Source organism: Streptomyces sp. NBC_01198, assembly GCF_036010485.1.
Lineage (GTDB): Bacteria > Actinomycetota > Actinomycetes > Streptomycetales > Streptomycetaceae > Actinacidiphila.
This window is the reverse complement of record NZ_CP108568.1, coordinates 4,208,541-4,265,362: the sequence shown is the minus strand read 5'-3', so window position 1 is coordinate 4,265,362 and position 56,822 is coordinate 4,208,541. Positions and strand designations below refer to the sequence as shown.

Genomic DNA, 56,822 nt, shown 5'->3' with positions numbered 1-56,822 from the left:
TTCTACCGTAAATCGGTTGGGGTCTGACCTGCGGGAGTCGACTCGCGCAACGGCGTCCGCGCCGGTCGCCTCCCCCCTGCCGGAGTCGACCGACCCGGTACCGCTCCCTGTGGCAGTCGAGCCTGTCCCGGCTGGTCCGCGTCGACCGACCGGCCCGGTGCCGAAGTCGGCCCGCGCGCCCCGACCGACCCGTACGCCCGACCAACTGCTCAGCGAGGCACGGCGGGCAACGGCCGACTGGTCGGACGACGCGCTGACCGGCGAGGCGATCCGCAAGGCCGTGCACACCTCGTCCGCCAACGGCCGGCTGCTGCGCGACGCGCTGCGGGCTGAGCGCACCGCCCCGACGCCCCTGCACCTGGTCGCCGATGACCAGCGCGCGGACTCCTCCGCACTGGCCCTGTGAGAGCGGGAGATCACGTCATGACCGACACGGGCCGGTGCCCCGCCGCGCACCCCAGCGACCCCAGCGCCTGCGACGGACCCCTCGCGGTCACGATCGTGGACGCCTTCGGAGCCGGGGCGGACGGCTGCGAGCACCACGCCGCCCGCATGCTCGCCTCACTGAACGGGGCCCGGGTCTACGCACTCCCCAACGCGGCCGAGGGTGCTGCTATCCGCACGTTCAAGGCCGCCGCCGCCCTGCCGCCCTACGCCTGGCATCGGCCCGTCACCCATTGATCGGAAGGGCTCGACTCATGTCCGACATCAGCAAGGCTTCCGCCGACGCGGTCGAAGCCGCCCGGCAGGGCGAGCAGTTCGCGGTGATCCTCGCCGCGATCCAGGCCGCTCAGATCTTCCAGGTGCAGCAGTCCACCACTCCTGCGCCGCCGCCCGTGGTGGTGCAGCAGCAGTCCGGCGCGGGTACGGCGGGCAAGTGGCTGGCCATCGGCATCGGCGGCTCGATGCTCATGGTCACGGTCGCGTTCGCCGCCGTGGCGCTGGCCATCGCGTCGGCGTGCGTCGCGCTGGTGGTGCTGGTGGTCTACGGCATCTACCGCGACATCAGGAAGCGGTGACCCGTGATCCGCACCCACCCCAACGACCCGCCCCTCACGGCCGGCGAAGCCGCCAAAGTCGGCTGGTACATCGCCCGGATGGCCAAACGCGCCATCGCCGGTGAAGACGTCGACCTGAGCGACTTGCAGGCCAAGGTCGATCGCATCATCGACGGCGCCCGCAAGCGCGCCGACCAGGACGGCAAGTAGCTCTGCCCCGGACCGACCGTCATCCGCCAAGACTCCGGACGGTCCGGGCCCGCACCTCATACCAGAGAGCAGGTAACCCCAGCATGACCGAAGTCATCGACCTGGACGCGTACCGGCCCCGGCCGGCGCCCGATCTGACCAAGCACGACGTCCCGCCCGGTGCCGCGCCGCAGGGCGAGGTGCTGGAAGGCGTCGTCATCCCTTCCGCCACCACGTCGACCGCCCCTGTGGCGCCGCTGTGGCGGCGTACCGCACGCACGGTGCGGGTGGTCGCCACCGACCAGCGCACCCGTACCGCCGCCCGTGCGACGGCCCGGCACGGCGCCTACGTGGCCGGCGGCGCGGGCATCCTCGCCAAGCGGGCGTGGGACGGCCGGTCCGCCGCCCGCTACGAGCGGATGATCCGCATCGCCGAAGCCGCGGGGCAGCACGAGACCGCGATGGAGTGGGAAGAGCGGGGCAGGCAGTTCCGCGCCGCCCGCCACCAGCGGCGCATGGACCTGCTCACCGCCCCGCAGCGCATCGCCAAGGGCGCCGTGGTCGGCACCGCCACCACCGCCGGGGGCCTGCTGGCCCTGGGCACCGTGCTGGCGATAGCCGAGCACGAACCGGCGCAGGTCATCGCACCGATCGCGTTCACCATCGACGTGATCCGCACGCTGGTGTGGCTGGCGTCGATCGTGTGGGGCCCGGCGGTCTTCCTCGCCCCGTGGCTGGCCCTGTTCGGCCTGTGGAACGTCGGCCGGCGCGGGCAGGCAGCCCCCAACTGGGCACTGCCGCCCGTGCAGCGCTCGAACGACGGCGCGCCGATCACTCCGTCGATCGTGGTCACCGCCCTGCGTGACCTGGGCATCGCCGCCCTGCGCGGCGCGATCCGGGCCATGGAGGACAACGGCGCCGCGATGCTCGGCCCGATCCGGATCGCCGGATGCGGTGTCGAGGTCGACGTCACCCTGCCCTCCGGCGTCAGCACGGAGGAAGTCCAGGGGCGCCGCCGGAAGTTGGCGGAGAACCTGGGACGGCACGAGCACGAGGTGTTCGTCAGCATCCCGCAGGCCGCGCGCACAGTGCGCCTGTGGATTGCCGACTCCGGTGCGCTGGATGAGCCGATCGGCCCCTCTCCGCTGGCCATCGACGCCGACATGTCCGCCAACTACGCCACCGGTCGCGCCCCGTGGGGACAGGACCTGCGCGGAGATGCAGCCCTGATCAGCCTGTTCCAACGCCACCTGCTCATCACGGGCCTGTCCAACCAGGGCAAGACCGCTTCGCTTCGCGCGCTGCTGCTGTGGCTGGTCCTGGACCCGACCGTGGAGGTCCGCATCGCCGACCTCAAGGGCGTGGGGGACTGGCGGATGTTCCTGGGGCTGGCCACCGTGCTGATCGAGGGTCCGACCGATGACCACGTCATCGACGCGACCGAGATGCTGGAGCACGGCGTTGCCGAGATGGAGCGGCGCCTCATGGCCCCTGCCGGCACCACGTGGGACCCGCTGATCCTGCTGGTGGACGAAGCGCAGGTGGCGTTCATGTGCCCGGCCGTAGGTCCGGACAAGCGGCCCTACGGCGGGGTCAAGGCCACCTCCCGCTACTTCCAGGCCGCACGGAAGATCCACAACCAGGGCCGTGCGGTCGACGTGCTGCTCTGGCAGGGCACGCAGGACCCGACCGACCAGAACCTGCCCAAGCTGGTCCGGGAGGGTGCGCACATCCGCGCCTCGCTGGTGCTGGGCACGGAGTCGCAGGCCAGGATGGCGCTGGGAGACAAGGCCATCGACGGCGGCGCCGCCCCGCACAAGCTCCGTCAGGGCCTGGACAAGGGCACCGTCGTCGTGGCCGGCGACGGGGTGAAGCTCGCGCCCGGTCAGTCCAGCATCACCATCCGCACGCACTTCATCGACGGCGACGCCGCCGCCGAAGTCGCGGAGCGCGCCAAGGCCCGCCGCACCGGGGTGACCACCCGCAGCGCGGTCGACACGGGCGAGCAGGTGGACGCGCTCGCTGACATCGCGACCGTGCTCGCCGATGCCGACCGGATGCGCACGCAGGAGGTGTTGCAGCGCCTCGCCGAACTGCGCCCGACCGAGTACCGGGGCTGGAAGTTCGGGGACCTGCGCGAGGTGCTGGAGCCGTTCGGCGCGGCCCCGCACAAGTCGGACGGCGTGATGGTTGTCGACCGGGCCAAGGTCCGCGCCGCCATCGACCAGCGCGCCGCCGACACCGCCGAAGGTGACGGAGCGTAAAGGGAGGCGTCCAGGGTGGCAGGGAGAACTCCCTCACCGCCTCCCTGACCCCGCCTCTCCGGCCTGATCAGCAACAACCCTCACTCAGGGAGGCAGGGAGCCACCCCGCCGCGACCTGCGGAAACCCCCGGAAACAGGGGTCTCGGGGTGACCCCTGCCTCCCTCCCTGCACACACAGTCACCGTTCCGGCCCTACGGAAGGGGGACCTGGTGACCCTGCCTGTCTACCGCTACCGCCTCGCCCCGCACGGCCTGATGACCCGCCGCCAACTCCGGCAGCACGGACTCAGCGCCGCCCGCGCGGAAGTCGTCGCAGAACTCCGCTGGCGCTCCCGCAAGGCCCGCCACTGCGGCGGATGGCGCACCGCCTACCTCTACGACCCCACCACCGCCCGACCCGTCCGGCCGATGACCCCCGGCCGCTGGCGCTCGCACGCCGCGATGATGCGCGCCCGCCGCACCTGCCCCGCCTGCCGGACCGATCGCGGCTACGTCATCTCCACCTCGCTGGGCTGCTGCTGGCCCTGCGCCGACAAGTAGTCCCGTGGCGGCGGCTCCCGACCAAGGACAATCCGCCGCCACGGTCCTCCATCCATCCCCGAAGGGACAGGAGAACCACCAGCATGACCCATCCCCACCCTTCCGCGCTGCTGTCCGCAGCGCTCGCCGCCGCCGAACGCGGCTGGCCCGTCATCCCGCTGCGCCCCGGCGGGAAGGTCCCCGCCCTGCACGGTGAGCGCCGCTGCCCCGGCACAGGCGACTGCACGGACGGGCACCGCACGTTCGAACAGCGCGCCACCACCGACCCGCAGCGCATCGCGCGCTGCTGGTCGGCAGGCCCGTTCAACGTCGGGATCGCCACCGGGCCCGCCGGGCTTCTCGTGGTCGACCTGGACACGCTCAAGCCGACAGACGAGAAGGGCACGCCTGACGGCGTGAGCAACTTCTTGGCGCTCTGCGAGCGCGCCGGACAGGCCGTCCCCACCACACGCCGCATCCGGACCCCCAGCGGCGGGCAGCACCTGTACTTCACCGCCCCGCCCGGCACGCGGCTGACCAACACCGCGAGCACCCTCGCGAAGAAGGTCGACACCCGCGCTTGGGGCGGACAGGTCGTCGCGCTCGGCAGCCAAACCCCTCAGGGCCCGTATGCGGTCCTGGACGACTCCCCGGTTGCAGACCTACCCGAATGGCTTCAAACCGCCCTGACGGCCCCTCAGAGGCTCACGGCGGCCCCGTTCCGGCTCCCGCCGGTCCGCAACGCCTCCCGGTGCGCCCAAATCGCCCTCGAACGCGAGAGCGCCGCCGTTGCCGCACGGCGCGCTGTCGGAGAGCGCAACAAGGAACTGCTGCGGGCAGTGATCCGGGTGGGCCGGTACGTGGCGCGCGGCGACATCGACCGCACGGCCGTGGAAGAGGCGTTTCAGGCGGGGGGCGAGTCGTCGGGACTCACCGCTGCCGAGTGCCGCGCCACGATCCGCAGCGCTCTGGCCTACTCCCTGCGCACCGTGCGTCCCCGGCAGGAAGCCTCATGACCACCCCCGCCGCCCCGCCGCTGAAACGCCTCACCCCCACCACCGACCAGACCCGCCCCGCCGAACCGGCCAGCGTCCCCGCCGGGAGTAGCGCGCCGAAGGTCGCCGCCGCAGGCGTCCTTTCTGCTGTTCTCCCTGACCCGCACACGGTCACGATCAGCGGCATCCTGCCGGGCTTGCGGGTCAAGTTGACCGGTATCCCGGTCGCGGACTGGCTGTGCAGGTGTGGTCACCACGAACGCGCCCGCGGAAAAGCCGCCGTGATCGAACTGACCAGCCGCGTCAAGGTCGGCACCTGCCCCCACCAGGCCGCCACCACTCCCGCAGCAGAACGGAGGAAGGCAGCATGACCACCGCTGAGAACGGCGCCGAACTGCTCAACGAGGTGGAAGCCTTCCACCGCCGCTTCAACGCCTTCCCCACCGAAGCCGCCTACGTCGCCGTGGCGTTGTGGGACGCGCACGCGCACCTGCTCGACTGCTTCGACTCCACCCCCCGCCTCGCGTTCCTCTCCCCGGAACCGGGATCGGGCAAGACGCGCGGACTGGAGATCTGCGGAACCCTGGTCCCCCACCCCATGGCAGCAGTCAACGCGTCCCCCGCCGCACTGTTCCGCGCCGTGTCGATGGACTCCGGACGCCCGACGATCCTCTTCGACGAGATCGACACGGTATTCGGCCCCAAGGCAGGCGACAACGAGGAACTTCGCGGCCTGATCAACGCCGGTCACCGCCGCATCGGGGTGTCCTACCGGTGCGTGGCCGTGGGAGATCAGCAGACCGTCCAAGCCTTCCCCGTCTACGCCGCCGTTGCCGTCGCGGGACTCGGCTGGCTGCCGGACACGATCCTGCACCGCTCAGTCGTCATCCGCATGCGGCGCCGCGCCCCCAACGAGCACGTGGAATCCTTCCGCTCCCGCATCCATGAGCCGGAAGGGCACGCGCTCCGGGACCGCATCGCGACGTGGGCCGACAGCGTGCGCGACCGGGTGAACGGCGCCTTCCCCGCGATGCCCGATGGCGTCAACGACCGCCCTGCCGACGTGTGGGAGCCCCTACTTGCCGTCGCCGACGCTGCCGGCGGCGCCTGGCCCACCCGGGCACGGGAAGCCTGCGTGGAACTCGTCACCGCAGCAGCGGCCGGCGGCAAAGCGTCGCTGGGAATCCGGCTGCTGACCGACCTGCGCGACAACGTGTTCTGCGGCGCCGACCGCGTACCCACGACGCAGATCATCGCGGCGCTCAACGCCGTGGACGAAGCGCCGTGGGCGGACATGGGTGGCAAGCCTCTGGGCTCCCGGCAGTTGTCCAAGTACCTCGCGGAGTACGTCACTGCCGACAACCAGCCGATCAAGGCGCGCAACATCCGCTACGGCGAAGGCGTCGCCAAGGGCTACTACGCCGCCGACCTCACCGACGCGTGGGCCCGCTACTGCCCCCCTCCCCCCGGAAAGTCCGCTACATCCGCTACACACCTCGAAAAACTGCCCCTGAGCAGCGAAAACGATGTAGCGGATACCGGCCGCTGAACCGCTACAAAGCCGCTACACGCACCGCCAATCCGCTACACGGCCGCCGCCGTGTAGCGGATGCATCCGCTACACCCCCGAAATCCGCTACATCGATCGGGGTCCTGACCTGCGATGTAGCGGATGTAGCGGATGTAGCGGACTTCCAGGGGGAGGGGGGTACCCCTCCCGGGCCGCCGGGCGAAGGAGCCGTAGTGACCACCGCCATTGCCGAGTTCCCCAGCGAGATCCCTGACGACAACCGGACGTTGGTTCTGCTTACCGTCGAAGAGGCAGCCGATCGTCTCCGCATCGGCAGGACTACCTGCTTCAACCTCATCCGCACGGGCGCTCTGGAGTCCGTCACCATCGGCCACCTCCGGCGCGTTCCGGTCGCGGCCCTGCCCGAGTACGTCGCACGCCTGCGTGAGGCGCACCGCACCGTCTGAACCATCTACCCCCGTGGGAGCTGCTACCGAATTCGGTAGCAGCTCCCACGGGGGTTTCCTGTTCCACTACGACAGGGAAGTGACCTGTGGGCGAAAACCCCAAGCGTGCGAAGCGCCCCGATGGCGCTTCATCCATCTACTTCGGCAATGACGGCTACTGGCACGGCCGCGTCACGGTCGGCATCCGGGATGACGGGAAGCCCGACCGACGACACGTGATGAGCAAGGTCAGCGAAGCGGAAATCATCAAGAAGGTCCGCAAGCTGGAGAGCCAACGCGACGCGGGCAAGGTACGCAAGGCAGGTAAGGCGTGGACGCTCGGAGCGTGGCTGCTGCATTGGGTCGAGGAGATCGCCAAACCCTCCGTGCGCGACTCGACCTACAGCGGCTACGAGGTGGACGTTCGCGTCCACCTGGTTCCCGGGCTTGGTGCTCATCGGCTGGAGAAGCTTGAGCCGGAACACCTCGAACGCTTCTACTCGAAGATGCTGGCCAAGGGCAGCAAGCCGGCAACTGTCCACCACGTACACCGCTCGCTCAAGACTGCCTTGAACCACGCCCTGCGCAGAGGGCACGTCACGCGCAACGTGGCCATGTTGGCGGCTGCCCCGAAGGTCGAAGAAGAGGAAATCGAGCCGTACGACCTCGAAGAGGTTCAGCGGTTGCTCGCAGAAGCAGCCAAGCTCCCTAATAGCGCGCGCTGGTCCGTCGCACTCGCGCTTGGCCTGCGGCAGGGAGAAGCGCTTGGGTTGCGCTGGTCGGACGTGGACCTCAGGCACGGCGTGATCCGTGTGCGGATGAACCGGCTCCGGCCGAAGTACCGGCACGGCTGCGGTGGGGACTGTGGCAGCAAAGCGGGCTACTGCAAGCAGCGCGTCCGGAAGAACGAGGACACCGCCAACACGAAGTCCCGGGCAGGGCGGCGCGTCATCGGCCTGCCTGACGAACTGGCCCGGCTCATGGAGTTGCACAAAAACGAGCAGGATCGCGACCGCCGGCGCGCTGGCCAGGAATGGCGCGAGACCGGGTTCGTCTTCACGTCCCCGTTCGGCGAACCGCTGGTGCCGAGCACCGACTACGACGCGTGGAAGGACCTACTTGTCAGCGCCAAGGTCCGTGACGGACGCCTTCACGATGCGCGCCACACCGCCGCCACGGTGCTGCTCATCCTGGGAGTCCCCGAACGGGTGGTGATGCAGATCATGGGGTGGTCATCCAGTGCCATGGCAGCCCGGTACCAGCACGTGACCTCCGGCATCCTCGCGGACGTCGCGAAACGCGTCGGTGGTCTCATCTGGGAGGTGGCGAAGGAGGGGACCGGGGGCGACTCGGAGCCTCCCGGCAGGGCCCGTTGAGACTGTAGATGAGACTACGCACGTCGATGGCCCCCGCTGCGAGCAGCGGGGGCCATCGACGTCGTGCCCGGTGAGGCACTGGCGGAGGATACGAGATTCGAACTCGTGAGGGGTTGCCCCCAACACGCTTTCCAAGCGTGCGCCCTAGGCCACTAGGCGAATCCTCCGCCGCAAACAGTACAGGGCGGGGAGGGGTGGTTGCGAACTCGTTGGGGGGTGGGGGGATCGGGTAGGGTGGGCGGCAGCCCCTCACGTGGCGCTATCTCGCTGAACTCCCCCAGGGCCGGAAGGCAGCAAGGGTAGGTGGGCTCTGGCGGGTGCGTGGGGGGTCTTTGCGTGGGTGGAGGCCGGGTGTCGGTGGGCGCGGTTAGGCTCGGTGGCGTGTCCCTCGCTCTGTACCGCCGCTATCGACCCGAGACCTTCGCCGAGGTCATCGGGCAGGAGCATGTCACCGACCCGTTGCAGCAGGCGCTGCGGAACAACCGGGTCAACCATGCGTACCTGTTCAGCGGGCCGCGCGGGTGCGGGAAGACGACCAGCGCGCGGATCCTGGCCCGCTGCCTGAACTGCGAGCAGGGGCCGACGCCCACGCCGTGCGGGGTGTGCCAGTCGTGCCGGGACCTGGCCAGGAACGGGCCGGGGTCGATCGACGTGATCGAGATCGACGCCGCGTCGCACGGTGGCGTGGACGATGCCCGTGACCTGCGGGAAAAGGCGTTCTTCGGGCCGGCGGGCAGCCGGTACAAGATCTACATCATCGACGAAGCGCACATGGTCACCTCCGCGGGGTTCAACGCCCTGCTCAAGGTGGTCGAGGAACCGCCGGAGCACCTGAAGTTCATCTTCGCCACGACCGAGCCCGAGAAGGTCATCGGCACCATCAGGTCGCGTACGCACCACTATCCCTTCCGGCTGGTGCCTCCCGGCACGCTGCGTGACTACCTCGCCGCGGTGTGCCAGCGCGAGGACATCGCCGTCGAGGACGGGGTCTATCCGCTGGTGGTGCGGGCCGGGGCCGGGTCGGTGCGGGACTCGATGTCGGTGATGGACCAGCTGCTGGCCGGGGCCGGGTCAGACGGGGTGACGTACGCCATGGCCACCGCGCTGCTCGGTTACACGGACGCGGCGCTGCTGGACGACGTGGTGGACGGCTTCGCGGCCGGGGACGGCGGCGCGGTCTTCGGGATGGTGGACCGGGTCATCGAGGGCGGGCACGACCCGCGCCGTTTCGTGGCCGACCTGCTGGAAAGGCTCCGCGACCTGGTCATCCTCGCCGCCGTGCCGGACGCCATGGACAAGGGCCTGATCGACGCGCCCCGCGATGTGGTGGAGCGGATGCAGGCCCAGGCGGCGGTCTTCGGGGCCGCCGAGCTGAGCCGGGCCGCGGACATCGTCAGTACGGGGTTGACGGAGATGCGCGGGGCGACCTCGCCTCGGCTGCAACTGGAGCTGATCTGCGCCCGGGTGCTGCTGCCCGCCGCCTACGACGACGAGCGCTCGCTGCAGGCCCGGCTGGAACGGCTGGAGCGGGGCGGCTTCACCGGCGGAGGCGGCGGAAACGGCGGCGCGGGTGGAGTTGGTGGCAGTGGTGGCGGCGGGACCAGCGGCGCCGGCGGGAACGGCTACGCAGCCGCGGCCCCCGCCGGGCCGGTCGCCGGTGTGCCCGGCGAGGCCCCCGCCGGCGCGGCCGCCGCCCGGGCCGCCGCGGGACGTACCCCGCCGCCCGAGCCCGTACGCCCCGCGCCGGAACCGACGCCGGTGCCGGAAGCCGTACGCGCGCCCGACCCCGTACCGCAGGCGCCCGCCAAGCCGGGGGCCTGGCCGACCGCCGCACCGCAGAGCCCTGCCCAGAGCTCTGCGCAGAGCCCGGCACAAAGCCCGGCCCGGCCGCAGGCCCCCGCACCCGCTCAGGCCCAGGCCCAGGCCCAGGCGGTCCCGGCGCCGGCAGCCGGTGGGGGCGACCCCACCCGGGTACGGCAGATGTGGCCGCAGATCCTCGACGCCGTCAAGAACCGGCGCCGGCTGACCTGGATGCTGCTCTTCAACAACGCCCAGGTCTCCGGCTTCGACGGCGAGACGCTGCAGGTCGGGTTCGACAACCCCGGCGCCCGCAACAGCTTCACCAACAGCGGCAGCGAGGACGTGCTCAAGCAGGCGATCAACGACGCGCTCGGCGTGCAGTGGCGCATCGAGGCCATCGTCGATCCCTCCGGCGGCAGCTCCGGTGGCGGTAACGGCGGCGGTGGCGGCATGGGCGGCGGCTTCGGCGGCGGAGGCGGCTTCGGCGGGGGCGGGTCCTCGCGGCCGCCCGCGTCACCGCAGTCCCCGGCCGCACCCCAGGGCCAGGGGTACGGCGGCGGCGCCGCGAGCCCGGACGCGTACGGCTCCGCGCAGGCCGTGACCCAGGCCATGGCGCCGGCTCCGTCCACCAGGCCGGGCGGCCAGGGCGGTGTGGGCACCGCGACCGCCGCACCGCCGGGGCCGAGGTCCGCGCCGGCTGACGTGGCGCGGCGGGAGCCGCCGAGGTACACCGACGAGACGCCGCCGCCCCCGATCGAGGACGACATCCCGGAGGACGACGACCCGGACCTCGTCGATTCGGCACTCAGCGGTCACGACCTGTTCATCCGCGAGCTGGGCGCGACCGTGATCGAGGAGATCCAGCACGACTGACCTGCGGCGATGCGGGTCGGACCGGTCGCGTACTCCCCGTGGCACAGCCGTCCGCTACTCCGGGTGGAGTCCGCACCGCAGCGATCCTCCGTACGGCGTAGGGCGCACCGCCGTACGAGCACGTAGGCTCGGCGTGTCAGTGAAAACGCGGCGGCCGGAAGAAGGCCGCGGCAGGGACCGGACAGCAGCACACGAAGCAGACGCGAGGCAGGAGCGAACCGTGATTCCCGGTGGTCAGCCGAATATGCAGGCACTGCTCCAGCAGGCGCAGAAGATGCAGCAGGACCTGGCTGCGGCCCAGCAGGAGCTGGCCGAGACCGAGGTCGAGGGCTCGGCGGGCGGCGGTCTTGTGACCGCGACGGTGTCCGGCGCGGGCGAGCTGCGGGCGCTGGTGATCGACCCGAAGGCGGTCGACCCCGAGGACACCGAGACGCTGGCCGACCTGGTGGTCGCCGCCGTCCACAATGCGACCGACGCGGCACAGGAACTGCAGCAGCGCAAGCTCGGCCCGCTCACCCAGGGGCTCGGCGGCGGGCTGCCGGGCCTGTTCTGACTCCCCCCGGATATCCCGACCGATATCCCCCCGACTGATATCCCGGAAGGCGTGCCGGCGTGTATGAAGGCGTGGTGCAGGACCTGATCGACGAACTGGGCAGGCTGCCCGGCGTGGGTCCCAAGAGCGCGCAGCGCATCGCCTTCCACATCCTGCAGGCCGACCCGGCGGACGTCCGCCGCCTCGTGCACGTGCTGGCCGAGGTGAAGGCGAAGGTCCGCTTCTGCAAGGTGTGCGGCAACGTCGCGCAGGACGAGCTGTGCCGGGTGTGCCGCGATCCGCGGCGCGACCCGGCGGTGATCTGCGTGGTCGAGGAGCCCAAGGACGTGGTCGCGATCGAGCGGACCCGCGAGTTCCGCGGGAAATACCACGTGCTGGGCGGGGCGATCAGCCCGATCGACGGTGTCGGCCCCGACGATCTGCGGATCGCGGAACTGCTCCGCAGGCTGGCCGACGGCACCGTCACCGAGCTGATCCTGGCGACGGACCCGAATCTGGAGGGCGAGGCCACGGCGACGTATCTCGCCCGGACGGTGAAACCCATGGGGCTGCGCGTGACGCGCCTGGCCAGCGGCCTGCCGGTGGGTGGCGACTTGGAATACGCGGACGAGGTCACGCTGGGGCGGGCCTTCGAAGGGAGGCGGTTGCTCGATGTCTGACACCGTGATGAACAAGGGCGCGGGAGCCGGCGCGGCACGGCCGCAGGCCGAGCCGCTCGTCCCGCAGGAGCCGGACGAGTTCGCCGTCCAGATCTCCGACCAGATCGAGAGCTTCATCCTCGCGGTCCGCGAGGTGGCCAAGGGCGACGACCCGGACAGCGCGGTGCCGTATCTGCTGCTTGAGGTCTCGCAGTTGCTGCTGGCCGGCGGCCGGCTGGGGGCGCACGAGGACTTCGTGCCCGACGAGCGCTACGAGCCGGACGCGGGCCCGGAGCCCGACGAGGACGACCTGCGGCAGCGGCTGGCGGCGCTGCTCGAACCGATCGACGTCTACTCCGAGGTCTTCGACCCGTACGTGCCGAGGTCGACGCCGGTGGCCTGCCGGATCTCGGACGACATGGCCGACGTGGTGGCCGATCTGGCGCACGGGATGACGCACTTCGCGGCGGGGCGGGTGTCGGAGGCGCTGTGGTGGTGGCAGTTCTCCTACCTGTCCAACTGGGGTTCGACGACGAGCGCGAGCCTGCGCGCCCTGCAGTCGCTGGTCGCGCACGTACGGCTCGACAGCCCCCTTGACGAGCTGGACGGCCTGGACACCGGTGGCGGCGCGGACGACGACGACGCGCTGGCGGAGGAGGCCGGCCGCGTCATGGAGGCCGAGCTGGGGACGCTGGGGCTGCGCCCAGCTCAGTGAACTGAGGTGAACTGAGGTGAGCTGAGGTGGCCGGAGGGGACCTGACGCGGGCGCCGGGGACCATGGGACCCCGGCCCGGTGATCATTCTTCGAGCGGCACATCTCACCATGCAATACGTTCCGGGCGGATCGGACCTGGTCGTTAAACTGGACCGACCGATTCACCCCTGAGCGAGGAGCGCACGTGGGCCTTGTCGTGCAGAAGTACGGCGGCTCCTCCGTCGCCGATGCCGAAGGCATCAAGCGCGTCGCCCGAAGGATCGTGGACACCAAGAAGAACGGCCACCGGGTGGTCGTCGTGGTGTCGGCGATGGGCGACACGACGGACGAGCTCATCGATCTCGCAGAGCAGGTCTCGCCGATTCCGGCGGGTCGCGAGTTCGACATGCTGCTGACCGCCGGAGAGCGGATCTCCATGGCGCTGCTGGCGATGGCGATCAAAAACCTGGGCCACGAGGCGCAGTCGTTCACGGGCAGCCAGGCCGGTGTCATCACCGACTCGGTGCACAACAAAGCGCGGATCATCGATGTGACGCCGGGCCGGATCCGTACCGCGCTCGACGAGGGCAACATCGCGATCGTCGCCGGCTTCCAGGGCGTCTCGCAGGACAAGAAGGACATCACCACGCTGGGGCGTGGCGGCTCGGACACCACGGCCGTCGCGCTGGCGGCGGCACTGGACGCCGAGGTGTGCGAGATCTACACCGACGTCGACGGGGTCTTCACCGCGGACCCGCGGGTGGTGAAGAAGGCCCGCAAGATGGACTGGATCGCCTTCGAGGACATGCTGGAGCTGGCCAGCTCCGGTTCGAAGGTGCTGCTGCACCGCTGCGTGGAATACGCGCGGCGCTACAACATCCCCATCCACGTGCGCTCGTCCTTCTCCGGGCTCCCCGGCACCTGGGTCAGCAACGAACGGCCGCAGGGCCTCGCGCCGCAGGTCGCCCTGCGGCTCGCACCGCACATCGCATCGCAAGGAGACAGGCCAGTGGAGCAGGCGATCATCTCCGGCGTCTCGCACGACACGTCCGAGGCGAAGATCACCGTCGTCGGGGTGCCGGACAAGCCGGGTGAGGCAGCGACGATCTTCCGGGCCATCGCGGACGCCGAGATCAACATCGACATGATCGTGCAGAACGTGTCGGCCGCGGCCACGGCGCTGACCGACATCTCCTTCACGCTGCCCAAGTCCGAGGGGCACAAGGCGATGGAGGCGCTGACCAGGGCGCAGGCGGTGATCGGCTTCGACTCGCTGCGCTATGACGACCAGATCGCCAAGATCTCGCTGGTCGGCGCCGGGATGAAGACCAACCCGGGGGTGACGGCGACGTTCTTCGAAGCGCTGTCCAACGCGGGGGTGAACATCGAGCTGATCTCGACCTCCGAGATCCGGATCTCGGTGGTCACCCGGGCCGACGACGTGAACCCCGCAGTTCAGGCGGTGCATTCGGCGTTCGGCCTCGACAGCGACACCGACGAGGCCGTCGTCTACGGCGGCACCGGGCGCTGATTCCGGGCATATCGGGCCGAACATGGCCCTACCCGGCGGTCACTTGGTCTGGACCACTTGAATCCGGCCACCCGACCGTTGGAGAATTTGCTCCCCCGTGGCTGCAACCGCCGGCCACGGGGGAGCGTCTTTGTGTCAGCGCACTGCCTGGGTGCTGTCCCGGGGGTGCTGCACACCGAACGTGGACCGGGGGCCGTCGGTGAAAATGGGGCGCTGAGGAAGAGCTGGTGCGCATGGGGATATATGACGCTCCGTCGGGCGGTATGCCTTGCGCGTACAACCCTGACGGGGGGATGCGTGTCCAACACGCGTGGCGGAGGCATTGGGTATCGAGACGGCATTCGGGCAACGGGGAACGATCGCACCCGTGCGCCCGGTACGACCGCCGCGTCCACCGCGGACCGGGCAGATCTACGGGGGGCTCCCGGTGATCGCGCCCTGGCCGGTGACACGGGTGGATCCGGCGCCGGCCCCCACCGCTGAACGCGAGGACACAGACCCCGCAATGGCTGTCGGCACCACGGTCGACCACCTCACCGAGACCTACCGCGCCCACTACCGCGCCCTGCTGGGCCTGGCCGCGCTGCTCCTCGACGACACCGCGTCCTGCGAGGACGTCGTCCAGGAGGCCTTCATACGCGTGCACTCCGCACGCAGCCGGGTCCGCGACCCGGAAAAGACCCTCGCCTACCTCCGCCAGACGGTCGTCAACCTCTCCCGTTCCGCGCTGCGCCGGCGCATCCTCGGCCTGAAACTCCTCTCCAAGCCCATGCCCGACATGGCGAGCGCGGAGGAGGGCGCGTACGAGCTGCTGGAACGCGACCAGCTCAAGACCGCGATGCGCTCGCTGCAGCGCAGGCAGCGCGAGGTACTGGTGCTGCGCTACTTCGCCGACATGACCGAGGCGCAGGTCGCCGAGACGCTGGGCATCTCGCTCGGCTCGGTCAAGGCGTACGGCTCGCGGGGCATCGCTGCCCTGCGGGTCGCGATGGAGGACACGGCATGACCACCCCCGACGCCCCGGACAACGCTCACGGCATGGACCCGCACGACTCCCCCGGGCAGCGCCCGGCACCCGATCCGGTGGAGCCGGTGGAGCCGGTGGAGCCGGCCGCCGCGAAGGAGCCGACCGTGCCGGCTGAGACGGCTGAGACGGCTGAGACGGCTGCAGCTGCTGAGCCTGTCGAGCCTGCTGACCCCGGCAATCCGGCTGACCCCGCCGAGGCAGGCACCGCGCCCGGCGACGAGGACGCACCTGGCCTCGACGGCGAACCCGTTCACGAGAGCGCCGAGGAAGCGGCGCTGCGTGACCTCATGCATGGCGCCGTCCGTGACCTGCAGCCCTCCGCCCACGCGCTGGAGCACCTGCGGCGTGCCGTGCCCGCCCGCCGCCAGCACCGGCGGCAGGCGCTGGCCGGCGCCGGGGCCGCGGTGCTGCTCGTCGGTGCCGCCGTGCCCGCGCTGATCCACGCCGCCGACACCGGTGGCAGGGCGACCGCCGCCCCGGCCAACGTGGCCAGCACGCACGCCGCCCACCCGGGCGAGGACGGCCACGTCAACACCTGGGGCGCCACCGGCGACTCCGGGCAGTCGAGCCGCGGGCAGAGCAGTGGCGGGTCGGGCCACCAGCCGCCCAGCGCGGGCGGCGCCGACGGCCCGTCGAACCTGGCCACCACCCCGGACGGAGTGCCGCCGGTGAGCGCTCCCGAGTGCGCGGGCGACCAGCTCGGCCAGGGCAGCAGCAACGCCAACTCGCTGGACGCCGACGGCCGGGCCTACGGCTGGTTCCGGGTCACCAACGTCTCCACCGCCGCCTGCGCCGTCCCGCCCGGCCCCGCCACCGTGCAGGTGTACGCGGTCGGCGCCACCGACATGTCGCGGATCAGCGTGGTCAACCACACCGCGGACGACCCGGCGACCGGGCTGCCCGCCACGGCGAGCGACACTCCCCTCGTACTCGCGCCCGGCGCGGACTACGAGGTGGCCTTCGCCTGGGTGCCCGGCGACGCGGGCCCCGGAGGCTGTCCGCAGCCGACGTCGCCGCCGGCCTCCCCGACACCGACGGACACCCCGACGGACACGCCGGTGCCCGACCCCGGGAGCGCCGGCCCCGAGGAGAACCCGATGGCCCTGCGCCTGACGCAGGGCGTGCCGACCGGGGACCCCGAGGCGGTCGTCATCCGGCACACTCCGGTGGCCGGCGCCCCGGTGGTCGTGGGCCCCACGCTGCAGGGCGCCTGCGCCGGCACCATCTACACGACCGGCCCGATGCCCACCACCCCGTCGGACACACCCGCGTCGTAGCAGGCGGCGCGGGGTCCCGCCGGTGGCGCGGGTCCCGGTGGCGGGGGGCGGGGGCCGGACCCGTACCGTGGGGGTGTGTACCGGTTCCTGCTCACGCCGCGCTGGCTGGTGGTCGGCGTGCTCGTACTGCTCGCCGTGCCCTTCTGCGTCTTCATGGGCAGTTGGCAGCTGAGCCGCTTCCAGGGGCGGGTGGACGCGCACAAGGACGCCAAGCACACCGAGGTGCAGACCGCCGGCCGGGCGCCCGTACCGCTGGCCGCGCTGCTCCCCGACACCAGGGCCCAGGTGCCGTCGGACGCCTCCGGCCGCCCGGTCACCGCGACCGGCCGCTATGACACCGCCCACCAGCTCCTGGTGCCCGACCGCACGCTCGACGGCCACAACGGCTACTACGTCCTCACTCCCCTCCGGGTCGACGGTGGTGCCGCGCTGCCCGTGGTGCGCGGCTGGCTGCCCGGCGACGTGCCGCCCGCCGCCGAGCGGGGCGCGGTGCCGTCCGCCCCGGCCGGCGAGGTCTCGGTGACCGGCGCGCTCCAGTACGCCGAGACCGCGGGCAGCGACGGGGTGCCCGCCGCCCCCGGTGCGCTGCCGACCGGTCAGCTCGGCATCATCAGTGCCGCGACTCTCGTCAACGTCCTCCCTTATCCCGTCTACAGCGGCTGGATCACCGCCACCCACTCCACCGCACCGATGAAGCCGGTGCCGCCGGTGGCGCCCCCGGGCAGCGGTCTGGACCTCAAGGCCTTCCAGAACCTCGGCTACACCGGTGAGTGGTTCGTCTTCGCCGGTTTCGCCGTCTTCATGTACTTCCGGCTGGCCCGCCGCGAGGCCGAGGCACAGGCGGACGCCGCGCTCGGCCTCCTCCCCGCGCCGGGCTCGGGCCCCGACCCGGACCGGGACCCGGACCCGGAGCCGGATTCGGCGCCGGACCCGGTCCCGGGGTCCGCCGGCGGGCCGGCGGGCGGTGCCGAGGAGCCGGCCGGGTCAGCCGCCCACGTGGCGTAGGGCGAAGGCCAGTTCGAGCCGGACCTGCTTGATGCGTTCCTCCACGACCAGGGAGCCGTGGCCCGCGTCATAGCGATACACCTCGTGCGGCTTGTCGAGCGTCCGGAGCCGCTCCACGTAGTTGTCGATCTGGCGTATCGGGCAGCGCGGGTCGTTCATCCCCGCGCTGATGTAGACCGGGGCCGCGACCTTCTCCACATACGTCAGCGGGGACGAGGCGGCGTAGCGCTCCGGCACCTCGGTGGGGGAGCCGCCGAAGAGGGTGCGGTCGAGTGACTTCAGCGCCTCCATCTCGTCCGCATACGCGGTCGGGTAGTCGGCGACCGGGACCGCCGCGATCCCCACCGCCCAGGCGTCGGGCTGGGTGCCCAGGCCGAGCAGGGTCAGATAGCCGCCCCAGGACCCGCCGGTGAGCACCAGCCGCGCCGGGTCGGCCAGCCCCGACGACACCGCCCACTCGCGGACCGCCGCGATGTCCTCCAGCTCGATCAGGCCGACGCGGTGCTTGAGCGCGTCTGTCCACTCGCGGCCGTACCCGGTCGATCCGCGGTAGTTGACCCGCACCACCACGAAGCCGTGGTCCAGCCAGGCCGCGGGGCCGGCCGCGAAGGAGTCCGACTCGTGCCAGGTCGGGCCGCCGTGTATCTCGAAGACGGTCGGCAGCGGTCCTCTGCCCCGGGTCGCACCGGCCGGCGGCCGCTGCACCAGGGCGTGGATCCGGCCGCCGGGGCCGTCCACCCACACGTCCTCCACCGGGACGGACTCGGGCGCCCGCAGGCCCGGGGCCTCCAGCACGACGGCTCCGGTGGTGGAGCGCACCACCGGAGGCCGGGCGGCCGACGACCACAGATACTCCACCGTGCCGTCCGGCCTGGCGGTGGCGCCGCCGACCGAGCCGCGCGGGGTGTCGAGCGCGGTCAGCGTGCCGTCCGCCAGGTCGTAGCGGAACATCTCGCTGCGCGCCCGGAAGTCGTGCACCACCAGCAGCGCGCTGCCGTCCGGATACCACTCGGCCTGCACGTCGCCCGGCAGGTCTATCGCGGGCGCGATCTGCTCTCCGCCTGCGACGTCCCAGATCATCGGCAGCCAGCGGTCCTCCCGCTGGTGGCCGACCAGCAGCCGGGTGTCGCCGGGCACGGGCGCGAAGCCGAGGCTGTCCAGGCCCAGCTCGCGGGTGCCGCCCTCGGTGTCGTCCAGTTCCGCCACCACGGAGCCGTCCGCGACCCGCAGCACCCGCAGGGCGCTGTGCATGGCGTCGCCGTGCTCGGTGTGCTCGATCACCACCAGCGTGCCGTCCTCGGAGAGGTCGCCGACGCCGGCGGACTCCTCGTGGCGGTAGATCTCGTACGGCTCCCCGCCGTCCGGCGGCACGACATGCACGGTCGTGCCCTCGTCGTCTGTGGAGCGGCCGACGACGGCGAGGCCGCCGGCGCCGAGGGCCAGGCCCGCGGGATAGGAGGGGTCGAGCCCGGGAGCGGCCGGTATGTCGTCGCCACCACCGAACGACTGGCGCATCCACACGCCGAACTCGTCGCCATTCGTGTCGGAGAACCACCACACCCATTCGCCGTCCCGGCTGAGGGTGCCGTCCGTCGTGCCGTTCGGACGATCGGTGACCTGGCGGCGCTCGCCCGTCGTCCGATCCCACGCGTACAGCTCGTACGTGCCGGTGACGTCGGAGACGTACAGGCTGTGGTCGGGGGCGTCCTCCGCCCACTCCGGCAGTCCGACCCGGGGTGCGCGATACCTCTTCTCCCAGTCGGGCAGCGCGCCCGGGATGGCCCCGGGCAGGCTTCCGGACGGGGTGGGGGAGGGTGCGGGCACGGCCGGCACGGCGTCGGATTCGGGCGTGGACCCGCTGGCGGATCCGGTCGTTTCGTTCATGCCACCATGATGCTCCGCCGAGCGGTCCTCGGGAGCGGCTGTCGTCACAGCCTGTGGATAACTCTGGGCTATGCGCGATGAGCTGCGGCTATCCCGTCACTTCCGTCACCCCACGCACCACGACGACCGGGCAGGTCGCGTGAAGTGTGACGGTATGACTGACCGAGCCGAGGAGGGGCGCGCGGAAGGTGCCGTGGCCGCGCACGCCCACGACGATCAGGTCGGCGGTCTCGGCGCGGTCGAGGATCGCCTGGGCCGGGTTGCCCGCGACGACCACCTGCTCGACGGCTGCGGCCTTCGCGGGCGGGAGGGCGTCGTCGACCGCCTCCGCCAGCGCGCGGGACGCCGGGCCTTCCAGGTCCAGGTCGTCAGGGAGTTCCGGGACGTCCGCCCAGCCGAAGGCTCCCGGGAGCTCCCACGCCATTACGGCGACAAGCGAGGCGCCGGTCAGCTCCGCCTGGAGGGCGGCCCAGCGCAAGGCCTGCTGGGCGGCGATCGAGCCGTCGACGCCGACCACGATCGTGCCGTCTGTCATCGCGCGCTCCTCACTCGCCGGGGGCCATTCGCCTGGCGGCGGGCTCGGTGGTTTGTGCGGCGCCCTCGCCGCCTGGGGCCCGGCCCCCGGGGGGCGCCGTTTGCCGGGGCGGCGCCGTTTTCTGTGGGCGGCGCCCGCGACGGCGGTTTCGTGGCCTACGGCCGGTCGTAGGGGCCGCCCCCGCCTCGTGGAGCGGATGCCCGCCGAGGGACGAACTAAGCACAACGGGCATTCTTCGCGGAATGTGACCTTGGGGAGGTGGGGGTGGATGGGTGCGGACGCGGCGGTCCGCTCGGGCTGGGCGCGCAGTTCCTCGCGCCCCTCGGGGGGTGCCGCTTGGCCGTGGGCCGCATGTGCCGGTGCGTGGGGGCCGGGCGCGCAGTTCCCCGCGCCCTCAGCGGGGTGCCACCTGGCCGTGGGACGTATCTGCCGCTGCGTGGGCGCCGCGCCCTAGCCGGGTGCCGCCAGGCCGTCGGGCTTATGCGGGTGCGCGCGTGGCCGGGCGGGTGGCGGATGCGTTCAGGAGGGGGGTCAGTTCTGTGGTGACGGTGGTCAGGGGGGTGGTGGACTCGTGGGCGCGGGCCAGGAGGATGGCGCCCTCCAGGGTGGAGATCATCAGGGTGGCCAGGGCGGGGGCGCGGTCCGGGGGGACGTGGAGGGTGGTCAGGGCCGCGGTCAGGGGGGTGGTCCAGGCGGTGAAGGCCGAGGCCGTGGCCTCGCGGGCCGAGGGGGTGGAGGCGGTCGAGTCGACGGTGGCGGCGGCGACCGGGCAGCCGGTGCCGAAGCCGGTGGCCTCGAACTCGTCGATCCACTGCTGGGTCATCGCGGCGAAGAGGGCGCCGGGGGTGGGCTCGGGGAGGGCGGCGAGGTAGCGGGCGACGCGCTTGCCGGCGTAGTGACCGGCCCAGGTGACGGCCTCGTTGACCAGCTGTTCCTTGCCGCCGGGGAAGTAGTGCTGGAGGGACCCGCGGGGCGCCTCGGCGCGGGCGGCGACGTCGCGCATGCCGGTGGCGCCGACGCCGTCGCGGCGGATGAGCTGGGCCGCGGCGAAGACCATCCGTTCCCGCGGGCCGTGGGTGCGGGGTGCAGTCATCGCCGGCCTCCTCATGGTCGGTCCAGCTTATAGACGCCGCTGGGGCCGTCCGTGGAATGCGCCAGGTGCTCCGCCGGCAGGTGGCGGCCCAGGGCGGCGAGCAGCGCGGAGCGGCCGGGCAGCACGGCGGCGCTGACCTGCCGGACGCCGCGGGCACGGGCGCGGGCCAGCAGCAGGTCGACCATGGCGCGGCCGGCGCCCTGACGTTGCCAGGCGTCGGCGACCAGGACGCCCAGTTCCGCGGCGCCTCCGTCCGGGGGCAGGGCGAGGCTGGCGAGGCCGACCGGGCGCGCACTGCTCGCGCCGTACGCGTAGGCGACCACCGCGTCATGGACGTCGGCGCGGCCGGCCAGCACGCCGGCCAGGTACTCCGCGGGGAAGGCGCGGACTTGGCCGAAGAAGCGCAGCCGGAGGGTGGCCTGCGAGCAGGCCGTGACGAGGTCGTGCAGGGCGGGGGCGTCGGCGGGTGTGACGACCGCGGTCTGCCAGCGCCGGACGGTTGCCGCGGGGAGGGGCGGTACGACGGGGTCTATGACAGTGGTCATAGCGGCCAGTATTATGACGGCTGTCATAGATCGCAAGGCCACACACGGCCCCGCGGAAAGGACTCCGGACGGCATGCTCAGAGCGGGCTTCCTCGGTCTCGGCGTCATGGGTCAGCCCATGTCCCTCAACCTGGCGCGGCACCTGGCGGGGCGGGCGCCGCTGACGGTGTGGAACAGGACGCGCGCCAGGGCCGAACCGCTGCGGGCCGCCGGCGCCCGGGTCGCGGAGACGCCCGGCGACGTCCTGCGCGAGAGCGACGTCGTCTTCCTGATGCTGGCCGACGACCCCGCGGTCGACGCCGTGCTGGCGCGTGGCACGGCCGGTTTCGCCGCCCGGGTCGCCGGCCGGACGATCGTGCACATGGGCACGACCTCGCCCGGATTCTCGCGCGCGCTGGAGGCCGACGTCCTGGCAGCGGGCGGCCGTTACGTGGAGGCGCCGGTGTCGGGCTCGCGAGGGCCCGCCGAAGCCGGGGAGCTGGTGGCGATGCTGGCCGGCGGGCGGCAGGCGGTGGACGCGGTGCGGCCGCTGCTGGCGCCGATGTGCCGGGAGGCCTTCGACTGCGGCCAGGTCCCGAGCGCGCTGCTGACGAAGCTGTCGGTGAACCTCTTCCTCATCACCATGGTCACCGGCCTCACCGAGGCCTTCCACTTCGCCGACCGGTACGGGCTGGACCGCGACCGCTTCCTCGCCGTGCTCGACGCGGGGCCGATGGCCAGCGCGGTTTCCCGGGCGAAGGCGCCCAAACTGAGGGACCGTGACTTCGCGGTGCAGGCGGCCGCGCTCGATGTGCTGAAGAACAACCGGCTGATCGCCGAGGCGGCCCGGGAGGCCGCTCTGGCGTCGCCGCTGCTGGACGTCTGCCATGCGCTGTTCGACGAGACGGTGGGGCTCGGCCACGGCGGCGCCGACATGGTCGCGGTACTGCACGCGATCGAGGCCCGTACCGCCGGAGCCAGGCCTTCCGCCAGGGCTTAGGCTGCAACCGCCTTACGGAAAAGATCAGTTGATACGACCAAACGGACAGGCGGAGGACAAGCGAATGGGTGTGGCGATCCGACGGGCCGGGCAGGACGACAGGGCGGCCGTGACCGGCCTGCTGGACCGGGTCTTCCAGGACGACGCGGTCAGCGGCTGGGTGTTTCCCGACCCTGCCGACCGGCGTGCCAGGCATGGCGTGATGATGGGCGCGTTCCTGGACGCCGCGCTGGCCGAGGGCTACGTCGACGTGGCGGTGGACGGCTCCGCGGCGGCGCTGTGGTTCTCGGTGCCGGCCGGCGGCCACCCGGCCGACGACAACGGTCCGGCCGAACTGCGGCAGGTCGTCGACCCGGCCAACGAGCGGGTCGAGACGATAGGCCAGATCCTCGACGCGGCGCATCCCAAGGACCGGGCGCACGAGCATCTGATGCTGATCGCGGTCGACGGCTCCGCCCGCAGCCAGGGGCGCGGCACCGAGCTGATCACCTCGGTGCTTGCCCGCTGCGACCGGGAGGGCCGCGCCGCCTACCTGGAGGCCAGCTCGCTGCGCAGCCGCGCGCTCTACGAACGCCTCGGCTTCGTCTGGTCGGGCAGCACCATCGACCTCCCCGACGGCCCGCAGATGTGGCCGATGTGGCGCGACCCGATGCCGGTCCACGAAGCCTGACGGACGGCCCGGCACGCCGTCATGGACGCGGGCGGCGCGGCACATTGCCGCGCCGCCCGGCTCAGGCCAGCGTCGCGCAGAGGTCCTCGTACGGTCCGGCCAGCACCAGCAGTCGCCTGCTGGTCGTGCCGGCCACCGTGCTGATCTTCACCGACATGTACGTGCTCGCAACGATCCACCGGTTGTGCGGGTGGTCCCCGGTGTGGAAGCCGGCCGACCAGTCGTTCCCGCTGAGGACGAAGGAGTCGGGGTCGGGGTAGGTGACCACGCCGGATCCCGAGATGTCGCGCTCGACGGACTTCCCGGTGGCCAGGTTGGTGACCTTCATGACGAGCGGGCCGCTCTCGATCGCGAAGACCGGGGTGCCTGCGGCATCGGTCCAGGTCCTGGTGGTCAGGTCGCTGACCGGGAAGTCGGCGTGCGCGGCGAAGGCACACACCTCGCCTGCGGGATAGTCGACCGGCTCCTGCGCCGGGTGGGTGACGAGCGGGCCCACCAGGCCCGACACGTCCGCCGGTACGCCCGGCAGGTCGGGGATGCCGCCGGCGGGGACCGCCGCGCCGGCGCCGGCCGGCACCGCCAGCAGCGCGGCGACCGCGCCCGCGACCAGGGCGGCGCTCGCGAGCCGCGGCCGCCGCCGCGCACCGAACCCGACGCAATGTACGACGCCCCGCGCCATGGACCGCGCCCTGCGCTCCGTGTGCCACCACTGACGTGCTGTCATCCCCGCGTCCTCCCGTAGCGTGCGGCGACCGGGTGATCGGTCGTCAGCGAGCGGTGGCGCCCCCGGCCCATCCCCCTGAGGCCCCGGGGCGCCCCGCACGCACCCACCGTGGCGTGTACAAAGGACGACGGCGACACGTTTCGGCCCTGGTCGAAGCGAATGGGGGAGGCCGTGCGCATCCATTTCACGCTGACCGATCTGGCCCGCACCCGGATAGCGGGCCGCCCGAGCCCGCTGGCGGTGACCACCTTCAGCGCCTTCCGGCTGGTCCAGCGGGCCGGCACCCCCGGCCTCGACGGCTGGCGGCGGCGGGTACGGGCAGGCCTTGCCGCGCCCGCGCCGGGCGCCGGGGCAGGCCTGCCGCCGGCACGGGAGGCGTACTTCGCGCAGATCGCCCCCCTGGACCCCGCACACCCCGTCCCGCGCTTCCTGCGCCCGCACATCGGCCTGCCGACGCTGGACGAGGAGCTGGAGCGGCTGCTGAGCATCCCGCGGCAGGCGCTGCGTGCCGACCTGGAGTACGTCGGCAGGCACCGCCCGCTGCCCCGCTGGACCCGCGACCTGGCCGACGGCGACCAGGACACCGCGGAACGGCTGGCCGCGGGCGTACGCGACTACCACCGGGTGGCCGTGGCGCCGTACTGGCGCACGCTGGCCTCGCTGCTCGCCGCCGACCGGGCGGAGCGCACCCGGCAGTTGGGGGACGGCGGCATCGAGCAGGTGCTGCGCAGCCTCGGCCCCCGGATGCGCTGGCGGCCGCCGGTGCTCGATGTGCAGACCAGGGCGGAGATCGAGTACGACTACCACCTCGGCGGGCGCGGCCTGCTGCTGGCGCCGGGCGCGTTCAGCTCGTACGTGCCCTGCGACCCGGACGACGAGCAGCCGACGCTCTACTACGAGGTGGTAGCGGACGCCGGCCGCCACTCGCTGCTGGGTACGCTGGGCGGCCCGCACGACGGCCTGGCCGCGCTGCTCGGGCACAGCAGGGCGGCGGTGCTCGAAGTGATCGCCGACGGTGTGACGACCGGCCAGCTGGCCCGCAGGGTCGGCCTGTCGCAGGCCTCGGCCAGCGAGCACGCCACCGTGCTGCGGCGGGCCGGGCTGGTCGTCACCCGGCGCAGCGGCCGGTCGAGCCACCACACCCTCACCGCGCTGGGCTCCGAACTCCTGCTGCACGCGGCCGCCGCGGCCGCCCCCGCACCCTGACGTCGGCACCGGCTCCGCCGAGCCGGACGCGCGGACGCGCGGACGCGCGGACGCGCAGGAGTACAGGGCGCGGAAAGCCGCGTACATTGCCGCGCTTCAGGCCGTACGCCCGAAGGCCACGCCCTGTACGCCGGATGCCGCGCCCATTCGGCTGACCCGGTGCGCTTCGTACGTGTCTCGGGTTCGAAGAGGTGGGTGATCGTCAGATCGTAGGTCCGCGCCCGCGCCCCGTCCGGCCCTACCGTCACACCGTCGTACGGACGGCAGCCCGGCGTGGACGTCACCGATCGCCGCCTCCCCCCACCGGAGTCCGACATGCGCTTGTTCGCGCGCGGCCTGTCAGCCGCGGCACTGGTCCTCGCACCGCTGGCCGCGGCCGGCACCCCTGCCGTGGCCGCCATCCCCGTCCCCACGCCCGCCGCTACGCTCGCCCCGCTGCGTATGCACGACGACGCCGTCGCGGGGCAGTACATCGTGACCGTGCAGAAGGGACTCGACCCGTCGGCGATGGCGCAGAAGACCGGCCTCAAGCCGTTCTTCACCTACAACAACGCGCTGCGCGGCTTCGCCATCACGATGAACGCCACCCAGCTCGACGCGGTCCGCAGGATGCCGGGCGTCGAGGCGGTCGAGGAGAACGCCCCGGTCACCGCCTACGACCTGGCGGGCACCACCGGCACCACCGCGCCCGCGATCGACCACGGCGGCATCAGGGCCGCGGCCAGCACCTGGGGCCTGGACCGCATCGACCAGCGCGATCTGCCGCTCGACCAGCAGTTCAGCACCACCGGCAAGGGCGCGGGCGCGACCGCCTACATCATGGACACCGGGATCGACTTCGGCCACAGCGAGTTCGGCGGCCGGGCCGTCCCCGGCTTCGACGCGATCGGCGACGGCCGCGACGGGCAGGACTGCCAGGGCCACGGCACCCATGTCGCGGGTACGGTCGGCGGCGCCACCTACGGCGTCGCCCGGAAGGCGAACCTGGTCAGCGTCCGGGTGCTCGACTGCACCGGCAAGGGCAGCTGGGCCGGCATCATCGCGGGCTTCGACTGGGTGGCGCAGAACGCCGAGCAGCCCGCCGTGCTGAACGCCTCGCTCGGCGGCGGCTACTCCCCCGCCGTCAACGACGCCGCCACCGCGCTGGCCGCCGCGGGCGTCCTGCCGGTGGTCGCCGCCGGCAACAGCTCCGAGGACGCGTGCGACGTCTCCCCCGCCAGCGCCGCCGGCGTCTTCACCGTCGGGGCGAGCGACGCGGCCGACCGGCAGACCGGCTTCAGCAACTACGGCAAGTGCCTGGCCCTCTACGCGCCCGGCAAGGACGTGGTCTCCGCCAAGCTCGGCGGTGGCAGCGTCGCGCTGGACGGCACCTCGATGGCCAGCCCGCACGCCGCCGGGGTCGCACTGCTCTACAAGGCGGCGAACCCGGCCGCCGACGCCCAGGCCGTCAGCACCTGGGTCGCGGGGCAGGCCACGCAGAACGTGCTGACCGTCAGCGCCGGCTCGCCCAACCGCCTGCTCTACACCGGCGGTCTGTGACCGGACCCCATCACCCCCGCACCACCCCCGAGCCGCCTCGTCCGCACGAGGCGGCTCGCGGCCGTTCCCGGCCTGGGACAGGCTGGGACCCGGCCTACAAAAGACCGTGGCGCATCGCGGAGGTCACGGCGGCGGTGCGGTCGGTGACGGCGAGTTTGGCGAAGGTGCGCAACAGGTGGGTCTTCACGGTGGATTCGCCGATGAAGAGCCGGCGGCCGATCTCCGCGTTGGTGCAGCCGTCGGCGACCAGGCGGAGGACGGCGGTCTCCCGTTCCGACAGGTGGGGGCGTTCCGGGCGGACGCGCAGGCGGTCGACGAGGCGGGCGGCGACCGTGGGGGCCAGGACGGTCTCGCCGCGGGCGGCGGCCCGCACCGCGTCGGCGAGCTCGACGCGGGCGAGGTCCTTGAGGAGGTAGCCGGCCGCGCCCGCCTCGACGGCGCGGAGGATGTCGCTGTCGGTCTCGTAGGTGGTCAGCACGATGACCCGGCACGGCAGCCCGGCCGCGGTCATGCGGACGATGGACTCGACGCCGCCGCCGTCCGGCATGCGCAGGTCCATCAGGACGATGTCCGGCCGCAGCGCCGCCGCCAGCGCTTCGGCCTGCGGGCCGCTCGATGCCTCGCCGACGACCTCCAGGCCGGGTTCCGCGTCGAGCATCGCGCGCAGGCCCTCGCGGACGACGGGGTGGTCGTCGGCGAGCAGGACGCGGATCACGGGGTGCTCCTCGGGCCGGCCGCGAGCGGCAGGGTGACAGTGACCGAGGTGCCGCGGCCCGGTGCGCTGTCGACGGCGGCGGTGCCGCCCATCTCGGCGGCGCGGGCGCGCAGCCCGGGCAGCCCGTAGCCGGTGCCCGGCGGCCCGGCGGGGTCGAAGCCGCAGCCGGTGTCGCGTACGGCGATCCGCAGGGTGTCCTCGGCGTAGTGCAGGTCGAGGGCGACGGGGACCGCGGGGCCGGCGTGGCGGCGGGCGTTTGCCAGGGCCTCCTGGCAGCTGCGCAGGGCGACGACGTCGACGGCCGCGGGCAGGGCGCGTACGGCTCCGGTGATGCCGACGGTGGCGGGCGCGCCGGTCTGCTCGGCGTGCCGGGCGGCGAGGCGGCGCAGGGCGTCGGGCAGCGAGCCGCCGTCCAGGCCCGCGGGGGCGTTGCCCGCGACGAGGGCGCGCGCCTCGGCCAGATTCTCCCGGGCGGTGCCCGCCATCAGGGCGAGGTGGCGGCGGACCAGCGCCGGGTCGTCGTCGAGTTCGGTCTCGACGGCCTGCACCAGCATCAGGATGCTGGTGAAGCCCTGGGCGAGGGTGTCGTGGATCTCCCGGGAGAAGCGCTCGCGTTCGGCCAGGGCGCCACGTTCCGCGGACAGCCGGGCGACCTCGCCCCGGCTGGCGTCCAACTCGGCAAGGAGGTCTGCGCGTTCGGTGCTCTGCTCCATGACGCCGATGATCCAGCTGCCGACCACCGCGGAGAAGGCGAGGGTGACGACGGCGAAGACGGAGTTGTAGTAGAGGTCGTGGGCGTCGGGCCGCCAGACCAGCGCCCAGGCGGCGACCGGTGTGATGTTGATGACCGCGACGGCGGCAAGCGCGCCGGGTATCCGCAGCAGCATGAAGCACTGCGGTACGAGGGCGAAGGTGGCCAGCCGGGTCTCGCCGACCAGGGCCGCGGGCGGCAGGAACAGCAGGACCAGGCCGGCCAGATACCGCACGGCCGGCGGGGTGCCGGTGGTGGTGGCCTGCGCGACAAGCAGCGGGCGGCCGGCCCACACGTACCACGGCACCAGCAGGCAGAACAGGCAGGCGGCGACGACGCGCAGGCCGAGCCCTGGGCTCTCCGCGGCGAGCGCGAAGAGCACGGTGCCGGCCCACACCACCGCGAAGTAGGCGTCCCACGGCAGGAACGAGCGCTCCCAGACGTGCCCGCCGCGGGGACCCGCGGCGGGTTCGGGCGTTTTGAGCTCTCCGGTGGGCACGATCAGCCGTCGTTCCGGTTCTTCCAGCGGAAGGTGAGCAGGCACAGCAGCAGTCCTCCGACGCACCAGGCGCCCAGTATCAGGGCGATCCGTCCGAACTCCCAGCTCCCCGCCGGTTCCAGTGCGGCGGCCGCGTCCGGCAGGAACACCCCGCGCAGGCCCTGGCACATCCACTTCAGCGGGAAGAACGAGCCGATGGTCAGCATCCAGTTGGGCACGGTGTCGATGAGGATGTACACCCCGGAGATGAACTGGAGCACCAGGAAGGGGAGGACGACCACCGAGGTGGCGCTCTTGCCGGACTTCGGCACGCTGCTGATCGCGATGCCGAGCAGCGCGCAGCCGGTGATGCCGAGCACGAAGATCCAGCCGAGGGTGAGCCAGCCGGTCGCGTCGGACGGCAGGTCGACGTCGTAGACGGTGGCGCCGAAGACCAGCAGGGCGGCCGTCTCCAGCAGTCCGGTGACCAGCACCAGCCAGATCTTGCCGAGGAAGTACGCGGCCGGCGGCATCGGGGTGCCGCGCAGCCTGCGCAGCACCTTGTCGTCGCGCTCGATGGCGATGGAGATGCCCAGCGACTGGAAGCTGGTGGACATGATGCCGGCCGCGATCATCGATGCCACGTAGTACTGGGAGGCGGTGGAGCCGGTGTTCGCCATGTCGTCGTGGAAGATCGAGGCGAAGAGGAAGAGGAAGACGATGGGGAAGGCGAAGGTGAAGACCACCTGCTCGCGCAGCCGGAAGAACAGCCTGATCTCCATCGCCCCGCGCAGCAGGCCGAGTTGCCAGGCCCCGGGCAGGCGGGCAGGGCGCTCGTCCCGCACGGCGGTGGCCGCTGTCGCGGCGGTGGTGCCGGCCATCACTTGTCCTCCGATCCGATGAGCCCCAGGTAGACGTCCTCCAACGTGGGGCGGGTGATCCGCAGTTCGGGGACCTCGCCGTCGAAGTGGCGGGCCAGGCCGGCGACCGTGCGGGTCGGGGCGTCGGTCTCCTCGCTGCGGGCGGTGCCGTCCGGCTCCGCCCAGTGCACGGTCGCCCTGGCCTGCGACCGCCCGGCCAGCGAGCCGGGTTCGCCCTCCGCGACGACCCTGCCGGCCGCGATCACCGCGAGCCGGTCGGTCAGCGCCTCGGCCTCGTCCAGATAGTGGGTGGTGAGGATGATCGTGGTGCCCTCGTCGGCGAGGGTACGGATCAGCGACCAGAACTGCCGTCTGGCGGCCGGGTCGAAGCCGGTGGTCGGCTCGTCGAGCAGCAGCAGTTCCGGGCCGCCGATGACGCCGAGCGCCACGTCGAGCCGCCTGCGCTGGCCGCCGGACAGGGACTTGGTGCGGCTGTCCGCCTTCTCGGCCAGGCCCACCAGGTCGACGACCTCGGCCGGGTCGCGGGGCCGCGGGTAGTAGCGGGCGAAATGGCGTACGGTCTCGGCGACGGTCAGCTCGGCCGCCGCCGACTCGTCCTGCCACACGATCCCGACCCGCGCCTGCCAGTGGCGGTCCGCGGTGCCCGGGTCCTGCCCGAGCACCGTGACCTCGCCGCTGTCGCGGCGCCGGTGGCCCTGCAGGATCTCCACGGTCGTGCTCTTGCCGGCCCCGTTCGGCCCCAGGATCCCGAACACCTCGCCGCGCCGGATGGCGAGATCCACCCCGTTGACCGCGTCGACCTCGCCGTACCGCTTGCGAAGCCCGCGTACCTTCACCACGTCGTCCGTCATGAAACCCACGATCCCGTCCCGCAGCGCCGCCGCATACGGCCGTACGGCCACACTCCCGTCCACCGATCGGTGGACGGCCGTACGGTCATCGGTCGTCACCGTGCGTGACGTACGCTCGCGTGGCGGGGGCGGCGGCCCGGGGTCAGGATGGAGGCAACCGGAGGGCGGTGAGCCCATGCGTGAACCCAGCGAGGGCCTTGTGGCGGCCGGACCGCAGCGCAGTCCCGCGGAGCGGGCCGCGGACGGCAAGCAGGCACGGCGGCGCGTGCCGCGGTCGGCCCACGCCCGATTCAGCCCGGGCAGGAAGCGCTTCGACCCCGTCGACCTGCTGGAGAAGCAGTCCGCCGACCGGGTGCAGGAACTGGTGCCGATCCGCTACGCCCGCATGCTGGAATCCCCCTTCCGCTTCTACCGGGGCGCCGCCGGGATCATGGCCGCCGACCTCGGCACGGCGCCGCACACCGGGCTCACCACCCAGCTGTGCGGGGACGCGCATCTGCTGAACTTCCGGCTGCTCGCCTCACCCGAGCGCCATCTGGTCTTCGACATCAACGACTTCGACGAGACACTGCCAGGGCCCTTCGAATGGGACCTCAAACGGCTCGCGACCAGCCTGGAGATCGCCGCCCGCGCCCGCGGCTTCGACGCCGAGCGGCGCGGCACGATCGTCCGCGGGGCGGTCGAGGCATACCGCGAGCGGATGCAGCTCTTCGCCGGCATGGGCACCCTCGACATCTGGTACGCACAGGACGACACCGAGCAGATCACCGCGCTGCTGCCCAAGGAGCGGCCCGGCGCGGAGGTGCGCAAGCGCACCGGCAAGGCACTCGCCAAAGCCCGTACCCGGACAACCGCGCAGGCCTTCGACAAGCTCACCGGTCTGGTCGACGGGCAGCGCAGGATCGCCGCGGACCCGCCGCTGATCACCCCGCTGCGGGATCTGCTGCCGGACTCCCAGCGCGTCGAACTCGAAGAGCGGCTGCGCGAGTTGATCCGCCGCTACAGCGAGAGCCTGCCGGCCGAGCGGCGGCTGCTGCTCAGCCGCTTCCGGGTGGTCGACATGGCACGCAAGGTCGTCGGCGTCGGCAGCGTCGGCACCCGGTGCTGGGTCATCCTCGCCATCGGGCGCGACGACGAGGACCCGCTGCTGCTCCAGGCCAAGGAGGCGGGGCCCTCGGTCCTGACCCCCTACGCGGGCGCCGCCGTCCACCGCAACCAGGGTCAACGTGTCGTCGCCGGGCAGCGGTTGATGCAGTCCTCCGGTGACATCCTGCTCGGCTGGGAGCGCGTGACCGGCATGGACGGGCGGCAACGCGACTTCTACATCCGGCAGTTGCGCGACTGGAAGGGCATCGCCCAGCCCGACACGATGTCCCCCACGATGCTGCGGCTGTTCGCCCGCGTCTGCGGCGCCTCGCTGGCCCGCGCGCACGCCCGCTCCGGCGACCCGATCGCGCTCGCCGCCTACGCAGGTTCCGGTGAGGTGCTCGACCGCGCCCTCGCGGAGTTCGCCGAGGCCTATGCGGACCGCAACGAGGCCGACCACCAGGCGCTCGTCACCGCGGCGGCCGACGGCCGCGTACCGGTCGCCCCGGCTCCGGCGTGAAACCCCCGGAGCGCCGCAGGCACTAGTAGACGTCCCGCACGTAGCGCTTCTGCGCGGCAAGGTGCTTGACGTAGGCGGTCGCGGCCTCCGGGGAGAGGCCGCCGTGGCGGGCGGCGATGGCGTGGAGGGCCTGGTCGACGTCCTTCGCCATGCGGGACGCGTCGCCGCAGACGTAGAAGTGCGCGCCGTCCTGGAGCCAGGACCACAGGAGCGGGCCGTGCTCGCGCATACGGTCCTGGACGTAGGCCTTGGCCCGCTGGTCGCGGGAGAAGGCGGTGTCGAGGCGGGTGAGGGTGCCCTCGGCGAGGCGGGCGGCCAGGTCGTCCTCGTAGTAGAAGTCGGTGGCCCGGCGCTGGCCGCCGAAGAAGAGCCAGTTGGGGCCGTGGTGGCCGCGGGCGCGGCGGTCGTCGAGGAAGCCGATGAAAGGGGCGACGCCGGTACCGGGGCCGACCATGATCATGGGGGTGGCCGGGTCGGCGGGCGGCCGGAAGCCCGGCGAGCGGCGGACGTGCACGGGCACCGTCGTACCGGGCCGCGCGTCGGCGAGGAAGGGCGTGCAGACGCCGCCGCGCGGCCGGCCGCCGGGGTTGTCGTAGCGGACGACGGAGACGGTCAGCGCGATGTGCTGCGGGTCGGTGAGCGGGCTTGACGATATGGAGTACAGCCGCGGCTGGAGCTTCCTGAGCACCCCGGCCCATTCGCCGGCGCGGGCCTTGACGCCGTAGGCGGCGACGACGTCCACCGCCTGCCTGCCCCATGACCACTTGGCGAGTTCGTCCTTGTTGTCGGGCCGCAGGAGCTTCCTGAGCACCCGGTCGTGGGTGCGGTCGGCGACGAAGCGCAGCAGGTCGGGGGTGATCCTGGTGATGTCCAGGTGCCGGTGCAGCGCTTCGCCCAGCGCGACCTCCCCGACGCCGGGGACGCCGACGGCGGTGTGCGGGTCGAGGCCGGCGACGGCGAGCCATTCGTCCACCAGGCCAGGGGGGTTGGCCGGCAGTATGCCGAGCGCGTCGCCCGCCTCGTACGGCAGCGGGACGGGGCTGTCGCGGGTGTCCAGGGTGACGCGGCGGACCTCCCTGATGGCTCCGGGCCTGCCGAGCAGCCGGTTGCCGGTGAGCCGGGCGGTACCGCCGGGCGCCCGCCGTACGGGGGTTGGGGGCACGGGGGTCGAGGTAGGTGCGGCGTCCTCGGCCGGGGGAGTCGCCAGGGCGCCGAGCACCCGGTCGAGCCAGGCCAGGGCGGACGTCTCGTAGTCCGGTTCGCAGTCCGCACGCGGCGCGAGCCGTACGGCGCCGAGTTCGGCGAGGCGCGCGTCGAGCCGGCGGCCGTGGCCGCAGAAGTCCGCGTAGGAGGAGTCACCGAGGGCCAGGACGGCGTAACGGCGGCCGTCCAGCCGCGGGGAGCCGGGCGCGGCGAGCGCGTCCCAGAAGGCGGCACCGTTGTCGGGTGCCTCGCCGTCGCCGAAGGAGCTGGTGACCAGCAGCAGGTCGGCGGCGGCCGGGAGCGCGGCCGGTGAGGCGTCGGCCATGCCGAGCAGGGTGGCCCGGTGGCCGCCGCCGGTGAGGCGGCGCGCCGCGGCGGCGGCGAAGTCCTCGGCGTTCCCGGTCTGGGAGGCCCACAGCACCACCACCTCCCGCCCCTCCTGCGGGACCTCGGCACGCGCTACGGGCTGCGGTCCGGCGGGCAGCCGCGAATACATGCCCGCCAGAGCCCCGTTGACCCACAGCGCGTGCTCGGGCGTGAAGGGCGCCTCGGGCGGCAGGACCGGTACTCCGGTGACGCCGGAGCCGAGGCCGGCCAGGAAGCCGACCAGATAGCGGCGTTCGTCCTCCGCGAGCACCGGCGGTGCCAGGTCCGCCACGCCGAAGACGTCGATCCGGGCGTCGACCGGGATGTCCACTGGGCCGTCGTGCGCGGGGACTACGGGTGGGGCGTCGGGTCCCGGGACTTCGGGCGGGGCGTCACGTGCGGGGGCTTCGGGGGGCTCTGCCACCCGGGCGGCAACCCTCGTCAGCGACACCGCGCACACCTTGAACTCCGGCTGGAAGGAGATCGGGTCGATGGCGTCGCTGGTGACGGCGTTGAGGCTGAGGTATTCGCCGAAGAGGTCGTTCCAGTGGAAGGGCGCGAAGCAGCACCCTGGCAGCACCCGGTCGGTCAGCACCGCGGGCAGCACCGCCCGGCCGCGCCGCGAGGCGACCTCCACCGGGTCGCCCTCGGCGATCCCCAACTCCTGCGCGTCGCGCGGATGCAGCTCCACGAAAGGGCCCGGGTTGAGCTTGTTGAGCCTGGCGACCTTGCCGGTCTTGGTCAGGGTGTGCCATTGGTGCTGCACGCGGCCGGTGTTGAGCACGAACGGGAAGTCGTCGTCGGGCATCTCGGCGGGCGGCACGTGCGGTCTCGGGTGGAAGACGGCCCGCCCGCTCGGGGTCGGGAAGCGCAGCCCGTCGCCGTCGACGTAGCGGATCGGGTTGCGGTCAGGACCGTCCGCGGTGGGCGCCGGCCACTGCACCGGCGTCTCGCGCAGCCGCTCGTACGTCACGCCCCGCAGGTCGTAGCCGGTGACCGGATTCCAGGCACGGCGGATCTCGTCGAAGACCTCCTCGGGGCCCGCGTAGTCGAAGGCCTGCCCGTAGCCCATCGCGCGCGCCACCTCGGCGATGATCCGCCAGTCGGGCAGCGCCTCGCCCGGCGGGTCCACGGCCTGCCGGGCGAGGGTGAGGTTGCGCTCGCTGTTGATCAGGACGCCCTCGGACTCCGTCCACATCGCGCCGGGAAGCACGATGTCGGCATAGGCGTTGGTCTCGGTGTCGGCGAAGACGTCCTGGGTGACGACGAATTCGGCCGCCTCCAGGCCCTCGATGACGGTGCGGCGGTTCGCCACCGAGGCAACCGGGTTGGTGCACATGATCCAGCAGGCCTTGATTTCGCCGTCGGCCATCCGCCGGAACATCTCCACGGTGCCGCGCCCGCTGCCGTCCGCCCGTACGGCGCCGGGCGGCAGCCCCCACAACTCCTCGGCGAACGCGCGGTCTTCCGCCACCAGCACCGAGCGCTGGCCGGGCAGGCCCGGGCCCATGTACCCCATCTCCCGGCCGCCCATCGCGTTCGGCTGGCCGGTCAGCGAGAACGGGCCGCTGCCCGGGCGGCAGATCGCACCGGTCGCCAGGTGCAGATTGATCAAGGCGTTGGTGTTCCAGGTGCCGTGCGTCGACTGGTTGAGGCCCATCGTCCAGCAGCTCGTCCACTCGGCCGCCGCGCCGATCAGCTCCGCGGCCCGCCGCAGGTCCGCCTCCGCTATGCCGGTGATGGCCGCGACCGCCGCCGGCGGGTAGTCGGCGAGGAAGTCCGGCATCGCCTCCCAGCCCTCGGTCCAGCGGTCGATGAAGTCCTGGTCGGTGCGGCCGTTCGCGTGCAGCAGGTGCAACAGGCCGTTGAGCAGGGCCAGATCCGTGCCGGGGCGGATCTGCAGGAACAGATCCGCCTTCGCGGCGGTCGCGTTCCGCCGCGGGTCCACCACGATCAGCCGGGCGCCCGCCTTGACCCGCTCCATCATCCGCAGGAACAGGATGGGGTGGCAGTCGGCCATGTTCGCGCCGATGACCAGGAAGACGTCGGCGCGGTCCAGGTCCTGATACGACCCGGGCGGGCCGTCCGCGCCCAGCGACAGCTTGTAGCCGCTGCCGGCGCTGGCCATGCACAGGCGGGAGTTGGACTCGATCTGGTTGGTGCGGATGAAGCCCTTGGCGAGCTTGTTCGCCAGATACTGCGCCTCCAGGCTCAGTTGGCCCGAGACGTAGAGCGACAGCGCGTCGGGGCCGTGCTCGTCGAGGATCGCGCGCAGGCGGCGGCCGGTCTCGGCGATCGCCTCCGCGGCGGGCGCGGGTACCGGCTCCGTGCCGCGCTCCTCCCGGACCAGGGCCCGCTCCAGCCGGCCGGGCGCAGACAGCATCTCCGCGGTCGTCGCGCCCTTGGTGCACAGGCGGCCGCGGTTGGCCGGGTGGGCCTTGTCGCCGACCGCCTTCAGCACGGTGCGGCGGCCGTCAGGGCCCGCGCCGATGTCGAGCAGGAGGCCGCAGCCGACGCCGCAGTACGAGCAGACGGTCCGCACGGTCGTCGTCCCCACTCGCGGGCCTCCTCCCGCGGCCCTCGCGGCCGCGCCGCGCCCCAGGCTATGAGCCGGCGATTACGCCGGGGTCACTCCGCGGGCCGCACGCGGTTACGGCGCCTGCACATGCGCTGGCGCTTGGCTGTGAGTCGGCCCATCCCCGGGGCGGGGGTTGCGCTTGCCACTTGCAGTGGGTTGCTCGGCTGCGGCTCCGTGGGGGCTGGGCGCGCAGTTCCCCGCGCCCCTGAGGTGCTTGCCACTTGCTGTGAGCTGCTTGGCCGCGGCGCCGTTGTGGCCGATCGCGGCCCTCAGGGGGTGGCGGCCGTCGTGGGGGCGAAGGACGGGGCGTTGGTGGTTGCCCAGGTGGTGAAGGGGCGGGGGGTGGGGGTCAGGGGTGGGGTGGTCGGGAGGGGGGAAGGGTGGGTGCGCCAGGAGGTGAGGAGGGCGTCGGCGTACGCGGACGGGATGGCGGACGCCGACTTCCACTCGGCGGGGCTCACCGTCTCGACGCGTACCGCGCGGCCCCGGGCGGCGCCGATGATCTCCGCCTGCTCGCGGAAGGTGAGCGACTGCGGGCCGGTCAGGGTGTACGCCGGCGCCGCGTACTGCTCGGGGGAGGTCAGCACCGCGGCCGCCACCTCCGCGAGGTCCAGCTCGTGCAGCGGCACCGTGTACGCGTCGGGGTAGGGCAGCCGGACGGAGTCCGTCGCCGCGATGGACCGCGCCCATTGCAGGGCGTTGCCCGCGAAGTCCCCCGGCCGCAGGAAGGTCGCCGGGACGGGGCCCGCGCGCAGGGCCGCCTCGACGGCGGCATGGCCGCGGGCCAGCACGTCGTCCGCCGCTCCGGGTTCCAGCACGGCGGAGGAGGAGAGCAGCACGATGTGCCGCACGCCCGCCGCCGCGGCGGCCTCGGCGAAGGCGGTCGCGGAGCCGGGGGAGCGGGCGGCGTAGAGGAAGACCGAGCTCACCCCCGCCAGCGCGGGGCCGAAGGTGCCGGGGTCGTCCAGCACGCAGCGCACGGCCGGTACGCCGCCGGGAGGGTCGAGCGCACCGGGGTCGCTGGATCCGGCCCGCAGCGGGCGGCCCTGCGCGTGCAGCAGGTCGATGAGCGTGCGGGCGACGCGTCCGCGGCTGCCGGTGACGAGGATGGTCATGGTTTCTCCCGTGGCGTGATCGTGGAAGGCGGGCACAAGGGCACGGACTCCGTAGACTGGAAGCGCCGCACAGATATTGTGCGCCACAATCTTTGTGTCACGCAAATGAATAGGAGGCGGTCACATGCCGGACCGCGAGGAGCTGCTCGACCAGGTCGTCATCGAGGCCCGGCGCCACTACGCGGCCTGGACGCTCTTCAACCAGAAGATGGCCGACCGCCTCGGCCTGCACCCCACCGACGTGCAGTGCCTCAACCTGCTCGACCTGGAGCCCGATCCGCTGACCACCGGCCAGGTCGCGGCGCTGACCGGGCTGACCCCGGGCTCCGCGACCCGGCTGGTCGACCGGCTGGTCGCGGCGGGACTGGTCGAGCGGCGCGCCGACCCGGACGACCGGCGCAGGTCACTGGTGGCGCTGACGCCGGGTGCGCTGGAGGGCCTGGGCGACGCGTGGGAGGGGCCGGGGGACGCCTACGACGCGATGCTCGGCAGGTTCAGCGACGCCGACCTCGCCGTGATCCACCGCTATTTCCGCGCCGCCGCGGAGGTCGGCAACGACCAGGCCACCGAGGTCGGCCGTTCCTGAGGCGCCCCCGGCGCGGGCGGCCTCACCGCGGCAGTACGACCAGGTCGCTCGCCCGCAGGTCGCTGACCAGCTGCGGCGGGGAGGCCGACACCGAGCCGGCCGAGTACGGCGGCCGGGGGTCGTACTCGACGACCAGCTGGATCGCCTCGGCCACCGCGTCGCCCGCGAGCCGCCCCGCCAGGTGCAGTGCCAGGTCGATGCCCGCCGACACCCCGGCGGCGGTGGCGTACTTGCCGTCGAAGACCACCCGGTCGGTGCTGGGCACGGCGCCGAAGGACGGCAGGTGCTCCAGCGCGATCCAGTGCGAGGCGGCACGCCGCCCGGTCAGCAGTCCCGCGGCGGCCAGCAGCAGCGAGCCCGAGCAGACCGAGGTCGTCCAGGTCGTGCCGGCGTCGACCGCCCGCAGCCAGTCCAGGATCACCGGGTCGCCCAGCGCCTGCCCGGTGCCGGGGCCGCCGGGGACGACCAGCAGGTCGGGCGAGGTGACGTCGGCGAGCGGCAGGTCCGCGGTCATCGCCAGGCTGGCCATGTCGTTGCGCACCGGGCCCGCCTCGACCGCGGTGAGGACCACCTCGGCGCCGGGGACACGGGACAGGATCTCGTACGGCCCGGCCACGTCGAGCGCGGTGAAACCCTCGTAGAGCAGCACGGCTATCTGCATCGTCAACTCCTGACAGCGTGGAAACGCCGGCGGTATTCCGCCGGCGCGACCGCCAACGTACGGACGAAGGCGCGGCGCATCGCCTCGGATGTGCCGTAGCCGGCGGCGCGGGCGACCTCGGCGACCCCGGAGCCGGTGTCCTCGAGGAGCCGGCGGGCCGCTTCGAGCCTGGTCCTGTCGACGTACTGCCCGGGGGTGACGCCGACCTCGGCGCGGAAGGCGCGGGCGAACTGCCGCGGGGACAGGGCGGCGCGGCCGGCGAGCGCGTCCACCGACAGGTCGGCGTCCGGGTGCTCGGTGATCCAGCGCTGGACCTCGCGCAGGGGGTGCCGCTGGGCGACCTGCGCGGCCAGCTGCGTGCTGAACTGCGCCTGGCTGCCCGGCCTGCGCAGGAAGACCACCAGGCCGCGGGCCACCGCGAGGGCCACGTCACGGCCCAGGTCCTCCTCGACCAGCGCGAGCGCCAGGTCGATGCCGGCGGTGACACCGGCGGAGGTGGCGTACCGGCCGTCCCGTACGAAGATCGGCTCGGGGTCGACGGTGATGGCCGGGAAGCGGCGGGCGAGCGTGCCGCAGTACGCCCAGTGCGTGGTGGCCCGCCGGCCGGCCAGCAGTCCCGCCTCGGCCAGCAGGAAGGCTCCGGTGCAGACCGACACGACCCGCCCGGCACCCGGGGCGAGTGCCGCGATCCGTGCGACGACCTCGGGGTCGGCCGGATACGTCCCGTGGCCGCCGGGCACCAGCAGCACGTCCGGCGGCGCCGCGGCCCGCAGGTCCTCGTCCGGCAGCATCCGCAACCCGGAGGAGGTGCGTACCGCTCCGCCGCCGAGGGTCGCGGTCCGCACCCGGTACGCGTCCGGGGCGGACCGTGCCGCGCTCACCTCGGCGGCGGCCGCGAAGACTTCGAGCGGCCCGGTCACGTCGAGGCTCTGCACGCCCTCGAAGAGCACGATGAGCACGTCACGGCTGGTCGTCACGCCGCTCAGCCTGGCAGCGGGGCAGGAAGGCGGCAATGACGGGTTCCCCACCTTTCCTGCCATCCGGCGCAAGCACCCGAGGGCCCGCGGAACGACGGAAGGGCCGCCGGCGCGAGATCGCCGGCGGCCCGGGGGTGGAGCAGGTGGTGCGGGGTGGTGCGGGTCGAGCTGGCGGACGTCAGCCGTTGTTGGCGCCGTTGCCGGACAGGACCGGGATGTTGCTGAGGATGTGCGACAGCGGCTCGTCGCCCTTGGCCTGGGTCGAGTTCTCGGCGCACTGCTGGTTCTGCGGCGACGACAGGACGTTGACGTCCTGAACGGCGACCGGGATCAGGCCGACCAGCGAGCCGACGTTCGCCTTGACCGGCAGGCCGACGCAGGGCTTGTTCAGGGTGCCCTGGACCAGGCCGATCTGCGGGCTCTCGGTACCGCTGGTCACGGTGTTGCCGTAGTTCTGCTCGGCGCCGTTGCCGTTCACCGTGGTGGTGCCCGAGTCGTCACCGAGAGCCATGGCCGGGGAGGCGGTGGCGCCGACGGCGACGACCGAGGCGGCGATGGCGGCTCCGGCCAGGATCTTCTTGATCATTGTGTGTCCCTTTGCGGTGCGAGATAGCACGGTTCTGGAAGGAAGGTCTGAGCGATCTGATCAACCGCTCACGGAGGGTTTGGTTCCGGCGATTCACTCCGATGGTGGAGTCGACCCGCCGGGGACGTGACGGATCGTCAGCCGCCGAGACCGCCGAGCACGCCCGCCAGCGGCAGGCTGCCCAGCGGGAGCCCGCCGAGCAGCGAGGCGCCCGGCACGGCGCCGGCAAGACCGGACTGGGCGACACCCTGGGTGGCCGTGCTCGCCTGACCCGCGAGGGCGTCGGCCGAGGTGTCGCCCCGGAGGTGTTCGGTCGCCTTGGAGAGGGTGTTCAGCGTGGAGTCGACCTGCGCGCTGTCGGCGGCCTTCTGCAGCGGCTGCTCGTTGAGCGCCTGCTCGACGCCACCGTTGATGCTGGTGGGCATCGTGCTCATGTTGTCGGAGCTCACGGTGTCGGCGAACGCGGGCGCCGCCACGCCGACCGCCATCATGGAACCGGCCACGACCGCTGCAACCTTCGAGTACTTCACTTGCCACCCTTTCGGTAGCGCCGGATGTCTGTCGGCATGGACAACGACTACGGAGTGCAACGGAAACTGTGTGCGGACCCGGCGCCTGACAATCACCCGATAGAGCGGGAACTTGACTTTCCACTCCTGCGGGGAGGCCACCTGGATACGCACGGGATACCCCCCTGTGAAAACTTGGGAAATCGCTCAGGAATACGTGCGCCGAATACGCGCGGTCCTGGTGGAGCGCCGGTAGAGCATCGCGCCGCTCAGCAGCAGCGCGGCCCCCGCGCCGGTCGCCGTGCCCACCGCCGCGCGCGACGCGCCGCTCTCCGCCAGGTGCACCTCGGGGGTGTTGACCGGGGGTGCGGGCGTACGGACCTGGGGCGCGGGCGGCTTGGCGTGCCGCGGCCCCGGTACGACGGGGGTGGCCGGCGCCTCGCCGTTCGCACAGGAATTACCGCTCACCGCATTGAGCAGCGCGCCCACGTCGACGGAGTTCCCGCACACGTTCACCGGCGCCTGGATGGGGATATTCACCGTGTTTCCCGACAGCACACCGGGGGAGCCCTGCGCGCTGCTCTCCGCGGTGGCTCCGTGTGCCTGTCCTTCGCTCGCCGCGTCGGCCTGCTGCGAATGGTCGTCGGCCGAATGGCGCGATTCATTCGAGCCGCCCTGGGCGTCGGAGTCCGCGCTTGCGTAGCCGCCCGTCACGGCGAGGATGCTGCTCGCGGCAGCAACGGTGAGCAGACTCCGGCTCAGAATCTGTCGTCGCATCGACTTGTTTCTCCGCTCGTGCAAGGTCGTGCCAGGGGTGGTGCAGATGACGGACCGCCCCGGAGTGCGAGCGCACCCGGTCCGGGGCGGTACCTGATCAGAACGTCGTGCCCGACCGGTTCGCGTCGGTCGTCGTCAGTCGGCGTTGACGCAGGCGTTGCCGAACGCCGGGTTGAGCAGCGCGATGATGTCGACGGTGTTGCCGCACAGGTTGACCGGGACGTGGACCGGCACCTGGATGAGGTTGCCGGACAGCACGCCCGGGGAGTGCGCGGCGATGCCGGTCGCGTCAGAGCTGGCGAACGCCGGGCTGGCGACGCCCATCGCGAGGACGGTTCCTGCGGCGAATGCCGCTGCCTTGGTGAGCTTCTTCACGGTTCTACTCCTTTTCCGGCGGCGGCGGCTTGCACCGACACGGATTTCGTGTCGGCGGAACCCGCTTTTCACGGACTCCTGCACACCGCGCCGACAGGTCAACGACGATTGATGCCGGTAGGTGACTCCCCGCACTTCTTCGGTGGCATCATCCACTCGAATGGAGGGCGGGAATTCTGCCTTCCTGCACGGGGAACGGCTCCGGCCGCCGGCTTTCCACCGGCGGCCGGAGCCGCGAAAAGGGGGCCTGGCAGACCTGCGGGTCCGCGTGCTCAGTTGTTGGCCGCGCCGTTGCCCGACAGCACCGGGATGTTGTCCAGGATGTGCGACAGCGGCTCGTCGCCCTTGGCCTGGGTCGAGTTCTCGGTGCACTGCTGGTTCTGCGGCGACGACAGGACGTTGACGTCCTGGACGGCGATCGGGACCAGGCCGACGAGCGAGCCCAGGTTGGCCTTCGCGGGCAGCGCGATGCAGGGCTTGTTGAGCGAGCCCTGGATCAGCGCGAACGACGGGCTCATGTAGCCGCTGGTGTAGGTGTTGCCGTAGTTCTGCTCGGAACCGTTGCCGTTGGCGGTCGTGGTCCCGGTGTCGTTGCCGATGGCCATGGCCTGCGGGGCGACAGACGCCGAGACGCCCGCGACGGAGACGGCCACGGCAGCCGTGGCGAGGAACTTCTTGATCACGGTGGGTCCTTTGTGAACTGGAGTGAGTGTGCCCCCGGAAGACGGGTCGCGCTGTCCAACATCCGGGCGGGCGTTTAGTAATGACGTTTCACCCGAATGGATAGCGGTGGCCGAGCCGTTCGCCTGCACCAGGCGGAGGGGTGAGCGCGCAGCAGGGGATTGACGCGACGTCAACCTGCTGCGGTGGGATTGTCGTAAGAGGTCGCAACGGCGCCCCTGTTCGCGCGGCTTACGTGATTTTCGACGCGCCGTCTGCGACGGTGCATTCCTGTTTCCCGGGGATTACCCGACCGGTTCGGTACTCGTTGAGACCGGGCAGCCGCCCACGGGACCGAGTGGCGGGGTTTGACGGGCTCGTAGAGGGAGAACGGCGCGCGATGCCGCAACAGCAGGACGGAATCGCCGGACTGACGGTGCTGCACTTGGCTCAGCCCGTCGAGGGCGGAGTGGCCCGCGTCGTGGCCGACCTGGTCCGCGCGCAGGTACGGGCGGGCGCGCGGGTGGTCGTCGGCTGCCCGACCCCGGGCGCCGTGGACCGCGCCGGCGCGCCGGAACCGGTGGTGCCCGGGCCCGACACGCTGCCGCAGGCCGCGGCGCGCGCCGGCGCCCGGATCGTGCACTGGCCGGCCCGCCGCTCGCCGGGCCCCGCGCTCCCCGCCGAGACCGCGGCGGCCGCCCGGCTGGTCCGCGAGGTGCGCCCCGACCTGCTGCACCTGCACAGCGCCAAGGCGGGCCTGGCGGGGCGGCTGGCCGTGCGCGGCCGCGTGCCGACCGTCTTCCAGCCGCACGCCTGGTCCTTCGACGCGGTCGGCGGCGCCACCGCGACCGCCGCACGCGCCTGGGAGCGGCACGCGGCGCGCTGGGCGGACCGGGTGCTGTGCGTCAGCGACGCCGAGTGGCGGGCCGGGCGGCAGGCAGGAGTACGCGCCCGCTGGGCGGTCGTGCGCAACGGCGTCGACCTCGCCCGCTTCACCCCCACCCCAGACCGCGACGCCGTCAGGGCCGCACTGCCCGCGCTGTCCGACGTCGGGCCGCGCACGCCGCTGGTGGTGTGCGTCGGGCGGCTGTGCCCGCAGAAGGGCCAGGACGTGCTGCTGCGGGCCTGGCCCGCGGTCGCCGCGGCACTCCCCGCCGCCCGCCTGGTGCTGGTCGGCGACGGGCCCGACCACCGGCGGCTGCTGCTCGCCGCGCCGCCCGGCGTCCTGCTCGCGGGCGCCGCCCGTGACACCGTGCCGTGGTATCAGGCCGCCGACGTCGTCGTGCTGCCCTCCCGGTGGGAGGGCATGGCGCTGGCGCCGCTGGAGGCCATGGCCTGCGGGCGCCCGGTGGTGACCACCGACGTCAGCGGCTCGCGAGAGGGCCTGCCCGAAGAGGACGCCCCGGGGTGCGTGGTCCCGGTCGGGGACACCACCGCCCTGGCCGCGGCCCTGCTGGCGCTGCTCAGCGACCGGCCGCTGCGTACGGCCGCGTCCTTGCGCGCCCTCACCAGGGCCCGCGAGCGGCATGACGTGGCGAGAGCCGCGGCGGACGTCGCCGCGGTGTACTGCGACGTGCTGGCACTCCCCCACCCCGCCCGCGCCCGGCGGCTCCCCCGATGACCCCCGAGCCCGCCCCCCGGACCTGCGACCAGGCACGCCCCGACCCCGAACGGGTGATGCCGCCGCGGGCGTACGAGCCCGGCCGCCCGGACGGCCACCGGACCTGCGACCAGCCGCGCCCCGACCCCGAACGGCCCGGCGGCCCGCGGATGTACGAGCCCGCACACGGCGGCGGTACGACCACGGTCGAGGCGGACGTCGCACCCGACGGCGGCCGGCGCGCGTACGAGCCCGGCCGCAGCCCGCGGACGTACGAGCCCGGCGGCGGCCCCGCCCGCCCGGGCACCGACGGCCACGGCACCCGCACGGCCGACCGGCAGCCCGCCGCGACCCGCACCGCCGGCCGGCCGGCGCCCGCCCGTGGCTCCGGGCGGTCCGAAGCCGCCAGGACCCCCCGCGCCGGGCAGCCGCGGCATCGGGCGGTGCGGGAGCGGGTCGGGGGAGTGCTGGCCGCCGCGGACTGCGCGGGGGCGGTCGCGGGCGTCGCCGCCGTCGTTCCGCACGGCCTGCCGGCCGGATGCGTCGTCGCCGGTTGCCTGCTGTTCACGCAGCACCGGGCCGGGCTCTACCGGCCCGGCTTCGCGCCCGGGGCCTTTGCCGAACTGCCGGGCCTCGCCTGGCGCACGGTCCTTGCCTGGGGCATGCTCGCGGTCGTGGCGGGAGCCGGCGCGCCCGGCTGGACGGCGCTGCCGGCGGCCGTCGCGGTGACCGTGGCCGTCGCGGGCGGCCTGCGGGCCGCCGTCTACGGCACGCGCCGCCGGCTGGCCCGCAGGCGCCCGTCCTCGACGCTGGTCGTCGGCACCGACGCGGCCTCCGCGACCCGGATCGCCGCGGTCCTGCACGCCCGTCCCGAGTACGGGATGCGCCCGGTGGGCCTGGCGGCGCCGGTCCCCGTACGCCCCGCGCCGCCGGAGCCGCCCGCCCGCCGCGACCCGCAGGCGCACGTACCGGCGTCGCACGTACCGCCGCCGGTGCTGCCCGTGCTGCCGTCGCCCGGCGACGTCTCCCGTGCGGTGATCCAGAACGCGGTGCGGGACGCCGTCGTCGCCGGCCCCACGACCATGGACGCCAGGACGACCGCGACCGTACGGCTGCTGGCCGCACAGGGCTGCCGGCTGTGGCAGGTCGACGGCGACAGGCGCGGCAAGGACGGCGGGGCCGGCCACCTGTGGGGCCACGCGTGCCGCAGGCTCGACCCGTACCCGCCGACCGCGGGCCGGATCGCCCGCGCCGGCAAGCGCCTGCTGGACGCGGCCGTGGCCGCCGCCGCGCTGCTCTGCCTGGCACCGGTGCTCGCCGCGTGCGCGCTGGCCATGCGGCTGGCTGACGGGCCCGGCGTGATCTTCCGGCAGGAGCGGATCGGGCTGCACGGGCGGCCGTTCACGCTGCTGAAGTTCCGCACGCTGCGGCCCGCCGACGAGCACGAGTCGGCGACGCTGTGGAGCGTCGCCCACGACGACCGGATGAGCCGCGCGGGCCACCTGATGCGGCGCAGCTCGCTGGACGAGCTGCCGCAGCTGTGGAACGTGCTGCGGGGCGACATGAGCCTGGTCGGGCCCCGGCCGGAACGCCCGTATTTCGTCTCGCAGTTCAGCCAGACCCTGCCCGGCTACGCCGACCGGCACCGGATGCCCGCCGGCATCACCGGACTCGCCCAGGTGCACGGTCTGCGCGGCGACACCTCGATCGCCGACCGGGCGCGCTTCGACAACCACTACATCGACAGCTGGACGCTGTGGCAGGACGTGTCGATCCTGCTGCGGACCGCCGCCACGCTGTTCCGCTGCGGCGGGAGCTGACCAGCCCATGGCCCTTGCGACGGCGGCGCTCCCGCCGCTCTCCCCCCGGCTGCGCGAGCTGCGGCAGCACGCCCCGCTGCTGCCCGCGCTGGCGACGGTGCTGCTGCTGGCCGCGCCGGTCAGCACCGGTGACGTCAGCGCCTCGGGCAAGGTAACGCCGGCCGACGCCGCCTCCGCGGTGCTCGTCGCGACCGCCGCCGTCCGGCTGCTGCGTGCCCGTTCCCGCCCGCTGACCCCGGCCGCGGCCGCCGTGCTGGGCGCGCCCGTGCTGGGTTTCGCCGCGGCCGCCGTCACCTCGCTCGACCCGGGCGCGGGGCTCGCCGGATTCCTGCGCTATGTGCAGGTGTTCGTGGCGGTGCCCGCCGCTGTCGTCCTGCTGCTGCGCGACCGGCACGACTTCGCCGTCGTCGCCGCCGCGATCGTGCTGCTCGCCCTCGTCCAGGGCGCCGTCGGCACGTGGCAGTACGCCACCGGCAGTGGCGCGTCGTACATGGGCGAGGACATCCGCGCGGTCGGCACCTTCGGCCCCTCCGATGTGATGGGCATGGCGACGGTCGTCGCGTACGGGCTGGTGATCGCCGTCGGCTACGCCCTCGTACCGCCGCAGCGCGGCGCCCCGCCCTGGCTGCGGCCCGCGGCACTGTGCTGCGCCGCGCTGCTCGTCGTCCCGCTCGCGGTGTCCTTCAGCCGCGGTACGTGGATCGCCACCGGCCTCGCCTGCGCGGCGATGGTCCTGCTCGCCGGCCGGCGCCAGGCGCTGCGGATCTTCGGCGTGCTGGCCGCGAGCGCCGTCGTCCTGGTCGGGGGCCTCGGTGTCGGCTCGCACATGATCGGCGAGCGCGCCGCCAGCATCACCCAGGTCACCGACGCCCCCGACCCCTCGGTCACCGACCGGTACACCCTGTGGTCGGCCGCCCTCGGCATGTGGCGCGAACACCCCGTCACCGGCGTCGGCCTCAAGCGCTTCCCCGCCGAGCGCGACGGGCACGCCGCCCTCGCGCTGTCCTCGGCGAGCGACACGGCGGGCGCCGGTCAGGCGTTCACCCGCGAACCGCTGCTCTCGCCGCACAACATGTACCTGCTCGCGCTGAGCGAGCAGGGCCTGCTCGGCTGCACCCTGCTGGTGGGCGGCTGGGCCGCCTTCCTCGCCCTGGGACTGCGGCGGCTGCGGGCCGCCCGCGCCCGTACCGGCCTCGGGCCGGGAATGGCCGCGGTCGGGCTGCTCGCCTGGCAGTGCGTGGACTTCCTCTACGCCGACATCGGCGGCCCCTCGACCGTGCTGACCGCGCTGCTGCTGGGCCTCGCCGCGTGGTGGGCGCTGCACGCGGAGGACGGCGGCGCGCGATGACCGAGCTCGTACGCCTGCCGCCGCGGCTGCGCCCGGACCCGCCCCATGCGGCGCCGCCGCGCGGTTTCGTGGCGCGGGCCGCCGCGCTGACCGCGGGGCTGAGTGTCGCCGGGTCCGTACTCGGCCTGCTGCGGGACCAGGTCATCGCGCGGCTGTTCGGCGCGGGCGCGGGCAGCGACGCCTTCCTCGTCGCCTGGACGGTGCCGGAACTCGCCGCGACCGTCCTCATCGAGGACGCGATGGCACTGCTGCTCGTCCCGGCCTTCAGCGCGGCCCTCGCCAGAGGCGGCACGAACGCCCTGGTCCGCGGCACCCTGCCGCGCCTCGCCGCACTGCTCGCCGCGGCCACCGCGGCCCTGTGCGCCGCCGCGCCGCTGGTCGTCCATCTCCTCGCCCCCGGGCTGGCCGACCCCCGCCTGGCCGTCAGCTGCACCCGGCTGACCGCCGCCACCGTCCTCACCTTCGGCCTCACCGGCTACCTCAGCGCCGCCCTGCGCGCCCACCACCGCTTCCTCCCGCCGGCCGCCGTCTACGTCGCCTACAACGTCGGCATCGTCAGCACCCTGCTGGCCCTGCACGGCCGTTGGGGCGTCCAGTCGGCGGCGGCCGGGGTGGCGGTGGGGGGCGCGCTCATGGTGCTGGTCCAACTGCCGTCCTTCGTACGGGCTTTGCGGCCGGGGGCGGCGGGGGACGGGGTTCAGGCCGCGCCGCTCGCGGACCCGGCGCCGCCCGGCGCACCGCGTCCGTTCCCCGTCCAGCGCCGAGCGCGGGTCCCGATCGGGCTGGCCCTCGTCGTCCCCGTCGTGCTGTTCGCCGTCGCGCGGCAGGCGCAGGTGCTGGTCGAGCGGTTCTTCGCGGCCGGGCTGCCCGCCGGGGCGATCTCGCACCTCAACTACGCTCAGAAGGTGGCGCAGTTGCCGATGGCGCTGTCGATCATGGTCTGCACCGTCACCTTCCCGGTCGTCGCGCGCGCCCTCGCCGCGGGCGACCGCGAACGCGCCAGGCAGCGGGTCGAGCGCGACCTCACCCTGGCCTGCGTCGTCGTCCTGCTCGGCACCGCGTACGTCATCGCCTGCGCGCCGCAGATCATCCAGACGCTCTTCCAGCGCGGCGCCTTCGACCAGGCCGACACCGCCGCGACCGCCGCCGTCATGCGGGTCTACGCGCTCGGGCTGCTCGGGCAGAGCCTGGTCGGCGCGCTCATCCGGCCGTACTTCTCCGCGGGCCGGCCGACCTGGTACCCCGTCGCCGCGATGGCCGCCGGCCTGGGCCTGACCGCCGTCGCCGACACCGCCGCCGTCAGCGCGTGGGGCGCGTACGGCATCGCGGCCGGCAACGCCGCCGGGATCAGCCTGACCGCCGTCCTCCTGCTGCGGGGGCTGGCCGCCCGCGCCGTCCCCGTCCGGGTGGCCGCCCTCGTCGCCGCCGTCTGCCCCTACGTCCTCGCCGCCGCCGCGGCCACCGGTGCCGGGTGGTGCACCACCCGGCTGCTGCCCGGCCCCGCGGTCCTCGTCGCGGCCGCCTGCTGCCTCACCGTCCCGCTCGCCTTCGCCGCCGCAGCAGCCGCGGCCGGCGCACCCGTACGGAGCCTGCCTCATGCCGTCTGAAGCCGCGCCACCCGTCCCCTGGGTGCTCATGTACCACTCCGTCGCGGACTGCGGTGACGACCCCTACCTCGTCACCGTCAGCCCGCAGCGGCTCGCAGAACAACTCATCTGGCTGCGGCGGAACGGCCTCACCGGCGTCGGCGTCGGCGAACTCCTCCGGGCCCGTTCGGAAGGCCGCGGGCGGCGGCTCGTCGGGCTCACCTTCGACGACGGTTACGCCGACTTCCTCACCACCGCCGTGCCGCTGTTGCTCGAACACGGCCACCGCGCCACCGTCTTCGTCCTGCCCGGGCGCCTCGGCGGCACCAACGCGTGGGACGCGGACGGGCCGCGCAAGCCCCTGCTCACCGCCGAGCAGATCCGTGCGGTCGGCTCCGCCGGGATGGAGGTGGGGTCGCACGGGCTGGTCCACACCGACCTCACCTCCGCCGACGAAGGGCGGCTCGCCGCCGAGGCCGCCGGGAGCCGGGCGCTGCTCGCCGAGCTCACCGGGCGGCCGCCCGAGGGCTTCTGCTACCCCTACGGCGCGGTGGACTCCCGGGCCGTCCGGGCGGTGCGCTCCGCGGGTTACGCCTACGCCTGCGGGGTCGCGCCCGGGGCGCTCGCCGGGACCTTCGCGCTGCCCCGCACCTACGTCGGCGACCGCGACTCGTCCGCGCGGTTGCGCGTGAAGCGCCTTCTGCACGCCTTTCCCGCGGGGCGCGTGCCGCTTGAGCGGCTGCGGGCCCTCCATGCCTAGCCGCTGCCGCGGCGGGCAGATGGGCACCCCACCCGCCCCCACTCGGCTCCTCGCGCCGTTCCCGGCGCCCCTGGCCACGGTGGCCGGCGGTCCTCCCGCCGGCGGGGGGAGGTGCGGTTTTTGGCGGCCCGGCGGTGCGTCGTGGCTGGTCGCGCCGTTCCCCGCGCCCCTGATGGCGCCGCTGCCCGTGGGCACACCGCGGTCCGCCGTGGGCGGACACCCCATCGGTCCGATGCGATCCGACGGTCCGCCGTGGCTGGTCGCGCAGTTCCCCGCGCCCCCGACGTCACCGCTGCCCGTGGGCACACCGCGGTCCGCCGTGGGCGAACACCCCATCGGTCCGATGTCGCACAGCGGTGCGTCGTGGCTGATCGCGCAGTTCCTCGCGCCCCCGTTGTGGCGTCCGACCATGGGCACGCTGCCGTGCGTTCTGGCGGGGCGCCCGGTCGGTGCGTTGTCATGCGGCGGTGCGTCGTGGCCGGTCGCGCCGTTCCCCGCGCCCCCGTTGCGGCGTCCGACCATGGGCACGCTGCCGTGCGTTCTGGCGGGGCGCCCGGTCGGTGCGTTGTCATGCGGCGGTGCGTCGTGGCCGGTCGCGCCGTTCCCCGCGGCCCTGATGTGGCCGCAGGCCGTGGGCACGGTGCGGTGCACCGTGGGTGGGCGGACTGTCCTTTGGGCCTCTGCGGTGCCGGCGGACGGCCGGGGGCGCGGGGGACTGCGTCGGCAGCCAGCGTGCAGCGGCAGGTGCGAACTCGCGGGCACCAACCCAGGGGCGCGGGGAACTGCGCCACAAGCCGCCACGCACCGCTGCGGCGCAACGGACCGCAACCGCCACCAGGGGCGAGACAAGCCGCCGCGCACCGGCAGGTGCGGGAGCACGTGGGTGGGGGGTGAGGAGGGGTGAAGGTCGTGCATGTCATCACTGGGCTCGGGATCGGCGGGGCCGAGCAGCAGTTGCGGCTCTTGTTGCGGCATCTGCCACGGGACGCGGCGCAGTGTCATGTCGTGACGCTCACGAATCCGGGGGTCGTCGCGGACGGGATCCGGGCGGACGGCACAGAGGTCACCCACTTGGGCATGGCGGGGAATCGGGACCTGAGCGCGGTGCCGCGGCTGGTGCGGCTCATCAGGTCGGGGGGGTTCGACCTGGTGCACACCCACCTCTACCGCGCCTGCGTGTACGGCAGGGTCGCCGCCCGCCTGGCGGGGGTGCGGGCGGTGGTGGCGACCGAGCACTCGCTCGGGGACTCGCAGATCGAGGGCCGGCCGCTGAGCGCGGGCACGCGGGCGCTGTACCGCGCGACGGAGCGCATGGGCTCGGGCACCGCCGCGGTGTCGGCGACGGTCGCGCACCGCCTCCGTGCCTGGGGCGTCGCGGACGACCGCATCCGGGTGGTGCCGAACGGCATCGACCCGGCGCGCTTCCGCCACGACGCCGCCGTACGCGCGGCGGTACGCGGGCGGCTGGGCCTGCCGCCCGCGGGCTACGTCGTGAGCGGCGTCGGCCGCCTCGTTCGGGCCAAGCGGTTCGACCTGCTGGTGCGCGCGGCCGCCGCGAACCCCGGTACGTATCTGCTGCTCGCCGGCACGGGCCCGGAGCGCGGCGACCTGCTGCGGCTCGCCGCCGGCCTCGGCGCGGCGGACCGCGTCATGGTGGTGAGCGCCCTGGACGGCGGGCCGGACGTGCCCGAGGTGCTGGCCGCGGCGGACCTGTTCGTGTCGCCGTGCCCCGAGGAGGCCTTCGGGCTGGCCGTGGTGGAGGCGCTGGCGGCCGGGCTGCCCGTGCTCTACGCCGCCTGCCCGGCGATCGAGGACCTGCCGCCGTACGACGCGCCCGGCGCGAGCCGGATCGGCGCGGGGCCGGAGGAACTGGCCGCGGCGATCAGCCGGCAGCGCCGCGCGGGCCCGGTGCGGCTGCCGGTGCCGCGGGCCGTCGAGCAGTACCACATCGCCCACACCGCGGACCGCGTCCTGGCCCTGTACGCCTCGGCTCTCGCGTCCGCCAGGAAGAAATGAGCACGCGCATGAAGGCACCCCGCTGGGTCCCGCTCCCGCTGGGCCTCGGCATCGGCCTGGCCGCCGGCCTCGGCTACGGGCTGGCCGCGGCGCCGCAATATGCCGCGACCAGCTACGTGATGGTCGTACCCGACCACGCCGACTCGCCGACGGCACTGGGCTTCGCGCAGGCGTACGGCCGGGTGGTGACCGGCTCCGCGGTGCTCGCGGGGGCCCAGGCGGCCGCCGGGACCCCGGCCGACAGCCTGCGCGGGCACGTACAGGCGCAGACCTCGCCGGACGCGCCGATGATCTCGGTGACGGGTACGGCGGCGAGCGGGCCTGCCGCGGCCCGTTACGCCAACGCCGTGGCCCGGTCCCTCACCGCGACCGGCAACCGCAACGCGCCGAGCACCGGGGTGCGCCTGCTGGTCTTCTCGCCCGCCTCCGCCCCCGCCTCCCCCGCCTCGCCGTCGGCGGCCCTGTCCGCCGCGGTGGGCGCGAGCGCGGGCGGGCTGCTGGGCGCGCTGGCGCTGCTGGTACGTCCGGCGTCCCGGCGCGAGGACGCCGACGGCGCGGCGGCCGTACCCGCACCGGCCCACGCCCCCGCCGCCCGGGAGAGCGTGTGACGCCCCCCGCCGGTCTGGCCGTCACCATCTGCCGCGACCCGCGCGAATTCGCCGCGCTCGCCGACGAGTGGACGGCCCTGCACCGGCGCTGCCCGCAGGCGACGCCCTTCCAGAGCCACGCCTGGCTGCACTCCTGGTGGCTGTCCTACGCCACCCGCCGCGACCGCCTCCGGGTGGTCCTGGTCCGCTGCCAGGGCGAATTGGTCGGTGCGGCGCCGTTGCTGCGCACCTTCCGTCCGCTGCCGGTGCTGCTGCCGCTCGGCGGCGGGATCACCGACTACGCCGACGTCCTGGTCGCCGCCGACACCCTGCCCGCGGGCGAGGTGACCGCCGCCCTCGCCGCGGGCCTGCGGCGGGCCGCCAGGGGAGCGGTGGTCGACCTGCGCGAGGTACGGGCCGGCGGCGCGGCCCACGCGCTGTACGAGGCCTGGCGCGGCCCGAAGCGGCGGGCGGCCGACTCGGTGTGCCTGGAACTGCCCGGCCTGCCGATGGACGGCCTGATCGCCCGGGTCGGCAGCTCGCGCGGGCAGCGCATCAGGTCCGACCTGCGCAAGCTGGACGCGGCCGGGGTGCTGGAGCGGGACGTCCCCGCGCACGAGGTGGGCGACGCGGTCGCCACCATGCTGCGGCTGCACCATATGCAGTGGCAGGGCCGCGGGGTGACCCCGGAACACGTGCGGCCGCGCTTCGCCCAGCACCTGACGCGCGCGGCGGCCGCGATGGTGGCGGCGGGCGACGCGGTGGTCACCGAGTTCAGCGTCGGCGGCGCGGTGGTCGCGGCGAACCTGACCGTCCTGTCGCCCGCCCTGGCCGGCGGCTACCTCTACGGCGCCCACCCGGACCTGCGCGGCACGAAGGTCGACGTCACGACGCTGCTGATGCGGCACGGCGTACGCCACGCGGCGGGCGGCGGGCGGCCGGTGCTGACACTGCTGCGCGGCGCGGAGCCGCACAAATTCCACTGGAAGCCCGAGCATCTGCCCAACCACCGGCTGCTGCTGGCCAACCGCCCGCTCGGGCCGCTGCTCTACGCCCGCCACGCGCTGAACGTCGCCGCCGTCCGCGCCCGCCGCACCGCCGCGGCCCGGCTGCCCGCCCTGCGGGCCTGGCGCGCCCGCCTGAACGACCTGCGGGCGCGCCGGGCGTGACCTGCCGCCGGCTGCGTCACGCCGTCTTCTTGGGCACCCCCGGTGTGGCCGGCGGCTTCGTCGCCTTGGGCGCCGCCTTGGGCGTGAGGTGGAAGCACATCTGACCGCTCTCGTACTGCTTCTTCATGTCGTCGCTCAGTTCGAGCGGCAGGCACGCCTCGACAGTGGCCAGCGGCTTCGGTACGGGCGCTGCCCCGGGCGGCGCCACGGGCGGGGCGGACGGGGCCGGAGGGTGCGGCACGGTCGTCGGCGCGGAACCGACCGGGCTGGGCGTCACGGAAGGCGTCGGGGTCACGGTGGGCGTCGGCGTGACCGAGGGTGTCGGCGTCACGGCGGGTGCCAGCGTCACCGAAGGGCTCGGCGTCACGGCGGGTGCCAGCGTCACCGAAGGCGTCACCGTAAGTGTCGGCGTCGCGATGGGCGTCGGCTTTGCCGACTCCGTCGGCTCGGGCAGCGGTTCGGGCTGCGTATTGCGGGCGTAGAGCATCGCGCGGAAGACCCTCGACGACATCGGATTGTCCGTGCACTGCCACACGCCGTGCGGGCAGTAGTCGGTGATGGTCTGGTAGAGCGCGTTGTGGTCGCTCATCCAGCGCAGCATCAGGGCGACGTAGTCCGGGTCGTCGCCGTTCCTGAACAGGCCCCACTCCGGGTAGGAGACCTCCTTGCCGTGCCGGTCCGCGAAGTCGACCTGCGCCTGGAGCCCGTACGGTTCGGTGACCTGCTCGTAGAAGGGCTCGCCCGGCGGCTGGTCGTAGGAGTCCATGCCGATGACGTCGACCGTGTCGTCGCCGGGATAGCACTCGGTCCACGGGATGTCGTCGGTGCCGCGGCTGGGCGCGAAGTCGAAGCGGAACTTCTGGCCGGGCACCGACCGCATCGCGGTGACGACGCGGTTCCAGTACGTCTTCCAGTCCGCCGGGTCGGGGGCGCAGCGGTGCGAGTAGGTGGTGCCGTTCATCTCCCAGCCGAGCACGATCACGGTGTCGGGCACGCCCAGCTCCACCAGGTGCTGCGCCAGCCGGGTGAAGTGCTCGTCGAAGGCGCCGCTCGCGCCCTGCTGGATCAGCGAGCGGACCTGGCTGTCGCCGAGGTGGTCCTCGTTGCGCGCCTGCATCGGCACGTTGAGCACGAACAGCCGGCTCGGGTCCGCCCGCCGCCAGTCCGCCCAGGGCTGCAGCAGGTCCTGGTCGCCCTCGATGCCCTGCCAGCTGTCACCGGGCAGGTAGGTGTGGCCGACGCGCATCGGGGTGCCGCCGAGCCAGTCCTCCAGCTCGGCGATGTGCTCGACGCCCTCGGAGCCCGAGTCGGTGAAGGCGCCCATGTACGGGACGGTCAGGGTGCCGGGGTGGGCCGAGGCGGCGCCGAACGGGCTGCGGGCGCCGGTGAAGGCGGAGCCGAGGGCGGTGGTCGTCAGGCCGGTCATCAGCAGAGCGGCCGTGGCGACTCCGACACCCGTCCCCGCCATCCAGTGGCGTCGGTTGGCCATGGTCACTCCTTGCTCGTCAGGCGCGGGCGCCGGGACACGCACACGCGCTGGCACGGGTGGGGGTGAGGCGTGCCTCCTCACGGCCAGTCATAACGTATGAGAAATGAATGCGCGCTTCGGCGTGGGCCATACGTGCCGTCAGATGCCGTGCGTGCGAAGGCCTACGGCTCGGCGCCGTTTTCCGACGTATCGTCAATATCGCCGCGCCATACCGGCAGGAAGCCGATGTGGGCATCACTCGGGCGGATGAATTTCCGGTCAGCGCGTACCGATAATCCGCAGTTGCTCACCCCTACGGCTGCATGATTGCCCGGCACCTGCCGGTCAGAATCGGACGAGAGGAGTCGGCCATGGGCGAATCCGATGCCGCGGGGAAAAGTCACGGGAGATCTCGACGCTCCTCCGTGACCCGCAGACGGGTGATCGGATCGGGCGTGACGGCGGTGGCCGCGGTGTCGGGGACCGCGGCGGCGCTGCGGCCCATGATGACGGCACGTCAGACGGATACGGACGCCGCGCCCGGCGGCCCCGGGACCGCGGCCGCCACCGCGCCGGGCACCGGGGCCGGCGGAGCGCCGCAGGCGCCGCTCGCGCCGGGGGCCGTGCCCGCGCTCTTCGACGAGGTCTACCGGGGTCGTCGCATCCAGGGTTTCCCCGACCCCGGCGAGGACGGCGTCGCCATCAAGGTCGACGGGATGCCGTTGCAGGTCATGCGGCGGGTGGACGGCAGCTGGATCAGCGCGGCCAACCACTACCAGCCCTTCACGACGCCGCTGGCCACCGCCAGGGGAGCGGTCGACGTCATCGGGCGTGCCGAGTTGTCCATGACCACCGAGCACCACCACTGATCGGGGCGTCACCGGTGTACACCCGCATGAACCAGAGGAATCTGACCAGCAGCCAGCGCACCCGCTTCGTCGAGGCGGTCGTCGAGCTCAAGCGCGCGGGCAGGTACGACAAGTACGTGCGGCTGCACGCCGAGTACTTCGCCGCGGACGGGGAGAGCGGGCTGCGGATGGCGCACATGGCGCCGACGTTCTTCCCGTGGCACCGGCAGTTCCTGCTGGTCTTCGAGCGCGAGCTGCAGACGATCGACCCAGGGGTCACCATCCCGTACTGGGACTGGACGACCGACAACAAGGCGTCGTCCGCGCTATGGGCGTCGGACTTCATGGGCGGCAACGGGCGGCGCAGCGACGGGCAGGTGATGACCGGGCCGTTCGCGTACGAGGCGGGCGGCTGGCCGATCAACTACGGCGTCACCAGCGAGAAGTACCTGACCCGCAACATCGGGCGCCCCGACCGCCCCATCACGCTGCCCACCAAGGCCGAGCTGAACGGCGCGCTTGCGATCGCCACGTACGACGTGTCGCCGTGGAACTCCGCGCCCAGCACGCAGGGCTTCCGCAACAAGATCGAGGGCTGGACGGTCAGCGAGACCAAGGGCGGCTACCTGCACAACCGGGTCCACCAGTGGGTCGGCGGCCACATGATCGGCGCCGCCTCACCGAACGACCCGGTCTTCTGGCTGCACCACGCCTTCATCGACCTGATCTGGGTGCGCTGGCAGCGCCGCCACCCCGCCTCGGCCTACCTGCCGTCCAGGCCACTGGCCGCCAAGGACCCCGAACACGGCCGGGTGGTCAGCGCGCAGGAGCCGATGCCGCCGTTCAACGTGAAGCCGGCGGCGATGAAGGATCATCGCCGGTTCTACTCCTACGAAGAGGAATGACGAGCGAGGTCCCGTAGCGGTCGGCCGAGGCACGAGGTCGCCCGCGAAGGGAGCGAGGAGGAAGACCGACCAGCAGAGGAAGAGGAATGACGAGCGAGGTCCCGTAGCGGTCGGCCGAGGCACGAGGTCGCCCGCGAAGGGAGCGAGGAGGAAGACCGACCAGCAGAGGA

Annotated in this window: 54 protein-coding genes, 1 tRNA gene and 1 other RNA gene (1 of these 56 only partly in view); 36 read left to right on the top strand and 20 right to left on the bottom strand. The window is 73.2% G+C overall.

The annotated features are described in order from the left end of the window. The 11 genes from OG702_RS19185 to OG702_RS19135 form a co-directional block, all read left to right on the top strand. Positions 1-406: the end of a DUF2637 domain-containing protein gene (locus tag OG702_RS19185; RefSeq protein WP_327290118.1), read on the top strand. Its footprint begins 458 nt before the window's first position; only the last 406 of its 864 coding nucleotides appear in the window; its start codon lies off the left edge, out of view; it ends in the stop codon at positions 404-406. 17 nt (positions 407-423) lie between these two features. Beyond that, positions 424-681: a hypothetical protein gene (locus OG702_RS19180; RefSeq protein WP_327290117.1), complete on the top strand. Its 258-nt coding sequence runs from the start codon at positions 424-426 to the stop codon at positions 679-681. A gap of 17 nt (positions 682-698) precedes the next feature. Then, entirely contained in the window at positions 699-1,019 is a 321-nt protein-coding gene (locus tag OG702_RS19175) for a hypothetical protein (RefSeq protein ID WP_327290116.1), read from the top strand. A 3-nt stretch (positions 1,020-1,022) separates the two neighbouring features. Then, positions 1,023-1,208: a DUF6257 family protein gene (locus tag OG702_RS19170; RefSeq protein WP_327290115.1), complete on the top strand. Its 186-nt coding sequence runs from the start codon at positions 1,023-1,025 to the stop codon at positions 1,206-1,208. A gap of 83 nt (positions 1,209-1,291) precedes the next feature. Then, on the top strand, positions 1,292-3,451 hold the full coding sequence (locus OG702_RS19165) for an ATP-binding protein (RefSeq protein ID WP_327290114.1): 2,160 nt from the start codon (positions 1,292-1,294) through the stop codon (positions 3,449-3,451). A 210-nt stretch (positions 3,452-3,661) separates the two neighbouring features. Further along, positions 3,662-3,991, top strand: coding sequence for an RRQRL motif-containing zinc-binding protein (locus tag OG702_RS19160; protein WP_327290113.1), 330 nt, complete (start codon positions 3,662-3,664; stop codon positions 3,989-3,991). An 83-nt stretch (positions 3,992-4,074) separates the two neighbouring features. Further along, positions 4,075-4,986, top strand: coding sequence for a bifunctional DNA primase/polymerase (locus OG702_RS19155; protein WP_327290112.1), 912 nt, complete (start codon positions 4,075-4,077; stop codon positions 4,984-4,986). Next, positions 4,983-5,336, top strand: a complete 354-nt coding sequence (locus OG702_RS19150) for a hypothetical protein (protein WP_327290111.1) — start codon at positions 4,983-4,985, stop codon at positions 5,334-5,336. The genes OG702_RS19155 and OG702_RS19150 overlap by 4 nt, the downstream gene beginning before the upstream one ends. Then, positions 5,333-6,514: a DUF3631 domain-containing protein gene (locus tag OG702_RS19145; protein ID WP_327290110.1), complete on the top strand. Its 1,182-nt coding sequence runs from the start codon at positions 5,333-5,335 to the stop codon at positions 6,512-6,514. Before OG702_RS19150 ends, OG702_RS19145 begins: the two co-directional genes overlap by 4 nt. Before the next feature lie 194 nt (positions 6,515-6,708). Next, complete coding sequence (locus OG702_RS19140) at positions 6,709-6,942, top strand: helix-turn-helix domain-containing protein (RefSeq protein ID WP_327290109.1); 234 nt, start codon at positions 6,709-6,711, stop codon at positions 6,940-6,942. Between the two features lie 86 nt (positions 6,943-7,028). Continuing rightward, on the top strand, positions 7,029-8,297 hold the full coding sequence (locus OG702_RS19135; RefSeq protein WP_327290108.1) for a tyrosine-type recombinase/integrase: 1,269 nt from the start codon (positions 7,029-7,031) through the stop codon (positions 8,295-8,297). Between the two features lie 79 nt (positions 8,298-8,376). On the opposite strand, the gene OG702_RS19130 is transcribed toward OG702_RS19135, so the two are convergent. After that, positions 8,377-8,464, bottom strand: a tRNA-Ser gene (locus tag OG702_RS19130). 73 nt (positions 8,465-8,537) lie between these two features. Between OG702_RS19130 and ffs the strand changes: the two genes are divergently transcribed. The 9 genes from ffs to OG702_RS19085 all read left to right on the top strand — a co-directional run bounded on the left by ffs (position 8,538) and on the right by OG702_RS19085 (position 17,695). After that, an RNA gene (ffs, locus tag OG702_RS19125) (signal recognition particle sRNA small type) lies at positions 8,538-8,634 on the top strand. Positions 8,635-8,678: 44 nt separating this feature from the next. After that, on the top strand, positions 8,679-10,970 hold the full coding sequence (locus OG702_RS19120; RefSeq protein ID WP_327290107.1) for a DNA polymerase III subunit gamma and tau: 2,292 nt from the start codon (positions 8,679-8,681) through the stop codon (positions 10,968-10,970). A gap of 220 nt (positions 10,971-11,190) precedes the next feature. Further along, entirely contained in the window at positions 11,191-11,523 is a 333-nt protein-coding gene (locus OG702_RS19115; RefSeq protein WP_327290106.1) for a YbaB/EbfC family nucleoid-associated protein, read from the top strand. A gap of 59 nt (positions 11,524-11,582) precedes the next feature. Beyond that, positions 11,583-12,182 carry a recombination mediator RecR gene (gene recR, locus OG702_RS19110; protein WP_327290105.1) on the top strand — a complete coding sequence of 200 codons (600 nt, stop codon included), beginning with the start codon at positions 11,583-11,585 and terminating at the stop codon, positions 12,180-12,182. 7 nt (positions 12,183-12,189) lie between these two features. Continuing rightward, positions 12,190-12,876 (top strand): DUF5063 domain-containing protein, encoded by a 687-nt coding sequence (locus OG702_RS19105; RefSeq protein WP_327293288.1) that lies wholly within the window; start codon positions 12,190-12,192, stop codon positions 12,874-12,876. A 184-nt stretch (positions 12,877-13,060) separates the two neighbouring features. After that, a complete protein-coding gene (locus tag OG702_RS19100; protein WP_327290104.1) occupies positions 13,061-14,386 on the top strand; it encodes an aspartate kinase in 1,326 nt (441 codons plus the stop codon). A 310-nt stretch (positions 14,387-14,696) separates the two neighbouring features. Next, a complete protein-coding gene (locus OG702_RS19095; protein ID WP_442814470.1) occupies positions 14,697-15,392 on the top strand; it encodes a SigE family RNA polymerase sigma factor in 696 nt (231 codons plus the stop codon). Continuing rightward, positions 15,389-16,690, top strand: coding sequence for a hypothetical protein (locus tag OG702_RS19090; protein ID WP_327290103.1), 1,302 nt, complete (start codon positions 15,389-15,391; stop codon positions 16,688-16,690). Before OG702_RS19095 ends, OG702_RS19090 begins: the two co-directional genes overlap by 4 nt. A 75-nt stretch (positions 16,691-16,765) precedes the next feature. Further along, complete coding sequence (locus OG702_RS19085; protein ID WP_327290102.1) at positions 16,766-17,695, top strand: SURF1 family protein; 930 nt, start codon at positions 16,766-16,768, stop codon at positions 17,693-17,695. On the opposite strand, the gene OG702_RS19080 is transcribed toward OG702_RS19085, so the two are convergent. From OG702_RS19080 to OG702_RS19065, 4 genes are all read right to left on the bottom strand, one after another. After that, positions 17,675-19,579 carry a S9 family peptidase gene (locus tag OG702_RS19080; RefSeq protein ID WP_327290101.1) on the bottom strand — a complete coding sequence of 635 codons (1,905 nt, stop codon included), beginning with the start codon at positions 19,577-19,579 and terminating at the stop codon, positions 17,675-17,677. The two genes, OG702_RS19085 and OG702_RS19080, sit on opposite strands and share 21 nt — an antisense overlap. Before the next feature lie 88 nt (positions 19,580-19,667). After that, positions 19,668-20,114 (bottom strand): universal stress protein, encoded by a 447-nt coding sequence (locus OG702_RS19075; RefSeq protein ID WP_327290100.1) that lies wholly within the window; start codon positions 20,112-20,114, stop codon positions 19,668-19,670. A 478-nt stretch (positions 20,115-20,592) separates the two neighbouring features. Next, entirely contained in the window at positions 20,593-21,207 is a 615-nt protein-coding gene (locus OG702_RS19070; RefSeq protein ID WP_327290099.1) for a TetR/AcrR family transcriptional regulator, read from the bottom strand. Between the two features lie 11 nt (positions 21,208-21,218). Next, a complete protein-coding gene (locus OG702_RS19065; protein ID WP_327290098.1) occupies positions 21,219-21,752 on the bottom strand; it encodes a GNAT family N-acetyltransferase in 534 nt (177 codons plus the stop codon). Positions 21,753-21,825: 73 nt separating this feature from the next. Between OG702_RS19065 and OG702_RS19060 the strand changes: the two genes are divergently transcribed. Together OG702_RS19060 and OG702_RS19055 are read left to right on the top strand one after the other, a co-directional pair. After that, positions 21,826-22,731 carry an NAD(P)-dependent oxidoreductase gene (locus tag OG702_RS19060; RefSeq protein ID WP_327290097.1) on the top strand — a complete coding sequence of 302 codons (906 nt, stop codon included), beginning with the start codon at positions 21,826-21,828 and terminating at the stop codon, positions 22,729-22,731. A gap of 64 nt (positions 22,732-22,795) precedes the next feature. After that, positions 22,796-23,401: a GNAT family N-acetyltransferase gene (locus OG702_RS19055; protein ID WP_327290096.1), complete on the top strand. Its 606-nt coding sequence runs from the start codon at positions 22,796-22,798 to the stop codon at positions 23,399-23,401. Between the two features lie 61 nt (positions 23,402-23,462). Here the strand turns inward: OG702_RS19055 and OG702_RS19050 are convergent, their stop codons facing one another. Next, entirely contained in the window at positions 23,463-24,125 is a 663-nt protein-coding gene (locus OG702_RS19050; protein ID WP_327290095.1) for a hypothetical protein, read from the bottom strand. Positions 24,126-24,296: 171 nt separating this feature from the next. Here OG702_RS19050 and OG702_RS19045 point away from each other — a divergent pair, with 171 nt between their 5' ends. After that, positions 24,297-25,331, top strand: a complete 1,035-nt coding sequence (locus tag OG702_RS19045) for an ArsR/SmtB family transcription factor (RefSeq protein WP_327290094.1) — start codon at positions 24,297-24,299, stop codon at positions 25,329-25,331. A gap of 315 nt (positions 25,332-25,646) precedes the next feature. After that, positions 25,647-26,870: a S8 family peptidase gene (locus tag OG702_RS19040; RefSeq protein WP_327290093.1), complete on the top strand. Its 1,224-nt coding sequence runs from the start codon at positions 25,647-25,649 to the stop codon at positions 26,868-26,870. Positions 26,871-26,964: 94 nt separating this feature from the next. On the opposite strand, the gene OG702_RS19035 is transcribed toward OG702_RS19040, so the two are convergent. Genes OG702_RS19035 through OG702_RS19020 form a run of 4 tightly spaced genes read right to left on the bottom strand, consistent with a single transcriptional unit; the run spans position 26,965 to position 30,546 of the window. Continuing rightward, entirely contained in the window at positions 26,965-27,585 is a 621-nt protein-coding gene (locus tag OG702_RS19035) for a response regulator transcription factor (RefSeq protein WP_327290092.1), read from the bottom strand. Continuing rightward, the gene (locus tag OG702_RS19030) at positions 27,582-28,880 is read right to left on the bottom strand and encodes a sensor histidine kinase (RefSeq protein ID WP_327290091.1); all 1,299 of its coding nucleotides are present in this window, start codon (positions 28,878-28,880) and stop codon (positions 27,582-27,584) included. The genes OG702_RS19035 and OG702_RS19030 overlap by 4 nt, the downstream gene beginning before the upstream one ends. Beyond that, positions 28,838-29,695, bottom strand: coding sequence for an ABC transporter permease (locus tag OG702_RS19025; RefSeq protein ID WP_327290090.1), 858 nt, complete (start codon positions 29,693-29,695; stop codon positions 28,838-28,840). Before OG702_RS19025 ends, OG702_RS19030 begins: the two co-directional genes overlap by 43 nt. Further along, a complete protein-coding gene (locus tag OG702_RS19020; RefSeq protein ID WP_327293286.1) occupies positions 29,695-30,546 on the bottom strand; it encodes an ABC transporter ATP-binding protein in 852 nt (283 codons plus the stop codon). The genes OG702_RS19025 and OG702_RS19020 overlap by 1 nt, the downstream gene beginning before the upstream one ends. 175 nt (positions 30,547-30,721) lie before the next feature. Here OG702_RS19020 and OG702_RS19015 point away from each other — a divergent pair, with 175 nt between their 5' ends. After that, a complete protein-coding gene (locus OG702_RS19015; protein ID WP_327290089.1) occupies positions 30,722-32,152 on the top strand; it encodes a DUF2252 domain-containing protein in 1,431 nt (476 codons plus the stop codon). A 22-nt stretch (positions 32,153-32,174) separates the two neighbouring features. Here OG702_RS19015 and OG702_RS19010 read toward each other — a convergent pair whose 3' ends face one another. Continuing rightward, the gene (locus tag OG702_RS19010) at positions 32,175-36,278 is read right to left on the bottom strand and encodes a bifunctional nitrate reductase/sulfite reductase flavoprotein subunit alpha (protein ID WP_327290088.1); all 4,104 of its coding nucleotides are present in this window, start codon (positions 36,276-36,278) and stop codon (positions 32,175-32,177) included. Positions 36,279-36,568: 290 nt separating this feature from the next. After that, entirely contained in the window at positions 36,569-37,414 is an 846-nt protein-coding gene (locus OG702_RS19005) for an SDR family oxidoreductase (protein WP_327290087.1), read from the bottom strand. 124 nt (positions 37,415-37,538) lie between these two features. On the opposite strand from OG702_RS19005, the gene OG702_RS19000 reads away from it, so the two are divergent. Next, positions 37,539-38,000, top strand: a complete 462-nt coding sequence (locus tag OG702_RS19000; protein WP_327290086.1) for a MarR family winged helix-turn-helix transcriptional regulator — start codon at positions 37,539-37,541, stop codon at positions 37,998-38,000. A gap of 22 nt (positions 38,001-38,022) precedes the next feature. Here OG702_RS19000 and OG702_RS18995 read toward each other — a convergent pair whose 3' ends face one another. The 7 genes from OG702_RS18995 to OG702_RS18965 all read right to left on the bottom strand — a co-directional run bounded on the left by OG702_RS18995 (position 38,023) and on the right by OG702_RS18965 (position 42,568). Next, a complete protein-coding gene (locus OG702_RS18995) occupies positions 38,023-38,661 on the bottom strand; it encodes a DJ-1/PfpI family protein (protein ID WP_327290085.1) in 639 nt (212 codons plus the stop codon). Between the two features lie 2 nt (positions 38,662-38,663). Further along, complete coding sequence (locus OG702_RS18990; protein WP_327290083.1) at positions 38,664-39,638, bottom strand: GlxA family transcriptional regulator; 975 nt, start codon at positions 39,636-39,638, stop codon at positions 38,664-38,666. Positions 39,639-39,816: 178 nt separating this feature from the next. Further along, entirely contained in the window at positions 39,817-40,224 is a 408-nt protein-coding gene (locus tag OG702_RS18985; protein WP_327290082.1) for a rodlin, read from the bottom strand. 137 nt (positions 40,225-40,361) lie between these two features. Further along, a complete protein-coding gene (locus OG702_RS18980) occupies positions 40,362-40,727 on the bottom strand; it encodes a hypothetical protein (RefSeq protein ID WP_327290081.1) in 366 nt (121 codons plus the stop codon). Between the two features lie 213 nt (positions 40,728-40,940). Continuing rightward, the gene (locus tag OG702_RS18975; RefSeq protein ID WP_327290080.1) at positions 40,941-41,510 is read right to left on the bottom strand and encodes a chaplin; all 570 of its coding nucleotides are present in this window, start codon (positions 41,508-41,510) and stop codon (positions 40,941-40,943) included. A gap of 135 nt (positions 41,511-41,645) precedes the next feature. Continuing rightward, positions 41,646-41,834 carry a chaplin gene (locus OG702_RS18970; RefSeq protein WP_327293285.1) on the bottom strand — a complete coding sequence of 63 codons (189 nt, stop codon included), beginning with the start codon at positions 41,832-41,834 and terminating at the stop codon, positions 41,646-41,648. Positions 41,835-42,157: 323 nt separating this feature from the next. Beyond that, a complete protein-coding gene (locus tag OG702_RS18965; protein ID WP_327290079.1) occupies positions 42,158-42,568 on the bottom strand; it encodes a rodlin in 411 nt (136 codons plus the stop codon). Positions 42,569-42,945: 377 nt separating this feature from the next. Here OG702_RS18965 and OG702_RS18960 point away from each other — a divergent pair, with 377 nt between their 5' ends. The 8 genes from OG702_RS18960 to OG702_RS18925 all read left to right on the top strand — a co-directional run bounded on the left by OG702_RS18960 (position 42,946) and on the right by OG702_RS18925 (position 53,431). Continuing rightward, positions 42,946-44,166 (top strand): glycosyltransferase, encoded by a 1,221-nt coding sequence (locus OG702_RS18960; RefSeq protein WP_327290078.1) that lies wholly within the window; start codon positions 42,946-42,948, stop codon positions 44,164-44,166. Next, positions 44,163-45,965, top strand: a complete 1,803-nt coding sequence (locus tag OG702_RS18955) for a sugar transferase (RefSeq protein WP_327290077.1) — start codon at positions 44,163-44,165, stop codon at positions 45,963-45,965. Before OG702_RS18960 ends, OG702_RS18955 begins: the two co-directional genes overlap by 4 nt. Before the next feature lie 7 nt (positions 45,966-45,972). After that, positions 45,973-47,313 carry an O-antigen ligase family protein gene (locus tag OG702_RS18950; protein WP_327290076.1) on the top strand — a complete coding sequence of 447 codons (1,341 nt, stop codon included), beginning with the start codon at positions 45,973-45,975 and terminating at the stop codon, positions 47,311-47,313. After that, on the top strand, positions 47,310-48,920 hold the full coding sequence (locus OG702_RS18945) for a lipid II flippase MurJ (RefSeq protein ID WP_327290075.1): 1,611 nt from the start codon (positions 47,310-47,312) through the stop codon (positions 48,918-48,920). The genes OG702_RS18950 and OG702_RS18945 overlap by 4 nt, the downstream gene beginning before the upstream one ends. Beyond that, positions 48,910-49,659 (top strand): polysaccharide deacetylase family protein, encoded by a 750-nt coding sequence (locus tag OG702_RS18940; protein ID WP_327290074.1) that lies wholly within the window; start codon positions 48,910-48,912, stop codon positions 49,657-49,659. Before OG702_RS18945 ends, OG702_RS18940 begins: the two co-directional genes overlap by 11 nt. A 900-nt stretch (positions 49,660-50,559) precedes the next feature. Next, positions 50,560-51,675: a glycosyltransferase gene (locus OG702_RS18935; protein ID WP_327290073.1), complete on the top strand. Its 1,116-nt coding sequence runs from the start codon at positions 50,560-50,562 to the stop codon at positions 51,673-51,675. A gap of 8 nt (positions 51,676-51,683) precedes the next feature. Next, the gene (locus OG702_RS18930) at positions 51,684-52,283 is read left to right on the top strand and encodes a lipopolysaccharide biosynthesis protein (RefSeq protein WP_327290072.1); all 600 of its coding nucleotides are present in this window, start codon (positions 51,684-51,686) and stop codon (positions 52,281-52,283) included. Further along, complete coding sequence (locus OG702_RS18925) at positions 52,280-53,431, top strand: GNAT family N-acetyltransferase (protein WP_327290071.1); 1,152 nt, start codon at positions 52,280-52,282, stop codon at positions 53,429-53,431. The genes OG702_RS18930 and OG702_RS18925 overlap by 4 nt, the downstream gene beginning before the upstream one ends. Positions 53,432-53,447: 16 nt before the next feature. Here the strand turns inward: OG702_RS18925 and OG702_RS18920 are convergent, their stop codons facing one another. Then, positions 53,448-54,920: a glycoside hydrolase family 26 protein gene (locus OG702_RS18920; RefSeq protein WP_442814468.1), complete on the bottom strand. Its 1,473-nt coding sequence runs from the start codon at positions 54,918-54,920 to the stop codon at positions 53,448-53,450. Positions 54,921-55,324: 404 nt separating this feature from the next. On the opposite strand from OG702_RS18920, the gene OG702_RS18915 reads away from it, so the two are divergent. Both OG702_RS18915 and OG702_RS18910 read left to right on the top strand, forming a co-directional pair. Then, the gene (locus OG702_RS18915) at positions 55,325-55,768 is read left to right on the top strand and encodes a tyrosinase family oxidase copper chaperone (RefSeq protein ID WP_327290070.1); all 444 of its coding nucleotides are present in this window, start codon (positions 55,325-55,327) and stop codon (positions 55,766-55,768) included. 14 nt (positions 55,769-55,782) lie between these two features. Continuing rightward, positions 55,783-56,652, top strand: coding sequence for a tyrosinase family protein (locus tag OG702_RS18910; protein WP_327290069.1), 870 nt, complete (start codon positions 55,783-55,785; stop codon positions 56,650-56,652). The last annotated feature ends 170 nt before the right edge of the window (positions 56,653-56,822 follow it).

Coding starts and splice junctions, on each gene's coding strand:
- OG702_RS19180 (WP_327290117.1), top strand. CDS start 424: ATGACCGACACGGGCCGGTGCCCCGCCGCGCACCCCAGCGACCCCAGC.
- OG702_RS19175 (WP_327290116.1), top strand. CDS start 699: ATGTCCGACATCAGCAAGGCTTCCGCCGACGCGGTCGAAGCCGCCCGG.
- OG702_RS19165 (WP_327290114.1), top strand. CDS start 1,292: ATGACCGAAGTCATCGACCTGGACGCGTACCGGCCCCGGCCGGCGCCC.
- OG702_RS19155 (WP_327290112.1), top strand. CDS start 4,075: ATGACCCATCCCCACCCTTCCGCGCTGCTGTCCGCAGCGCTCGCCGCC.
- OG702_RS19150 (WP_327290111.1), top strand. CDS start 4,983: ATGACCACCCCCGCCGCCCCGCCGCTGAAACGCCTCACCCCCACCACC.
- OG702_RS19145 (WP_327290110.1), top strand. CDS start 5,333: ATGACCACCGCTGAGAACGGCGCCGAACTGCTCAACGAGGTGGAAGCC.
- OG702_RS19105 (WP_327293288.1), top strand. CDS start 12,190: ATGAACAAGGGCGCGGGAGCCGGCGCGGCACGGCCGCAGGCCGAGCCG.
- OG702_RS19090 (WP_327290103.1), top strand. CDS start 15,389: ATGACCACCCCCGACGCCCCGGACAACGCTCACGGCATGGACCCGCAC.
- OG702_RS19080 (WP_327290101.1), bottom strand. CDS start 19,579: ATGAACGAAACGACCGGATCCGCCAGCGGGTCCACGCCCGAATCCGAC.
- OG702_RS19075 (WP_327290100.1), bottom strand. CDS start 20,114: ATGACAGACGGCACGATCGTGGTCGGCGTCGACGGCTCGATCGCCGCC.
- OG702_RS19070 (WP_327290099.1), bottom strand. CDS start 21,207: ATGACTGCACCCCGCACCCACGGCCCGCGGGAACGGATGGTCTTCGCC.
- OG702_RS19065 (WP_327290098.1), bottom strand. CDS start 21,752: ATGACCACTGTCATAGACCCCGTCGTACCGCCCCTCCCCGCGGCAACC.
- OG702_RS19060 (WP_327290097.1), top strand. CDS start 21,826: ATGCTCAGAGCGGGCTTCCTCGGTCTCGGCGTCATGGGTCAGCCCATG.
- OG702_RS19055 (WP_327290096.1), top strand. CDS start 22,796: ATGGGTGTGGCGATCCGACGGGCCGGGCAGGACGACAGGGCGGCCGTG.
- OG702_RS19050 (WP_327290095.1), bottom strand. CDS start 24,125: ATGACAGCACGTCAGTGGTGGCACACGGAGCGCAGGGCGCGGTCCATG.
- OG702_RS19040 (WP_327290093.1), top strand. CDS start 25,647: ATGCGCTTGTTCGCGCGCGGCCTGTCAGCCGCGGCACTGGTCCTCGCA.
- OG702_RS19025 (WP_327290090.1), bottom strand. CDS start 29,695: ATGGCCGGCACCACCGCCGCGACAGCGGCCACCGCCGTGCGGGACGAG.
- OG702_RS19020 (WP_327293286.1), bottom strand. CDS start 30,546: ATGACGGACGACGTGGTGAAGGTACGCGGGCTTCGCAAGCGGTACGGC.
- OG702_RS19015 (WP_327290089.1), top strand. CDS start 30,722: ATGCGTGAACCCAGCGAGGGCCTTGTGGCGGCCGGACCGCAGCGCAGT.
- OG702_RS19005 (WP_327290087.1), bottom strand. CDS start 37,414: ATGACCATCCTCGTCACCGGCAGCCGCGGACGCGTCGCCCGCACGCTC.
- OG702_RS19000 (WP_327290086.1), top strand. CDS start 37,539: ATGCCGGACCGCGAGGAGCTGCTCGACCAGGTCGTCATCGAGGCCCGG.
- OG702_RS18995 (WP_327290085.1), bottom strand. CDS start 38,661: ATGCAGATAGCCGTGCTGCTCTACGAGGGTTTCACCGCGCTCGACGTG.
- OG702_RS18985 (WP_327290082.1), bottom strand. CDS start 40,224: ATGATCAAGAAGATCCTGGCCGGAGCCGCCATCGCCGCCTCGGTCGTC.
- OG702_RS18975 (WP_327290080.1), bottom strand. CDS start 41,510: ATGCGACGACAGATTCTGAGCCGGAGTCTGCTCACCGTTGCTGCCGCG.
- OG702_RS18970 (WP_327293285.1), bottom strand. CDS start 41,834: ATGGGCGTCGCCAGCCCGGCGTTCGCCAGCTCTGACGCGACCGGCATC.
- OG702_RS18960 (WP_327290078.1), top strand. CDS start 42,946: ATGCCGCAACAGCAGGACGGAATCGCCGGACTGACGGTGCTGCACTTG.
- OG702_RS18955 (WP_327290077.1), top strand. CDS start 44,163: ATGACCCCCGAGCCCGCCCCCCGGACCTGCGACCAGGCACGCCCCGAC.
- OG702_RS18950 (WP_327290076.1), top strand. CDS start 45,973: ATGGCCCTTGCGACGGCGGCGCTCCCGCCGCTCTCCCCCCGGCTGCGC.
- OG702_RS18945 (WP_327290075.1), top strand. CDS start 47,310: ATGACCGAGCTCGTACGCCTGCCGCCGCGGCTGCGCCCGGACCCGCCC.
- OG702_RS18940 (WP_327290074.1), top strand. CDS start 48,910: ATGCCGTCTGAAGCCGCGCCACCCGTCCCCTGGGTGCTCATGTACCAC.
- OG702_RS18930 (WP_327290072.1), top strand. CDS start 51,684: ATGAAGGCACCCCGCTGGGTCCCGCTCCCGCTGGGCCTCGGCATCGGC.
- OG702_RS18920 (WP_442814468.1), bottom strand. CDS start 54,920: ATGGCCAACCGACGCCACTGGATGGCGGGGACGGGTGTCGGAGTCGCC.